Consider the following 54,747-nt stretch of genomic DNA (forward strand, 5'->3'; position numbering starts at 1 on the left):
ATCCAGAGGCGTCAACTCGCGCACTTCTACAAGGCCGACCCCGACTGGGGTCGTGGTGTCGCCGAGCGACTCGATCTGGACATCGAGGACGCCGTCGATGACGAACTCCTCGAAGCCGACGACGACGAAGTCGCGGAAGCGCCCGTCGTCGCCGAACTGCTGGACTAACCCGACGCAAACTCCGCTTTTCTGGTTGTGCCGACACAACGATCATGGAGTCGCTATTTTTCATCCGAAGGAAAGAATAATATATTGACGTTTCGGAGTGTGGTTCGATGACAGACGATTTTTCGCTCGAAGAACTCGCTCGCCTTCCGGAGTTCAATCACCCCGCGGCATCTCCGGATGGCGAACAAGTTGCGCTCTACTACGACGGCACCGGCAGAAACGAACTCCACGTTATCGACGTTGAAACCGGCGAGGTGAGACCGGTGAGCGACGGAGAGGTGCCGCGAAACGCGCGTTGGCCGTTCATGTGGGCACCCGACGGCGAATCGATCTATTTCCACCGCGACGACGCGGGCGACGAACAGAACGACATCTGGGAAATCGACCGCAATGGAAACGTTGCTCCCGTCGTTGAGGATTCGGCTCAATGTGTTCTCGCCGACGTTCGCGGAGACGAACTGCTCTACATCAGCAGCGCCGACGGGCAGATGAACCTCCATCGCTACGACCGAGAAACGGAAACAAGCAAGCGATTAACCAACCATGAACATGCAGTTTGGAACGCCGCGTACAGTTCCAACGGAACCCGAATCGCGTACACGACGAACGAATCAGAGAACCAGAACAACGATGACGTGTACGTGGCCGACGCAGATGGGTCTGACGCGCGAAACCTCGAACTCGGAACCGAGGGAAGCGAAACCAGATTCGTGGATTGGTCGCCCGACGGAACTCGACTGCTCTTCTCGGACAACACCGCGGACAAAACCCAGTGTGGCGTCTACGACCTCGAAGCAGACGAAATCGAGTGGTTCGGGAAAAACGAATTCGTCGAAACCCCGGTTGCATTCCGGTCCGACGGAAGCGGCTTTCTCGCACTTCGAACGCGGGACGCCGTAATCGTCCCGCTCGTCTACGATGTCGAGGAGGGAAAAGCGACCGAACTCGACCTGCCCGAAGGGGTTGCGTCTTTCCCCGAATACGGGGATTCAGCCCTGCTCGGCGATGGTCGTCTGCTCATCGAGCAGACGACGCCGACACAACGCCCCGCCCTGCTCGTTCATGACCTCGAATCGAGCACGACAGAAACGCTCCTCGAACCAGAGTACGGCGATATCGACCCCGATTCGTTTACCGACGCGGAGTACATTTCCTTCGAATCCCATGACGAACTAGAAATCGGCGGTCTACTGTACGACTCGGGTGAACGACCCTCTCCGGCAGTTGTGGACATTCACGGCGGCCCATCGTCGCATGACCTTCGAGAGTTCGACTACCGCGCACAGTTCTTCACGAATAAGGGCTACACCGTTCTGCAAATCAATTACCGCGGTTCGATTGGCCGCGGACGCGAGTTCAAAAATAGCCTCATCGGCGACTGGGGTGGCGCCGAGCAAGCCGACATCGCCGAAGGCGTTCGGTGGCTTGGCGAGAAGGAGTGGATTGACGAAGACCAAACTGTCGCCTACGGTGGATCCTACGGCGGCTACAGCGCCTACTGGCAAATGGTGCAGTATTCGGAACTGTACACTGCAGGTATCGCGTGGGTTGGTGTAACCGACCTCCACGACATGCACGAAAACACGATGCCGCACTTCCAGACCGGCCTGATGGAGAAGTATCTGGGCGACCCCGAGGAGAACCACGACCTGTACCGCGAGCGAAGCCCCATCGAGTACACCGAAAACCTGAGCGCGCCACTGCTGATGGTGCACGGCGTCAACGACCGTCGGGTGCCCGTCTCACAAGCCCGACTGTTCCGTGACAAGCTCGAAGAAGACGGATTCGTGGAGGGCGAGGACGGCGATTTCGAGTACGAAGAACTCGGCGATGAGGGACACGGAAGCACCGATATTGAACAGAAAATTCGCTCTCTCGAACTCGTGGACGATTTCCTCGAACGGCGAGTTTCGACGGAGTGAGTCAGGGTAGAACCGCCAATCCTCGCGCCGTCTGGCGTTCGAACTCGGCTGGCCACTCTAAGACCAGTTCCTCCCACGTCGTCCCTGCGTCCTCGGTTCGGAAGACCCCGCGGTTTGTGACGGCGTACACGTCCGCTGCCGACTCCTCGACGGCGAATACGGCCCGAGTAACCCCTTCGCCGGTCGGTAGTCCGTCGAGTCGTTCCCACGGTTCGCCGCCCCGTTTCCGGTAGATGTACGATTCGGCGGCGTCGGCGTTGTGCGCGGTTCGCGGCCCGGTGGCGCTCGAAACGAGAACCGTGTCCGAGTCGTCCGGCGCGGCCGCGACGCTCCAGCAGTAGCGATGGTCGAGTCCGTCTTGGGGATACTCCCACGCCTCCCCGCCGTCAGTCGACTCCGCGTAACCGTCCCCCGCGGCCGACCAGACGCGGTTCGGCGCGTCGGGGTGGGTTGCGAGCGAGTGATTGTCTCTGCGTGAATCCGGAACGCGGTCTTCCCACGTCTCGCCCGCGTCGTGGGTCTGGACGAGCGCGCCCGCTTCGATGCCGACGTAGAGGTGTTCCGGGTCGTGCGGGTCGGGTTCTATCCAGCGAACGTGGTGGGTGTGCGGACGCGGCGGAAACGACCAGTTGGGTTCGGAGGGAAGGTCGGTTACTCCCTCTCGTTGCTCCCACGACTCGCCGCCGTCTCGGCTTCGGTACACTCGACTCGGTTCGGTACCGACCCAAACTGTCTCGGGATCGGTCGGGTCGATGGCGAGCGACATCACCGATTCTCGAATCGTCTCGCTTCCGACCGAGTGAAACGTTTCTCCCCCGTCGTCGCTTCTGAACAGTCCGGCGTCGAAGGTTCCGCAGAAAATGCGGTCGGGCGTCGCGGCGACGCACTCCAAGTCGTGGTCGTCCAACCGAATCTCACTCGTTCTATCTTCGTCGGCGACCAGCAGTCCGCCTCGCATCGCGGCGTACAGTTCCATAACTTTGGCTACGTGCTGTAGATGCCTCAATCTATGGTCGGTAATCGCATCGTGGTGTTTCCGCGAATCTCAGTTAGCGATTCGCCGGACTGCGACTCCCGAGTTCGAGACGAATCGACTGGAAGACTGTTAGTAGTCCCAGCAGGGACACGAGAAGTGTCCCCGGTGTCTGCGCGTCGGACCAGTCCGGCGTCTGTGTGTGGTCGAAGTAGTAGTACGTCTCGTCCTTTTTGACGGCTTCGGGCGGAAGCTGCTCTTTTGACTCGAACGTGTACTCCTTCCCTTCCATCGCACCCTGTACGGTCTTCCGGTCGTTCGGCGATAGTTCCGCGAAGTTCTGCCACGGTCGCCCGTCCGGCGACTCCTTGGACTGTCCGATGGATTCGTAGCGGTAGTCGTAGTCCGCGAAGACGAAGAAGCAAAAGACTCCGGCGACCATGAGGATCAGGCCGGTAAAAAAGAGGGCAAACTGTTTGTTGGAGACCATATTTGACGGTTCTCGGTTGACGGTATATGTCTTCTGTTCATAAATTTAATTACACGATGAAAATATGATGTGGTACATTTCTCCCGGTTATTCTCATGAGATCACAGTTTTGAACTCTATTTCTACATTTCCTCCTGTTTCACCTTCCCTTCGTTTCGCGTGATATATCCCGCGACGCGGTTGCGAACGTCCTTCGACGTGATATTCGTCAGTTTCGAGACGCTCTTTTTGTTCCGGTCGAAATCGTCGGTAAACGCCTCGGGGTACCGCTCTAACAACATGTCTCCTACTTTCTTCACGTAGGCTGGTCGGACTGGCATCGAAAACGGACTCAACGCTGTGAAACAAAAGGATTTGGGTCGGTTCGGCGTTGAAACTTTACTACTGTGTCACTTTTTCGCTGAACTGCTCGCGAACTTTCTTTATTTTCGGCCCGGCGTTTATCGTGCAGTAGGCGTCGTTGGGGTTCTTCTCGAAGTAGTCCTGATGGTACGCTTCGGCCTCGTAGAACGTCTCCAGCGGTTCGACCTCCGTGACGATTGGGTCGTCGTACGCGTCGGCGGATTCGAGCTGGTCGATGAACGTCTCAACGATTTCTTTCTGCTCGTCATCGTGGTAGTAGACGGCGGAACGATACTGCGTTCCTACGTCCGGTCCCTGCTTGTTGAGCGTCGTCGGGTTGTGGACGGTGAAGAACACTTCGAGCAGGTCGTCGTAGCGTATCGCCGCCGGGTCGTATTCGACCTGAATAACTTCTGCGTGTCCCGTCTCGCCCGAACAGACTTCCTCGTAGGTCGGATTTTCGACCGACCCGCCAGCGTACCCCGACGTGACCGATTTCACTCCGTCCAGTTCCTTGAACGCGGCTTCGGTGCACCAGAAACAACCGCCCGCGAGCGTCGCTTTTTCAGTCATATCGATACCTTGGCGTCCGAGCTGTTAAGGCTCTCCGGTGGCGGCCAGTTCTGTGACCTCCCAAAGGCGACAGAACTGGATATCCCCTCGTCTACCTCCCGTTTGAACGAAATGAACGGTGTATCGATCGGTTCGCTATTCGTCCAACAGATCGGAGGCGGTGATGACGTTCACGTCCCGCTTTTCGACGTGTTCCAGCAGGGATTCGAAATCGCTCTCGTTGATGTCGTTTCCGACTTCGTGAAACAGCGGGACGACGAGTTGTCCGTAGTCGCTGGCGTAGTCGATGAACTGCTTTGTCTCCTCTACGTTCTTCCCGTTCACCCGGGAGACGATGGTGTCTTTACGCGCAAGGGGCACGGCGTTCGGCCCGCCGCCGAAACTGAACACCGTGTCGTAGTATTCGCGCGCTAGGTCGAACGTGTTTGCCCCGAGAACGTTTTTCGGAACGAGGAGGTGGCGCGCGCCGTCCTCGAAGCCGCGGTCGTGGAGAAAGTCTTGCGTCTTTTTCATGAGCGCTTCCTGCTCGTCCGGCGAATAGTCCGAAAAGTAGCTGGCTTGGACGTTGGGATGGGCAGAGATATCCCACCCGTTGTCGGCCATAGACGCTAGTTGGTTGTCCGTCAGTCGGTCGTCGCGCCCGATGCTTTCTGGGATGACGCCTTCGACGCCGGCGAAGCCGTACTCCTGCATCAGTTCGTAGGCGCGATAATGGCTGGAGTGGCTGTCGTCGAAGGTGAATATGACCGAACCGGTCTCCGGGCGAGAGTCAGTTCGAAGGTCGTCCACCAGGAACTCAATTGGCTCGTTGGTGTTGATATCGACCGGTCGGGCAACGATACGGATTTTCTCCACCGACGAGAGGTCAGCACCTTTTTCGACGCCGGTGACGCCGAAATTGACCCGAATCCAACGGTTTTTCGGCCCGAGCAGGGTTCGTTTCAGTTGAACGGTGCGGTCGCCGTCGGGCGCGTGGAGTTCGATGGCTATTTTGAAAAAGTCGTGATTCACAGCCTTGACCGCCATCGAGAAATTGGTTCCCCGGAGATCTGTCCCGGAAATATCCCGGATAATGTGACCCTCGTTCGTTTTTCCGCTGCCGACGACGTGCGCGCACTGCGACCCTTCGTAGGCGTCGGTCGATTTCGACAGCGACCCCTGTCGTTCGACCGCCTGCCAATCGCCGAGGTTTTCGAAATCGTCGGCAATTTCCCTTAGCGGGGTCGATTTACCTTCTCGGCGTCTCTCCTGTTCGTCGTCGGTATCCGTCGGTAACGGTGCGTTCTCGGCGAGCGAGGAACAGCCTGCAAAATTCAGGGCACCAACCGTAGCGACGAACGCTCGTCGCGTCTGTCGAGTCATCTCTAATTCGTTCAACGAACACTCGGTATATTCTTATGGACTGTTTAATCTGAGCCTGATTTGTTGCCACGAAATACGGATATAGATGCTATAATTTGTGGTATGCTACCGAGGCTTTCTATTTCAAGCGGAGCACTTATATAGCTCCTCCACTAACAATACGTTAGCGAGTGTGGCGTCGGTCGCGTATTTCTACCGGCGTCGATTCCCTCCATTCCGATTATGAGTACGAGAAACAAACAGAACGAACAGCCGGTCGTAGCGAATACCGAACGAGAAGAGGAACGAGAACAGGAAAACGTCTGTCCGGAATGCGGCGGCACCCTCATCGCCGACGAAGAACACGCCGAAACCGTCTGTGCGGACTGCGGTCTCGTCGTGGAAACCGGAGGGATAGACCGCGGCCCGGAGTGGCGCGCATTCGACGCGAGTGAGCGGGATTCGAAATCCCGCGTCGGTGCGCCGACCACGAAGATGATGCACGACGAGGGGCTGTCGAGCAACATCGGCTGGCAGGATAGGGACGCCCACGGACGAACGTTGAGCTCCCGCCAACGTGAGAAGATGCAGCGGCTCCGTACGTGGGACGAGCGGTTCCGCACCCGAAACAGTAAGGAGCGCAACCTCAAGCAGGCGCTCGGCGAAATCGACCGCATGGCCAGCGCCCTCGGCCTGCCGAAAAACGTTCGGGAGATGGCCAGCGTCGTCTACCGGCGGGCGTTGAACGAAGACCTCCTACCGGGTCGCTCCATCGAAGGCGTGGCGACTGCGAGCGTGTACGCCGCGGCGCGCCAGGCCGGTGTTCCCCGAACCATGGACGAAGTTGCAACGGTCAGCCGAATCGACGAGATGGAGTTCAAACGAACCTACCGCTACATCGTCCGCGAACTCAGCCTCGAAGTGAGACCGGCAGACCCGGAACAGTATCTCAACCGATTCGAGAGCGAGTTCGATCTCGATTCCGCGACGAAACGCCGCGCCCACGAGCTTCTCAAAACGGCGAAGGAGGCGGGCATCATCAGCGGAAAATCACCCGTCGGCCTCGCGGCGGCGGCGCTGTACGCGGCCAGCCTCATCGAAGGAGAAGGATTGACCCAAGACGCCGTGGCTCAGGTCGCGGACGTGAGCACCGTTACGATTCGCAACCGCTACCACGACCTGCTGACCGCGGCGGGCGAAACAGACGCGCTTCCGACGAGCGCGACGCCCGAGAGCGCGTCGGCGTAATCACGGACGGTTCGAAAGGTGATAACCGCGCGAAACACGAGAATTCCGATTTTCGGAATCCTCGCCCGCTCCGGGTCGAATATCCGCTAAATCGCCTTCCGTCGGTGCGTTTACGATGGTCACGGTTCGTCCGTCGCGGACGATTCGGAAGGCGTCCGCGAATTCTCCGTTTTCGATGATCCACGCGCCGGATTCGGTTCGTGTCGCGTTCTGTCCTCGGAGCAAGTCACGATAGGCGCGCTGGAACTCGATCGCATCACGATTCGTGTCCCACGCGGTTCGCCAGACGTAGCCGCGTTTGTCGCCCTTGCGGTACGGCCAGAGTCGGTCGTTCGCCCATCCGTCCGAGGGAACGCTGGTATAGTTGAAGCTGTCGTACTCTCCGAATTCGGGATTTTGGAACGTCTGCCACCGGATAATCGGGATGTCGTAGGCTCTTCCCTGGTACCAGAACATCGTGTAGATACCTGTTTCGCCGACGGTTTCCGAACCGTTCTCGCCCTTTTCGCCGTAGAGTTCCCAGCCGTTTCGTGCCTGCTCGCCGAGTCGAAGCGTCCTCGGAGGGTCGTTTCGCTGATTGGGGTCGATAACTTGCTCCGAACTGTTCGGCGGATTGCGGTACTCCTGTTGAAGCGCCCGCCAACCGCCTGAATCGACCTTCGACGCGACGTACGCCGGGCCGTCGGAGTACGGTTGGATGAGGCTGACCTGCATGGCGAGGTTGAAATTCGGAAGCGAACCGCCGCCGTAAGGCGTTTCTTCGCGCGGGGAACCGGGCGTCTCCACGCACTCCCACTCGTCGCCACAGCGTTGGATGTACCGTTGTTCGACGTAGGACGCTTCGCCCTCCGTCAGGCCGTCGTTCGCCCGCTGGCCGTCCAGCGTTTCGGCTTCGAACTGGGACGAAGCAAGTCCGACCTGCTGGTCTTGCAGGGCGTGCGTGAGTTCGTGAACCAACGTCGCGTTGTCGATGACGAGGTCGTCCTCGGCGATGACGTAAATCTCGTCCTGTCCGGGGAGATAGAATCCCGCGACTCGTTGTTGATACAGTCGCGTTTGCTGACGGGCCGCATCCGTCCGTTCACCCGTGGCGAACAGCGCTTCCCAGATTTGGTTCTCCCAGGCGCGTTGACTCTGCGTGTACTGGCTCTCGAACTGGGAGCGAATCAGTTTTTGGTACTGCGCTCGCCGGAGCGAATCGACCTCCACCGGGCGTGCGAACTCCTGATTCCGGATAAATTCGACCCGCGCCATCGTCCGGTTCACGTACGCTTCCCGTTCTTCGTCGCTCAAGCCGTCGCTCTGGTCAACCGAGATGCTCTCGTTGTGCCAGTAGCCGTTTTCCCAGCCGATAACGTCGGATTGCGGGTCGGGTCGCTGATTTTGATTTACGACGCTCGCATCGACACTGGCTATCCCGTTGCCGACGACGGCATCGCCGTTTTCGACCAAGTCCGCGCCTGCATTCGCGAGGGAATCCCCATTCACGCCGCCAGCGTCCATAGTTGCGAACACCGGCGCGGCACACACGAGCAAAACGACGCAAACTACCCCCACACCTCGCATAATTGTGACACGGACGCGAGGAGCATAACGGTTAACCGTTGCGTTACGCCCCCGCTGCGATTGGATTTGCGGCCATTCGAACGAACGTTCATTTGCGGCGACGGACGAAATTCCGCCCACGCGCTTTTCAGCCATTAAGACGAAACTTGTCCGATGAACATTCGCGAACTAACTGCGACCGATACGGAGCGCGTGCGGGAACTGGTTGAAAGCACGATGACGACATCGTACGCGCTCAGTCCACAGCAGATAAAGACGCTCGCCGACGAGCAGTTCGGCGAGGAGCGATTAACGCGACAGGTCGAAACCCCGGAGACGGTCATCCGCGTCGCGGACAGCGAGGAGTGGGACACGATAGTCGGCGTCGTCGTCGGCGAACGCGAAGACGAGACGGGAGAGGTCAAATGGCTGCTCATCGACCCGGAGCATCAAGGCAAAGAAATCGGCCGAAAGTTGTTCGAAACCGCTATCGACGCGCTGCGCGAGCAGGGTGCGAAACGACTGCAGGCGACGGCCCTCGAAAGCAACACGGAAGGTCATCAGTTTTTCGAGCGATTCGGTTTCGAGGAAGCGGAGCGTAGACAAGTGGAAATTGGCGACGAGTCGGTCGTCGAGTACGTGTACAAGGAGTCCCCGTCGAACGGGGAAACGACCGCGGATTCGCGAGAAGCGGACGCAGAGACGGATGCGGTCGCGGACGCGAGCGAAGTCGAAAATGACGATCTCCCGAACACGGAATCGAGCGACGGAAAAACGACCGTAACGACCGACGACGAGCGAGTGTACCTCGACCTCGACGCGGAGCAATCGGGAACCGAGGGCGCGTTCTTCACCGCCTATACCGACGAAAACCACGGCGAGCAGTTCGGTTACTACTGTAGCAACTGCGGGTCGCTGAACACCTCGATGGACAACGTCGAACGAATCGAGTGCAAAGAGTGCGGCAACACCCACGTATCGCGCTCGACCGAGGAGTACGACGACTCGTATCTGTAGCGGACAGTAACGACAAGGAGACAGAAAGCCTAAGTTTTCAATCCCGCTACTTGCTACCGTGGACTCCGATACCGCCCGTACCCTCGTTCTCGCTCTCCTCTGCGTACTCGCTATCGCTCTCGCCGCCGCGACGCTGAACAACGCCGTCACGACCGATGGCGGCGGTGGCGGCATCGGTACGGGAACTGGCCCGAGTTTTGGTTTCGAAGAGGATGATGACCCCTCGAACAGGGACGGGGCTGAAAGGGGCGGACTGTCATCACCGTTTGAGTTTCCGTGCTATCCGACTCTCGACTCACCCACTGCGATAGCGCTTCTCCTCGGTGTATTCTTGTTCGTCGCGGGAATCGGATACCGGCGGATGGGTACTCTCGGAGCTATCGCCGTCATCGGTCCTGTCGGCATCCCGCTGTTGCTTCTCCACGCCCTGTTGACCGCGTGCACGGTACCGTCCGGTGGCAAAAGCAGTTCACCTTTCTCGATGAATTTGAGTTCTTCCCTACCGGGCGGTGGTTCCCTCGGTTCGGCCGACGGCACGACGAGCGTGACGACGCCCTCCGCGGTGCTGTTCGTCGTTCTCGGAATCGCCCTCATCGGCGCGCTCGCCCTGCTCGTAAAGAGTTCCAGCGGGAACGAACCGGAAACGGCGTCGGTCGAGGAAGCACCCGGAGAGGAGGACGTCGCCGCGGTCGGACGCGCGGCGGGCGACGCGGCGGACAGAATCGAGTCCGACGCGAGCGTCGAAAACGAAGTGTACCGCGCGTGGCGCGAGATGACGACGCATCTCGACGTTTCAGACCCGAAATCGAGTACGCCGGGCGAGTTCGCCGCGGCCGCTGTGGAGGCCGGAATCGCCCGCGAGGACGTAACGGAACTAACCAACATCTTCGAGGAAGTGCGATACGGCGGCGAAGATGCGACCGGCGAGCGCGAAGGGCGGGCCGTGGCCGCCCTTCGTCGAATCGAGCGAACCTACGCGGAGGACGACGAATGAAAGACCGACCGCTGGTAACCGTCGTCGGCATCCTCGCAATCGGAGGAGGGCTTGCGGTCGTATTCGCCCCAGAACTCGCCGGATTCCTTTCGGCGGGTGCGATTTTCGTGAAACTCGTGGGTGTGCTGACGCTCGTCCAGGGACTGCGCGTCGTCCAAGGCAGACGAAATCGCGACCTCTTGCAGGCCGAAACCGGCGACCCGGAGACGAACGTAACGCTCCCCACGCCAGGAACCGAATTCGACGAGCGACTCCTGAAAGTCCATTCCGGGGCGCGAAAGGAGCGGTTCCGCGCGCGAAAAAAGATCAGGGCTACTCTCGAATCTTCGCTCGTCGAAGCAATCGTTCAGCGTGAAGGGTGTTCGAGGGACGAGGCGCGGGCGCAGGTGGAAACCGGTGAGTGGACGGACGACGACGAAGCCGCGGCCTTCCTCGGCGGGCCGTCCGCACCGCGTCGGTCGTGGCGCGAGTGGTTCCGCCAGTCGCTCGGCGGACAGACGACGTTCCAGCATCGCGCGCGCCGAACCGCCGACGCAGTGTCCGAATACGTGGAGGAAACCCGATGACGGTTCGAGAGACGAACCGCTGGTACGGCGTGAGCGCAATCGCGCTCCTCGCCGCGGCGGTGGGAACGATATTCGGGAGCCCGGAGGCGCTTCTCGCGGGTGTAATCGGCGTCGCGTTCGCGGCTTACGCCCGAACTGCGACGCCGCCATCCACGAACCTCGATTTGACGAGAACCGTCGGCGACTCCGAACCACAACCCGGCGACGAAATCCGAATCGAGGTGACGGTCGAAAATACGGGAGAAAAAACGCTCCCCGACATCAGAGTCACCGACGGCGTCCCGGAAGGACTGCGAGTGACCGCGGGGTCGCCCCGTCTCGGAACCGCACTCCGCCCCGGCAAGAAGGCGGTGTTTTCCTACACCGTCGAGTCGGTTCGCGGCGAACACGCCTTCGACCCGGCGCAGGTGTTGGCCCGCGATTTCAGCGGCGCGGTCGAACGCGAGTTCGAACTCGCGGGCGAAACGACGATTACCTGCACGCCGCACTTCGAAACCACGGCGGAGGACGTTCCCCTTCGCGAACAGACGATTCGACACACAGGCCAGATTGCGACCCGCGAGGGCGGAACCGGCGTCGAGTTCTTCGCCACCCGGGAGTATCGCCCCGGCGACCCGCTCTCGCGCATCGACTGGAAGCGAAAGGCGCGAACCGGCGAACTGACGACGGTCGAATTTCGAGAGGAACAAACCGCGACGGTCGTCCTGCTCGTGGACGTTCGCGCCGACGCCTATTTGACGCACGACTTGGACGACCCCGGTGCCGTCGAACACTCGATTCGAGCCGTCGGCGATGCCTTTAGTGCCCTGCTCGACAACGGTGACCGGGTCGGAATCGCAGCGTTCGGTCCCGAAGAACTGTGGCTTTCGCCCGGAACCGGCGAGTACCACCGAGCGGAGGCGAGAGAACTGCTCTCGCACGCACCGGCATTTTCACAAAAGCCGCCCGAGGGAGCGTTCTACTCCACCCTGAAACTGCGATGGCTGAGGCGACGACTGCCGTCGGACGCACAGGTGGTGTTCTTCTCGCCGCTCTGCGATCCCTTCGCCCCGGAAATCGCCCGACGACTCGACGCCACCGGCCACGCCGTGACCGTCATCAGTCCCGATCCGACGACCGACGCGACGACGGGTCAGCGACTCGCGTGGGCGGAACGTCGGCGTCGGCTTCAGTCGCTCCGAGCGAGCGGCATCCGAGTCGTGGACTGGGACACCGACGATTCGCTCGGAATCACGATGGCCCGGGCGAACCGGAGGTGGCGACGATGAGCGAGACGGAGTCAAAGATGGTCGAAAAAGAGCCGGTGGAAATCGACGCGACGGACGGGAGTAAAACGGCGTCGAACGCGGCAGAAGGGGATACAACCGAGACGGATTCGGAAACCGAATCGAAGCCGCAGACAGCCGAAATCGACCGCTCGCCCGCCCGCGTGAGCCAACTGCTCGCCATCATTGCGGCGTCGGTTGCCTTCGGAACGAGCGCGTTCTTCGGCACTGTCGGCTCGGTCGGCGGCGCGCTCGGCCTTGCGCTGGTCGCGCTCGGCGTCGTTCGCGGATCGCGCAGGGCCGTTACGATTGGAAGCTTTTCCCTTCTCGTCGGAGTATTAGACGGGGGCGTAGCCGCCGCACCGGCCGAACTACTGATTCCCGGTACGATGGCCACCGTGCTGGCGTGGGATTTCGGCGAACAGGCCATCAACGTCGGCGAGCAGTTGGGTCGGGAGGCGGACACCCAAACCCTTGAAATCATGCATGCCGCGGCGAGCACCGTGATTGCGATTTCCGCGGGCGGTGTCGGCTACGCGATGTATCTGCTCGGAAGCGGCGGGCAACCGATGACCGCATTGGTGTTCCTGTTGATTGCGGCACTTGCGCTGACGTCGGCACTGCGGGCGTAATCGTCACCCGTCACCGCAGGTCTATTTCATCGCAGAAAACATTTACCGAATTCCACAAACAGTGGTATCATGCCCGGAGCATACGTCCAACGCGGTGAGCGAATCACGCTCAGAACGGTCGAGGAAGAGGATGTTCGATTCGTCCAGCGTGCGTCGACGAACCCCGAACTTCGGTACCCCATCGGCAATCGTTTGATGAACCGAACGCAGCTGGAAGAGCACATAGAGGACGGAAGCTCCGACCGATTTCTCGTTTGTGTTGAGGGGGATGAGGCGAGTCCGGGACAACCCGACGACGCCGATGTAACGCGGATTGGCGAAGTGACGGTTATGGACGCCGACTGGAAACGCCCCGAACTCGGCTACTGGCTCGTTCCGGAGATGCAGGGGGAGGGCTACGGTAAAGAGGCCGTTTCCATGGTCATCGACTACGCGTTTCGGCAGTACGACGCCCCGGCCATCGGCGCGGAAGCCTACGATTTCAACGACGCTTCTCGCGGCCTGCTGGAATCGCTCGGATTCGAAGAAGAGGGACGTCGGCGCAAATTCATGTTCGTCGACGGCGCACACCGCGATATGGTCCAGTACGGACTCCTCCGTCGTGAGTGACGCGAACAAAAATAAGCGAGCGCCCTATCTCATTCAACCGTCGGCACCGGAACGCTGTCCAGCACCGATTCGACGATTTCGTCCTTTCGTACGTTGTTCACCTTCGCGTCGGGCGTGAGGACGACCCGGTGGGCGAGGACGGGATAGGCGACTCGCTTTACGTCGTCGGGGGTGACGAACTCCCGGCCCTGCATGGCGGCGCGGGCGCGGGTCGCCTCGAACAATCGTTGGGTACCGCGCGGCGAGACGCCAACTTCGACCCGGCGGTCGTCGCGGGTTTCGCGAGCGATACTAGCCATGTACTCGATGAGGTCTTCTTCGACGCGCACCGTTTCGGGAACGGACTGGAGGTCGGTGACGAGTTGGTTGTCGAGCACGGTTTCGACGCTCGGACTCTGGCTGTGGCGACTCGCACGGCGACGAAGGAGTTCGATTTCCCCGTCCTTGTCGGGGTAGCCGAGGCTGGTTTTAACCGCAAACCGGTCAACTTGCGCTTCGGGGAGCGGGAAGGTTCCTTCCTGTTCGACGGGGTTCTGCGTTGCGATGACGAAGAACGGCTTCGGGAGTTCGCGGGTGTCGCCGTCCACGGTGACCTGTTGTTCCTCCATCGCTTCGAGGAGGGCGGCTTGCGTCTTCGGCGGCGCGCGGTTGATTTCGTCGGCGAGGACGACGTTGGCGAAGATTGGGCCTTCGTTGAACTCGAACTCGCGGTCTTGCTCGTTGAAGACGTGGGTACCCGTCACGTCCGCTGGGAGGAGGTCGGGGGTGAACTGCACGCGGCTAAAGGAGAGGCCGAGGGCAGAAGCGAAACTCCGGGCAGTGAGGGTTTTTCCGGTTCCGGGTACGTCTTCTAAGAGGACGTGACCCTGTGCCATCACGCCGAGGAGAACCGTTTCGAGAAACTCGCGGTCGGCGATGACGGCGGTTCCGATCGCGTCGAGGACGGAATCGCTTTGTGCGTTCGCGTCTGTAACGTCCATGAAATATCCCGCGACGGCCAGTGATTTTAATGTGATGGTCAGTAGCGTTTGGGTTCGATAAATCGAAACCCATAAAGGCACCACCGCGGTACTGTGAGATGAGCCGAGATAGCCTAGCCCGGCCAAGGCGGCAGATTCGAAATCTGCTGTCCTCACGGACACGGGAGTTCAAATCTCCCTCTCGGCGTTCTCTCAGGAGCAAGCCGGTGAGCACCGCGTAGCGTGTCCTCGCCACCGCGACTGAGAGAACGCACAGGGAATTTGAAGTAGACCAGACGCAAGCCTGCGCAACCGAGCGACTGAAAGGAGCGAGGTGAGCAGGAACGTCTGGGCGTGGTTCAAATCTCCCTCTCGGCGTATTTTTAAGGCGCAAAAATGACCAGTCGAAACGTTCGTGAGTGAAAATGGGATGAATAACTAAACTGGTTCCTGTGGTCGTTTTTATTCGATTAGCTTCTGGCAAGTCACGACTCCAAATGACCGCCACCGCTTGCTCGCGGTTTCACCGCTCACTTTCGAGGTTTCAGAGAAACCTCGTATGCCTCGTCCTCCCCAGCCTCCTCGCTCATTTCATTCGCTCGTCCCTCGTGCGTTTCTCGCGCGCCGAATACGGTGATTCACACGGATTCAGAACAACAACAAGAAGTTGTGAACCCCGAGAAGGCCGTACCACGCGCCCGCGGCGATGTAGGTCGTGGTTCGGAACGCGGCGGGATAGCCGTCGGGCGTCCAGTCGTCCGGGAGAAGTCGTTTGATGGCCAAACCGCTTTCCGCGAGAATCGCTACGCCGATGACGGCGAAAACGAGCGTGATGAGCGACCCCTCGACTCGCCCGAACGTCTCCATCAGCGTCCGCGTGAGCCAGACGGATTCGAACACGTCGTCGCGGAGGTGGAGGACGGTGACGGTGCTCACGGCATCGAGCGTCTTTCCTCCGATGAGTACCGCTAGCAACCACACTCGTTTCGGGGCGAGAGTTGACCACTCATCGGTAGTTCCGTATCCCCCCACGGAGCGGTTTGACATGGATTTACGAACGATAACGTCCGACTTTGTTATGGCACGGTTAAGCGCGAAATAGGGCGACACTGTCGATTACGGCCTCGATTAACAGATAGTTAGGAATAATAAGCACCCTGAAGAGGGTGGGGAAAATATTTGTTCGTTCTTACAAATGTATTTCGGATGAGCGATTTTACCGTCCCGCCAGCGCTCGAACCGGGAGACAACGTCGCCATCGTCGCACCCGGAACCAGCCACGCGAGTCTGTTTCCGCACGTCTACGAACTAGGATTGAGGCGTCTGGAATCGGAGTTCGGCTTGAATCCGGTCGAATTTCCGACTGCGATGAAGTCACCCGACTGGCTGTACGACCACCCTGAAGCGCGTGCGCAGGACGTGATGGACGCTTTCGCCGACCCCGACATCGCGGGTGTCGTCGCCGTTATCGGCGGGGCCGATCAAGTGCGAATCCTACCGTATCTCGACACGGACGTACTCCACGAAAATCCGACGCGATTCTACGGCACGAGCGACAACACCAACCTGCAGACCGTGCTCTGGAACGAGGGTATCGTCTCCTTCTACGGCGGCCTGCTGTTCACGGAATTTGCCATGCAGGGGTCGATGCACGACTACACCGTCGAATACTTGGAACGTGCTATGTTCGACGATTCGTTCGGCGAACTCCGTCCCGCCGGGAGGTTCACCGACGAGGATTTGGACTGGGCGGACCCGGAAAACCTCGACCGGCACCGCGAGACGGAAGCCAATTCGGGGTGGCGATGGCGCGGCGGAAGCGAGCGAGTCACGGGTCGAACGTGGGGAGGCTGCTTAGAGGTCGTGGACATCCAACTGTCGGTTAATCGCTACCTGCCCGACCCGGAGGAACTCGCCGGAGCAGTTCTCCTGCTCGAAACGTCCGAGGAACTGCCGAGCGAGTTCGACGTGCGGTGGGTGCTGATGGGGATGGGAGAGCGCGGCCTCCTCTCGCGGTTTTCGGCGGTACTCGTCGGGCGGGCGAAAGCACGGTCGATGGAGGTCGAGCGAACTCCGGACGAGCGCGAGGCGTACCGCCAACGCCAGCGCGAGGCAATCGCCGACCTCGTGGCCGAGTACAACCCAGACACGCCGATCGTCTTCGACCTGGACTTCGGGCACACCGCCCCCGTCGCGTCGATTCCGGTCGGCGCGAAAGTTACCGTTGACCCCGAACGCGAGCGAATCGAGTTCGAATACTGATAACAAGGTTCTAATAGCGAATGGGGACTCAGTTAATACATGACCGTCGTAAGCGTCTCCATGCCGGACGAACTGCTCAAACGAATCGATCAGTTCGCTGACGAACACGGCTACACCGGACGAAGCGAAGTCGTCCGCGAGGCTAGTCGAAACCTCCTCGGCGAGTTCGAAGACCGCAGACTCGAAGATCGCAAACTCATGGGCGTCGTCACGGTGATGTTCGACTACGAGACGACGAACGTGGAGGAACGAATGATGCAACTCCGTCACGAACACGAAGGACTCGTCGCGTCGAACTTCCACAATCACGTCGGCGACCACTACTGCATGGAACTGTTCGTCCTCGAAGGGATGCTCGAAGAGATTTCCACCTTCGTCGGAAAAATTCGCGCGACGCAGGACACCCTCACCGTCGATTACTCCGTCACGCCCGTAGACGGATTTACGCCGTTCCCCGACGCGAACTAATTTCTCGCGTTCTTACTCGACCAATCGAACCGAATCGCCGACTGTCACGTCCGACGCGCGTCCCGCCGGAAGTTCGAACAGGGTATTCGCCTTCGCCAATCCGGTCCACGCCGAAAGCCGTTCGACCTGCTGGACTTCCCCGCCGTACGTCCAAATCACGTCCAGCGCGAACGGGACGAACACCATGTGTACGTCCCGTGAGGCGGCATCGTCGAACCGAAACGCCAGCGCGTAGTCGTCCGGAATCGATCGCCGGAACATCAGGCCGCGGGCTTGGGAGAGAAACGAGTCCGCCGTCTCGACGTTTTCTGCGAGCGGTTGCGACTTGCCATCGGATTCGTGTACGACGCGCACGACACACACTCCTCGGGAGGGAGACAAAACTTTTGTGCGAGGGCGACGCCACGACTCTACTATGGAGAAAACCCCGTCGGGAACCGCTGTGGGAGTGGACGACCCCTACGACCACGTCGGAATCTGTGATCACCTGACCGACGAGGGGCGGTGTCGATACGCCTTCGAGTACCCGCAATACGACCCCAAATTTGCCGAAAATCGACGGAAAGAGGAGTTTGCATGTCCGGTTGCGAATCCGGACGGCGATTGGAACTGGGGCGACTGCCCGCATTTCCGATGCCGAAATCGGGAGCGCCAGTGTATTCGTTGTGGAATCGAAGAACGCCGGATGGCCCACTCCGACGAGCGACCGCTGCTGGAAGAGCACCACCTTTCCTACGCGAGCGACGGCGAAACGTTGAGCCACGAGATTACGGTCTACCTCTGTCGCTGGTGTCACGCGAAAGTCCACAAATCGTGGGCGCGAATCGACGACGACGTGAATCCCGACCCGGAGGCGATAGCGGAAGCGGAAGGTCGTCGGAGCAAAGAGCAGATGGAAACGGGGTTCGAATCCGCGGCGAATCGCTACGACCTGTCGGACTCTGAAAGCGATAGTTCGGCGGAATAATTGAATAACGGACGAGCGTTCCGGTGACCGACCGCCAATTTTGGCGGTCGGTCAATCCGCTGAAACCGGTTCACACGCCTACCCGTCCGATTGACCGGATTGCGCTGACTGCCCTGAATTCCCCGACTGTGTTTCTTTTTTCGCCTCGGCGCGGTTGACCGCCCGTTTCAACAGCGAGGGAGTCAAAAGCACGGAGATAACGAAGACGACCAGATAGGCGACGAAAATCCGGTTTCCGACGATTCCCTGTGAAACGCCGAGCGCGACGATTGCGATTCCCGACTCGGAGCGCGGAAGCAGGGCGAACCCGAAAATCAGCGAATGTTCCTGCGGGCCTCCAGCGAGGCGGTTGCCGACGTAGCCCGCGATAAAGTTCGAGAACAGACCGAGGACGGCGAACACGACGACGAACGAGTTAAGCGTCAAATCGGCGAGGTTCATCCGCGCTCCGATGGCGACGAAGTAGAGCGGAATGAACACACCGTAGGCGATACCGTAGATGTTCGACTGGAGAGCCTTTCCTTCGAGTCGTTTATTCGTGGAAACGATGAGTCCGATTGCGAGCGCGCCGATGAAATAAGAGAGGTTCACCGCATCGGAGGCGTAACCGAACACGAACAGCAGGCCGAGGATGCCGATGAAATCCGCTTGGTCCACCTCAGATTTTGCGAGCAGATTCGCAATCGGGTCGAGGAGGAATTTGTAGAAAATACCTAAGGCAACGAAAAAGAGGCCCGCGAGTCCGAGCGCCGTAACGGTCGCGCTCGCGCCCCCGCCGACGAAAAACAGCGGGAGAATCGAGATGCCGAGGAGACCGATAACGTCGTCCACCGCCGACGCGCCGAGTATCCAGCGCCCGTACTGGGTGTCGAGCTTGTCGAGCGAGAGGAGGGTTCGGACGACGATGGAAACAGAAGTAACGGAGAGAATGAGGCCGAGATAGAGGCTCGATTCGAGTCTGAACCCGTATCCGGTTCCGATTGCGTAGCCGACGACGAAGGGAATGATGACGCCCGAAAGGCCGATTATCAACACCGGTCGAAACGCCGCGAGCAGTTGGTCTAAGCTGATTTGCTGGTAGCCCGCGTCGAAAAACAGTAGCAGGCCGCCGATGGTCGCGATGAGGATAAACGGGTTGTTCTGATTCGTGTTGCTGATGAGCATCAGTACGGACGGGCCGAGCAGGATACCTGCGACGATTTCGCCGAGAAACCCGGGTTCGCCGAGTCGTTCGAACACCTCGCTCAGAATCAGCGAGAGGAGGAGACTCGCCCCGATGATGAGGAAGAGCTGGAGTGAGGACATTTAGGATTTCCTCTGGGTGGGTTTTCCGTCACGCTCGAATCTCATGTGTCGAAGAGTGTCGGCGACTGTCATGATAAGTATGCGGCGCGTATGATCGGAAATGAGAGATTGACTCCCCCTAAACGACGGAAAGCGGAGCGGCGTTAGATGTCGGAGGCTGCGTTTACCTCCGTCTCTCCTGGTGTCTTTGACCTTCAGCGCCGAATGGCCTTTGGATGGCAATACATACTATTTGAAATTGTTTGAATTTATTAGAATGTGCTCCCTTCCGACCTTGCATTTCCCGCCAAAGCGTACATGGGAATCGGCGATGTTCACCGACTATGGAAAGTCTCAATCCGGCGACCGAGGAGGTGCTGGAGACGTTCGATGCGGACGACGAAACATCGGTTGACGAGAAACTCCAGCACGCGCACGAAACCTACGAGGAGTGGAAAGAACGTCCCATCGAGGAGCGCCAGCGACTTCTCTCGAAGGCTGGCGACGTTTTGCGCGAGAACAAGCAAAAATACGCCGAGATGATGACGAAGGAGATGGGCAAACCCGTCAGTAGTGCGGTTTCCGAGGTGGAAAAATGTGCGTGGGTCTGCGACTACTACGCCGAACACGCCGGGGAGTTCCTACAGGACGAACGCATCGGCACGGAACCGGGGGTGGAAAGCTATATTTCCTACGAACCGCTCGGCCCGGTGCTGGCGGTGATGCCGTGGAACTTCCCGTTCTGGCAGGTGTTCCGGTTCGCCGCGCCAAACCTCACGGCGGGCAACGTCGGCCTGTTGAAACACGCATCGAACGTCCCGCAGTGCGCCCTCGCAATCCAGGAGGTGTTCGAGGAGGCGGGCTACCCGGAGGGTGCGTTCACCACGCTTCTCGTCGGCTCCGACACCGTCGAGGACATTATCACGGACGAACGAATCGCGGCGACGACGCTTACCGGAAGCACGGGGGCGGGGCGGTCTATCGGCGAAAACGCGGGCGGGAGTTTGAAAAAGTCCGTCCTCGAACTGGGCGGAAGCGACCCGTTCGTCGTGCTCCCCGACGCGGACATCGAGGACGCGGCGACGACCGGCGCACAAGCCCGGTGTCTCAACAACGGGCAGTCCTGCATCGCGGCGAAGCGGTTCGTCGTCCATGAGGACGCGTACGACGAGTTCCTGGAACGGTTCACCGAGGAGATGGAGTCGATGACCATCGGCGACCCGATGGACGAGGACACGGACATCGGGCCGCAGGCCCGCGAGGATTTGATGGAAGGCCTCCACGAACAAGTCGAAGACAGTATCGAAGCGGGTGCGACCCTCGAACTCGGCGGCGAACCCCTCGACCGCGAGGGTGCGTACTACCCGCCGACGGTTCTGACGGACGTGCCGGACGATAGTCCCGCTGGGGAAGAAGAGATGTTCGGTCCAGTCGCGTCGGTGTTTCGTGTCGGCGATACGGAAGAGGCAATCGAGCGCGCCAACAAAACCCGGTTCGGACTCGGCGCGAGCATCTGGACGCAGGACAAAAAGCAGGCGAAGGAGGTCGCCCGCGAAATCGAGGCCGGGATGGTGTTCGTCAACGAACTCGTGAAATCCGACCCGCGACTGCCGTTCGGCGGCGTCAAGGATTCGGGTTACGGGCGCGAACTCGCCCACCACGGGATTCACGAGTTCACCAATAAAAAGACGATGTGGGTGACGGACGTTTCGGACACCGACGAAATGGTGGAGTAATCAGTCTGCATCCGCCGGGTCAACCACTTCCCCGGCCTCCACATCCACACCGACCTGCTCGCACAAATCCGACATCGGACAAGCTTCGGGGCCATCCAGACACGCGGGCTTTCTAGCGGCGCAGTACTCCCGCCCGAACTGAATGCTCGCCGTGTGTCCGAAGCCGCATTTTTCCGCCGGAACGTCGCGCTCCAACACTTCCCGCACCTCCTCGTGGTTGGCGTCGGTGCGCGCGATGCCGAGTCGCCGATAGATTCGATGGACGTGCGTATCGACCGGAAAGACGCCCGCCCGTCCGCCGGAAAACAGCAGGACGCAGTCCGCGGTTTTCGGCCCGACGCCGTTCATATCGAGGAGGGTACTCCGAACCTCGCTCGATTCCTCTTCGGTGACGAATCGGTCGAAATCAGTCGCACTGCCGTACTCCGCGAGGACGTGCTCGCCCGCTTCGATGAGCACGTCGGCTTTCTGGTTGTAGAGACCTGCCGAGCGAATCGTGTCCGCGAGTTCGGCGTGGTCTGCGCGGGCGAGGCTTTCGGCGAAGTCGTCCCCGGCGTATCGCTCCATCAGGTCGTCGTAGGCCGGTTGGCTGGCCACGTCGCTGGTGTTCTGGCTCAATACGGTTCGGACGAGGCAGGTGAAGGCGTCCTGCCCGCCGTAGGTTTTCTGCCAGTACAGTTTGCCGAGGCGGTTGATGACCTCCTCGGTGCGGGTTTCCGCGTCTTTCGGTTCGAATTTGGTGGCAATACCACCGCCCTCCGCTCCCCCGCTGATGTTCTCCGCGGGTTCCGGGTCGTCGCTCATGCGGGGAAATTAGGACGGAGTTTTCAATTAGGTTCCGGCGAGCGCGATTTCCAATTCTGCTGTCGGCGCGCGGGAGTGAGCGTAGTGAACGACTCGCGTGAGGGACGAGCGAGAGCACGGAAGAGGTCTCCTCTTCCGGAGTGAGCGAAGAGGCTGGGGAGGACGCGGTGCGGTCTCATTGGAGTCGGCTACTGCTCGTGGGAATAAAGATCGATGATTCGAGTGCCTGCACTGCCCTTTCACGACTCAACCCGGACAGTCACCGTAACGTCTGCACCTTCCGCCAACGCCGAGACGAGTTCCCTGCCGAACCCCTCGGCGGCGAACTCACACCCGACGACGAACGTCCGTTCATCGACGTAGTCGCTGGTTCGCCCGACTATACTCCGGTCGCTGCCGAGTTCGAGGTCGGGATGTCCGTGCCCGGAAACGGTTTCTTCGTGGCCGTCGGCCTCGATGATCGTCGTAATCGTGGCGTCGGTATCTCGGCAGGCCTCGACAAATTCGGGGTCGAAATCGGCGGGAGCGCGGTCGGCCTCAACGGCGAGAATGCAGTCTCCGGCGGGCGTGAGAAAATCGTCCGTCGTGACCTCGAAGGTACTCGCGTGTTCGGCGGTCACGTTCTCGTGCCCGCGTGCGTGAATCACTTCTTTCATGCAGTCCGCTTTCAGCGGGGACTACTTCAGGGTCATCCTTTTGTAATGGTGATCGTCACTGCGCCACAATCACATTCGTAGGCGTGGCGCGTTCCTGCGTCCGTCTCCATCGTGAGCATCAACTGCTGCTCGGCGAGGTCGCGGTCACACCCGGCCGCTTCGCACGCACATCGCAGGGTTTCAATCATACACCATCCTTGGCGTGCTACCCACGTTAAATCGACCCGTGTCCGGAGTGAAAGTGAAAGTGTAGGGGAGAAGCCGTCCGTCCTTGGTTTTCGACAACTACTGCGCTGGATTTTCTCGGTGGATGATGATAATCACTTGCGTACGCTACCCGTTATTTATATACCCCTGTTTCGACGTGTGTCAACCGTTTCCACGGGTTTTGGGGCGCGTGCTAGGCGTTTACACATATTTTGAGGGCACAACCTTTAAATATCTATACCGAATATCTGGTAGTACCTGAACGCTTCCGGCGTCACGGTAGCACCGCGCGTCAACCAATGATACGGGAATATTGTACTCGGCTGGTTGGTTATCAAAGCACAGTAGCGACGCTCTCGTGCACCGGAGCGGAAGGAACCGAGGTTTAACTAAGAATGGTAAGCGTAACAGAAGAGGATCTTCAGAACAAGTCGAAAGGTGAACTCATTAAACTCGCAGGACAGCTCCGGGACCGACGGAACGAGCTGAATCAGAAGGCGAGCAAACGCGCGTCTAAGCGTGACGACCTTAACGCAAAGACGCGAGAGAAGGTGGACGAAGCGCAGGAACACCGCGAAAAGCGCGACGAACTGAACGAGCAGGTTCAGGAACACAAAAAACTGCGCAACGAACTCAACGCGGAAGCGAACAAGCTGTTCGAGCAGGTCGAAGACCGCAAGTCCGACCTCGAACTCGACGAGGGCAAAGACCTCGAACAGCTCAAGAAGGAAATCGAAGAACTCGAGTTCAAACAGCAGACCGAAGTGCTGTCCACCGAGGACGAGCGCGAACTCATCGAGAAAATCGAGGCCAAACGCGACGAGTACCAGAGCCGCAAGGGAAAGCTCGAACAGAGCGACGACCTTGAGGAACTGGTCGAAGAGGCGGAGGAAGTTCGCGCCGAAGCGAGCACCCACCACGAGAAGGTGACGGAACTCGCGGACAGCGCTCAGCAGCACCACAATAAGATGATCGAGGCCTACCGAGAGGCCGACGACATCCGCGACGATGCCGACGAGATGCACGAAAGCTTCGTGGAGGCCCAAGAGGCCGCCGACCAGCACCACGAGGACTTCGTCCGCGTCCAGAAGCGTCTGCGCGAACTCGACAAGAAAGAAGAAAAGGAGCGCAAGTCCGAGAAGGCCAAGGAGCGAGAAGAAGCCAAGGCCGAGGCCGAGGAAATCTACCAGCAGTTCAAGGAAGGCGAAACCCTCGACACCGAGGACTTGATGAAGCTCCAGAAGACGGGTCTGCTCTAAGTTCTGCGGATTCTCTAACGGCGAACGTTTAACGCGGTCGAACACGCATTTTCTCGAATGGCAAACAACTCACAGGGGCGACGCCGTCTTGTCGTCTTCGTCGGGATAGTGCTAACGCTGGCGGTCGCGTGGTTGCTGTTTTACGCCGTCCCGGACTCGCTCGTCGAACTGTTCGGCATCCTGCTCGTGGTCGTCACCGGCGTCCTCGGCGCGCGATTCGTGGGACGACTCGCGGCGCACCGATTTCCGGACTACGACGTAGCGGAAGTCGCCGTCTCCGGGCCAATCAGTCGGGACGGTCGCGGCGGCGTTCCGTCGAGAAGCGGAACGCCTGCGGACGCCATCGTGGAGCAAATCGAGAAGGCTGACGAAGATTCGAACGCACAAGCGCTCCTGCTTCGACTGAACACGCCGGGTGGCGAAGTTGTCCCGAGTGAGGACATTCGCCTCGCGGCGGAACGCTTCGAAGGGCCGACAGTCGCCTACGCGACGGACGTGTGTGCGAGCGGCGGCTACTGGATTGCCAGCGGCTGCGACGAGATGTTCGCCCGCGACGCAAGCCTCGTCGGGAGTATCGGTGTCATCGGGTCGCGGGTGAACGCCGCGGATCTGGCGGACAGACTCGGTCTCTCCTACGAGCGATTCGCGGCGGGCAAATACAAGGACGCGGGCGTCTCGCTGAAGGAAATCGGCGAGGACGAACGCGAATATCTTCAGGGTCTCATCGACGGCCTGTACGACGATTTCGTCCGGCGCGTAACCGCCGGGAGAGATTTGGACGCCGAAACGGTGCGCGAGACGGAGGCTCGCGTGTACCTCGGCGACGAAGCCCACGACCTCGGCCTCGTTGACGAACTCGGCACGCGCGAAGATGTGGAGGAGCGAATCGCGGAACGGTTGGGCGTTCCCGAAGTTTCGGTACAGGAATTCGAACCGCGCCAACCACTGCGCGAGCGACTGAACGTCGGCGCGCAGAGCGTGGCCTACTCGTTCGGTGCCGGTGTGGCGAGCGTGTTGGGTGGAGACGAGAGCAAGCGGGTGGAGGGCTTCGAATTTCGCGTTCGATAGGGACGACTGTGATGATTTAGAGAGACTATTTACGTGATTGGGTTTGGTCGTGTGGCGACTACTGTCCATTTCGTTTCGGTCGCGACTACTGATGCCAACTCCAATGAAACCGTCTCCGCAACCGCAGGGCGGGCAGGCCACGGCCTGCCCGCCCAATTCAAATTTGATGAACCGTTTTCGTCAGCAATTTGTCCTACCGAAACCGATGGCAAGACCGACTAGTCACTTGGCGGGCGAGTGTGTCGCACTCGCCCGTCTGCAGTTGCGGAGGCAGTGGAGGTTGCGGAGACGGTTTCATTGGAGTCGGCAGTAGCTAGCGAGATACTTCCTGAAAATCCCGTAATCACTGCTGTCTCAGAACGAACCTCGACAATCGAAAGCAGAACCCGAGAGCGGCGAACACCACGAAAACGACACCCCACAGAGAATCCATCAACCCCGTCCTTTTACCTCACTACCGACTACCGTGTTCCATGGCCACAGAATCCGGAACCCACGCCTATCGGAACGAACACGGCGACGAGTTCGGACGAACCTACTTCCGCCAACTCGGCGACTTCGCGGTGTCGAGCATCGGTATGGGAACGTACCTCGGCGACCCGACCGACGAGGTTGACGAGGCGTATCACAACGCGATTACGACGGCGCTGTCGGGCGGCATCAACGTGCTCGACACCGCCATCAACTACCGCTGTCAGCGAAGCGAACGCGTGGTCGGGCAGGCCATCGCCGACAGCAACGTTGACCGCGAATCGGTGTTCGTCGCGACGAAGGGTGGGTTCGTACCGTTCGACGGCGACCGACCGGACAATCCGGGCGCGTTCGTCACAGAGGAGTACGTCGATTCCGGACTCATCAAGCGGAACGACCTCGTTCGCGGCAGTCACTGTATTGCTCCCGAATACATCGACGACCAACTGAATCGGTCGCTCGACAATCTAGGGGTGGACACCATCGACTGCTACTACGTCCACAATCCGGAGACGCAACTGCTCGAAAAATCCGAGGAGGAACTGTACGACCAACTCGAAGCCACGTTCACTCGACTCGAAGAGCGCGCCGACGAGGGCGACATTCGCCACTACGGCATCGCGACGTGGACCGGTCTGCGGGTTCCGCGGGGACGCGACGACTACCTCTCGCTTCGGGAGGTCGTCTCCCGCGCACGAAACGCGGCGAAAGCGGCCGAAAACACGACGACGCATTTCCGGGTCGTGCAACTCCCCTTCAACGTCGTTATGGCCGACGCGTTCACCGTCGAATCCCAAGACGGGCCGGAGGGTGACCAGAGCGCGCTCTGGTTCGCCCACGAAGCGGGATTGAACGTGATGACCAGCGCGAGCATCGCCCAGGGAGACCTTGCCGAGGAACTACCGGACGACGTGGCAGAGCGCCTGAACGGCGACACGACCGCCCAACAGGCGATCAACTTCGCTCGGAGTGCACCCGGCGTAACCTGTTCGCTCGTCGGTGCGAGCGACGCGGCTCACGTCGAGGAGAATCTGGATGCCGGTCGCTTCGACCCGTTGGGTGCAAACGCCTTCGACGCAGTCTTTGAATGAGTTGGAACTCGTTGGTCGCAGCAATAAAAGTCGATTTTAGATTACTTTCCACTGATTTTCACACTCCGGACACGACCGAACCGAGAAAATTTCGTCAGGGTCGTTTTGCGTTGTGAGTGATTTCCGGCATGTGGAGCACGACAACCGCCCGTATGTGTCTTTCTCGACTTTCCCCTTTCGTAGACCACTTCGGACTGATTGCATCAATCTATCATACATTGTTATGTGGTAAATAGGTATGGGCAGACAGGTCAAAATGAAGATAATAACTGTGATTTTGTTTTTTAGCCGTTTCACATGTTTTATACTGCGATCATTTCATCGTTAGAATTTTTACACTTGATTGCCTGATTTCCGACATGGATGACAGCCTTCCTGAAATTCTCCAACGTCGATTTCTTCAATTTATTGGTGTAAGCACGACTGCGTTCCTCGCTGGTTGTTTTAATGATGCTTCCGGTGAGACGATGAATACATCATCAACGTCGGCAACGACCGACGGAGCCTCGGAAATGGCTGGCACGACAACGGCACAAACAACGACTGCGGAACCGGAGCCGACCCTCCGCACGGAGTACAATAGCAGGAAACGGTACGGTTCGCCTGGAACGAGTTTCGATACGTTCGGAGACCCCGACCTGTGGGAAGCACAAGAAGGCGAGAAAATGACCGACACGAAGATGAAACGAACCGGGTCACAGAGCCTCAAATTGACTGGTCAGGACGGCCATCACGTGATTCTCCAACGGCGACTGGACGAACCGATGGATTTCTCCAACCGCGACGTTTCGGCAATGATTCGAACAACCACACCGTCGAAAATCGGATTCTACATTTATTTGTACGATACGGATGGAAACCATGCCGTACTGGAACTCCGGAGCATTACCTACCGAACCCCGGATATTGGATGGTTTCGGACCTGTCCCGGTATATTCGGAACCAGCGAAACCGGGCCGGATTTGGCGAACATCTCTCGGATTAAATTGCAAATAACCAATGCGACGAGTGACGACGTCGAGGCATGGGTGGACGATCTTCGCTTCCATCCGAAACCGGATAAGGGATACATCATCCTCAGTTGGGACGACGGTAAACGAAGCTACTATCAACACGCCGCATCCGTCCACGACAAGTACGATTTGCCTGCCGTTTTGACACACCCACCGAAACCAGAAGCCGTTGAAAATAACGATTTTATGTCTCTTGATGAGTTACATGAGCGCCAGTCGAAAGGCGATGAAATCGTCGCACATGGAAGCGTTAAAAATGAGTTCGACGAAATTTCTGAGTCTAAATTGGAGGGTATTCTCCGACGAAACAAGCAGTGGCTTATCGACCACGAGTTCGACGGCGCGAACTTCGTCGTCTACCCGGGAAATAGTTATGACGACACTGCACTCGATGTTATCCAAAAGTATCATTACATGGGTGGAATGAACCAATCTGGTAACATCAACACAACCGGTGTTCACGGTTTCGACCCGCTTGTCCTTCCCCGGACGATTGGAGAGAACTTGGAAATTTCGAAGCAAGTCGTCGATAACGTCGAAAAATATCTGAATTGTGGCATCTTGAATTTCCACGATTTTGAAAACGACGACACGATGCCTGTTGCGGACTACAAAAAACTTCTCGCGTACATCGACAACACATCAGATATCGAGGTTATCACCTTCTCCGACCTCTGGCGAATGCGGCGCGCTAAACAGTAGGCAGTCAGTTACGTTTGGTGGGTGAGAACTCTACCACATATTACAATTAGTGACGTTGCGGTTGCCCGTTTCGGAAGGTTTGACTGTCCCCTCTCGAAATCACTCTACGTGTCCCGTGGCCGCCTCTTTGCGTCGCTTAGCTCGATGGTCTTTTTAGTCAATTTTGCACGAGTGGTGTTCGCTCCCCTTCTCGAACCGCTCAAGGATGCGTTCACCGTCGGCGACGCCACCGTCGGACTCATCGCTACGCTGGTTTGGCTCGGAAGTGCCCTCCCGCGAATCCCGACGGGTTACTTGCTCACCCGCGTTCCGCGACACTACGTCGTGCTCGGTACCGGTGTTCTGTTGACCGGGTCTGCGGCGTTCACCGCAGTCGCCGATTCGATTCCGATGCTCGGCGCGGGTGCGTTCTTGATGGGCGTTTCCAGCGGTGCGTACTTCATCGCCGCAAATCCCCTCGTGAGCGAACTGTATCCCGAGCGCGTCGGACGAGCAATCGGCATCCACGGTACTGCGAGTCAACTCGCGGCGGTTGCCGCGCCGCTGTTCGTCGGGGCCATGTTGGCCCCGATTGGCTGGCGAGGCGTCGTCGGATTCGTCGGTGTGATGGCGGCAGTCACGACGGCCGTCTTTTTCGTCATCGCGCGCCGAACCGCCCTTCCCGATGCGGGGTCGGCAGACCGCGACCTGTGGGCGGCGTTCCGCCGTCAATGGCCCATCATCCTCAGCGGAGTCGCCATCATCGGCGCGACGGGATTCGTCTGGAACGGCCTGTTCAACTTTTATCCGACGTATCTGCAGGCCAAAGGTCTCGAACCGAGCACGGCGCGGACCATGCTTACCGTCGTCTTCGCGGCGGGCGTCCCGGCGTTCTGGCTCACGGGACGACTCGCGGACCGACTGCCGCACGTTCCGCTCATGCTCAGCATCCTCGGCGCATTCGCCGCCTGCCTGTTGGCGATGACCGCGGTGCAGAGTCTCGCCGCAATCGTCGTCGTAACCATCGTCCTCGGATACGTCATTCACTGCCTCTTTCCGGCGCTCGACACCTACATGTTGGATTCACTTCCGGACGAAAACCGTGCCAGCGCCTACGCACTGTACAGCGGAATCATGATGGTCGTGCAGGCGTCGGGGAGTTCGGTCGTCGGGGCACTCCGAGATGCAGGCTTCGCGTTCAACGACGTGTTCCGTGCGTTTTCGGTCGCCTTGTTCGTCATCTTTGCCGTCCTCCTCGTTCTTCACCGGTCGAACCGACTGCCGACCGGGGCGGTGACGAGTTAGTCCGACACCGTTCGACAGACCTGTATCGTGGTCGGAATCAGCGTTTCGTCCGGATCGAGTCCGATGGCCGCGCCGCGAGTGCCGTCCCGTCCGACCACGTTGATGCCCTGCCCGTCTTCGACGAGGTTTTCGAGGACGAGGTCGTGGACGATTTCTGTCGCTCGCTGCCGACTTCACTCCCTTTTTCATTCCCCTCTCCCAAGCCCCCAGCAATGGAGTACGTGCAGGAGCAGGTAACGACGCTCCACGATATAACGGGTCGCGTTCCCGACGTCCCTACAGACCGCACCGCCGTGGTCGTCCCGATGACCGACCGCGAGTATCGGTCGGCGACTGCGAGTCGGATTTTCGCGGAACTCGAATCCGTCGGGCCGGGTCGCGTCGTCATCCCGCTTCGCGCACCATCCGAGCGCGTCGGCGCGGTTCGCGACTGGCTCGCGGAGTTCGACCTTCCCATGACTCTGCTCTGGTGTAACGATCCACGAGTGACCGACCTGCTGGAAGCCCACGGCTTGAACGGTGCGGTCGGAAAAGGGCGGGACGTGTGGCTCGCCCTCGGTGTTGCGGCGATGGACGCGGATTTCGTCGTTTGCCACGACGCCGACGCGAAAACCTACTGTTCGGAAATCGTCCCGCGATTGCTCTCTCCGCTCGATTCCGGCTTCTCGTTCACGAAGGGCTACTACGCCCGCGTCGAGGACGGAAAGCTGTACGGGCGGCTGTTTCGGCTGTTTTACGCGCCGCTCGTCCGGGCGCTGCGGAACGCACACGACGCGCCCGTTCTCTCCTACCTCGGCGCATTCCGATACGCGCTGGCGGGCGAGTTCGGCGTGACCGCCGAACTCGCGTCGAACCTCCGTATCGAGCGCGACTGGGGGTTGGAAGTCGGCACCCTCGGCGAAGCATTTGGACGAGTCGGATTCGACGGAACTGCACAGGTGGACCTCGGTCGGTACGAACACGACCATCGCGGCGTTTCCGGGTCGGGAGGACTATCCGCGATGAGCGACGGTGTCGGGCGCGCCCTGTTCCGCGTTTGCGAAGCTAACGGCGTTTCCCCCGATTACGAAACACTCCCGGTGCGTTACCGGAAAACAGCCACTCAGTTCGTCCGCCAGTACGCCGCGGACGCCGCGTTCAACGGCCTGCGATACGATGTGGCCGCAGAGCGCGAGCAGGTCAAAACGTACTCCGAGGCGGTTCGGTCGCCGAGGGATAGCGGTTCGCCGACCGAATCGGTCGGCGAACCAGTTGGCGGACTGCTTCCCGCGTGGTCGGACGCGCCCATCGATCCCGCCGACGTTCGGGAGGCGACGCGACCGCGCCTGCCCGAACGCCAACACTAATATCGGTGGGCCGACCCTTCCCGATAATGAACGAGACGAAGGACGAACTCGCCGGGGTGGTCGATCTGTTCGGCGCGCTCACGCGCGCCGAACTGGCCGAAGCCCTCGCCGAACTGGCGTTCAAGCAGGGCAAGAAAGTGGACGAATCGGCGTTCGAGTCGGTCATCGAGGACGCCGTGACGGACTACTACCTCGTGGAAGCCGAAGTCGAAAGCGACGGGGGAACGGACGGGGAGGAAGCGACCGCGCTCGTTCCTGGGCCGGTCGCCTTTCCGGTGCTTCCCGAAAACGGCGAGGATTTGCCGCACATCATGGACGTACCGGAGCGTTCCGTCAATCGCGAACGAATCGGCGAGCGGGTCAACGACCGCCTTCTCTCGGAGGCGGAAACCGCGGACGAGGAACGTGCCGGCCACCTGTTGGACGTGAGCTACGACCTCGAAGCGTGGGCGCCCGTCTCGGCAGGGAGCGTGCGCGACCGACTGGACGAATCGCTCGGCGACCGGGCAAATTAAGGTCGAACGGAGCAACAAATGGACATGGAATTGGGTCGCGTGGCCGACTACGAACCGCGGTCGGTCACGGACGAGAAGCGCGACGCCGCCGTCCTCGTTCCCGTCGTCGAGCGGAAGGACGGCCCGCATCTCCTGTTCACCAAGCGGGCCGACCACCTCGGGGAACATCCCGGCCAGATGAGCTTTCCCGGCGGAGGACGAGAACCGCAGGACGACGACCTGTGGGACACCGCCCTGCGCGAGGCCAACGAGGAAATCGGCCTTCGACCCGAGGAAGTCGAACGCGTCGGTCGATTGGACGACATCCGAACCATCACGAACTACGCCGTCACGCCATTCGTCGCCCGGATTTCCGACCGAACCTACGAACCAGACGAGCGCGAAGTCGCGGAAATCGCCGTCCTTCCGATTTCGGGGCTGATAGACGCCGAAAACTACGAAAACGAACACCGCGACCACCCGCACTACGGCGACATCGTCATCCACTTTTTCCACGTCGATGGCTACACCGTCTGGGGTGCGACGGGGCGAATGGTGGTGCAGTTTTTGGAACTGGTGACCGACTGGCGGGCCCCCGAGACGATTGACAGATACGTCGATACCGACCCGGATTTGGGGTAGAAAGTCGTTTTTCGGGAGTTCGCGTTGCTAGCAATTTCTGATTTTAGTTCTGTTTCGTCAGTTATCAGTGGGTTTGCTTTCGTGCTGCTAGCTATTCTCGACTCCCTACGACCCCCACCTAGAGAAAATCACTAACGGGCGACTGAGTCTTTTCAGGGGGTGTTTCTGGCTACTCACGACTCCACTGAAACCGCCACCCCACCCGCAGACCCCACCCTCCCCAACCGACTCCCTCACTCGCTAGCGCTCGTTTCGGTCGCCCCCTCGCGTGTGTCGATTACAGGACGCTCGGATTTTTCACGTGGCGCGCACCGGCACAGGTCTTCGGACTCCGAAGATCTGTTTATTTCCGCGCGAGGTTTTCCTGAACGCAGTGAAGGAAGGCTCAGAAGTTGCGCACCCGCGAAGGAGTGAAGCGACCGAGCGGGATCCCTTTCCGGTGGATGACTGAGCGACTGAAAGGAGTGAAGGAATCGGTTGGCGAGGCGTGTGGGCTGGTGCGGTTGCGATGGCGATATTTGGAGTCGTGATTACCTAGCGGAATAGGGGCGAAAACCACCGAAACAAACGCATCCCGTGACAACCATCCATCTCAGAGTTGCCGTTGCCGACAAGCTTTTTAACACTACCGAACAACGGGTAGTCACATGGTCGCACAGACGATGGATCGCGTTCCGCGTATGCAGTAGCCTAGTTCTGACCATGGGGAGCAATCAATGTTAACCAGTAGCCACGCCGTCACACGAACCGGTCTCGATGCGGTCGCACTGAAACCAACCGAATGCGACGTGCGCCGGGCGCTGGAGCTACCCTTCGAAACGGTCACTATCGACTTCGAAGGGCGCGAACATCTCCCCGGTAGAGAAACGATTGCCGAACTCGCCGCAAAGAAGAGTCTTCGCATGACGATTCCGGTTCGGGCGGACGGCTTCGACCCCCTCGGCGACGATTCGCTTTTCGACCGACTGCCGGAAGACGCCGGACAGGTGCTCGTCGCGGGCCACCCCGCCTATCTCTCGAAAAAAGAAAAATCGCGGGCGATTGCACCTCGACTCGGGAGAGCACTCGACCGCGCGCCCGACGCGTGGGTCGGAACGGAGGGCGTCGAACGAATCGCTACCGCGACGGGGGCGACGCAGTTCGAACTGCTCTCTCGCTCGACCGACCACGAACTCCGCGCACTCCGGGCCGCCGGATTCGAGGGGACGATTGCAGTGTACGCGCCGACGGTTCTCACGGATGACGAGAACGTCATCCTCGACGCGGTCGGGGAGTACGTCGCCCGCCGCAAGCCGGTCGCTCGGGCGCTTCCGGAGGACGGGAAAACGGATGCTCGTGCCGTCGAGCGCACCCGAACCGTCCTTTCGAAAGCCAGTCGCGACTTCGCTCTCGTCGGCACCGAAGCGGAGATCGGCGCGCGCGTCTCCGAGTTGAAGGACGCCGGAGCGGACATCGTGGTCGGCTATCCGGCGCGGGGAGTCGAGCCGTTCCTCGGCTAATTCGCCTGCAAACTCCTTTTCGGCGTTCGCCGTGATACCCAGTTTCAAATACCGTGAACGCAATTGCCCGCCCATGAGTTTGCTTCACGAGCACACGACGACGACGGCGGGGGACGACCTCGCCGACACGGAAGTCGCGCTCCTCCCGACCGGAAGCGTCGAACAGCACGGCCCCGCGCTCCCGCTTGGAACCGATTTCATGGCGGCGCAAACGGTCGCCCACACCGTCTCCGACCGCGAGGATGTGGTTTGTCTGCCGACGATTCCGGTCGGCGTCAGCGAACACCATCGCCAATTCGACGGGACGCTTTGGACTGCTCCGGAGACGTTCGAGAACTACATCGGGGACATCGTCGCTAGCATCGCCAGCCACGGCGTTCGGAAGGTCGTCGTCGTGAACGGCCACGGCGGCAACAGCGGCGCGCTCCAGCGCGTCGCGCGCCGCCTCCGACGCGAGGAAATCGCCTTCGCGGTTCCGTGGAACTGGTGGAGCGGAATCGGCGAGATACTGGAAGACGAGTTCGGCGTCGGCATCACCCACGCCGACGAAATCGAGACGAGCATGCTCCTCGCAATCGCCGAGGATCTCGTGCGTGAGGCGAATCTGGAAGACGCGGAGGCGGGGGCAGGCGAGGCGTGGGGCGAAGACGTTCACGGCGCGAACGTCGGCTTCGACACCATCGACTTCTCCGAAAGCGGCGTCGTCGGACATCCGACCGACGGCTCGAAAGAGGCGGGCGAGCGACTGCTTTCCGGCGCGAGCGACGAACTCGATGCTCTCGTGGATTGGCTCCGCGAGCGCGAGATAACCGCCCTTTGGCCGGAGGAACACCGATGAAAATCGCACTCGTCGGCGGCGGTGCGGTCGGCATCACCGCGGCGCACGACCTCGCGGTTCGGGGCGAAGACGTCGTGCTGTTCGAAAAAGGCGAGATTCCGAACGAGGACGCGAGTACGGGACGGGCCGCGGGCGTGCTGTACGACGCGTTCGCCGCGCCCGAGGACGCGAAAATTGGCGACCGCGCAATCGAGCGCTTCCGCGAATTTTCGGGAACCGGCGGCTTCGAGTTCGTGGAAACGCCCTACGTCTGGTTCGCGCGCACGGGCGACGAGAAGCGAGCGGCGGCAGTTCGCGAGCAGGTACCCAGAATGCAAGAACAGGGACGGGACGTGTCGTTCATCGACGGAGACGAACTCGCGAAGCGCTATCCCGCCCTGAACACCGAGGACGTGGCTGTCGCCGCAATCGCCCGAAATACGGGTCGAACCGACCCCGGAAGCTACGCGAAAGCCGTCGCCGAGGAGGCGATAAAAGCTGGCGCGGAGATTCGAACCGACGACGAAGTCGGGGTTCGAATCGACCCGCCCCGCGTCGTTTCCGAGGATGGAACCGAGCAAGAGTTCGACGCCGTCGTCGTCGCCGCTGGCGTCCATACCAAACGCCTCCTCGCGGACGCCGAAATCCCGGTTCCGTTGAAGCCCTACCGAGTGCAGGCGCTCACCTGCGAGTTCGACGCCGACGTACCGATGGTGTACGACGCCACCGAGGGCTACTACCTGCGCCCGCATCCCGAGGGCTTGCTCGCCGGAGATGGGACGGAGGAAGTCGAAAGCGACCCGGACGAATGGAAGCGAGAAGGCGACGAGAAATTCGTTTCCGCCATGGAAGACCGACTCGCGCATCGCCTTTCCGGTTCGGCCGGGGAAAACGCCGCGGCGTTTTCCCCGGCCGTCGAGCGCGCGTGGGCCGGACTTTGCAACGCGACGCCGGATTACGACCCGCTCCTCGGCGAACTGCGGTCGGGTCTGTACGTCGCCGCGGGGTGGCAGGGCCACGGATTCATGCGCGCGCCAGCACTCGGCGAGGCGATTGCGAAGAACGTTCTCGGAGAGGAAAGTATCCCAGAGTTCGACCCGACGCGGTTCGTCGGCGACGAGGAGTTCAAAATCGTCGAAGGGATGGCCGTCGAGTAGAAAACGGTCGGGGGAAAATCGAGAGAAGGACGGTGTTCGGAATCGCGCCTCGGTTTCGATCCGTTACTCGGATTCCGACTGGGATTTTGGAACCCGAACTTCGAGGGTTCCCGAATCGGTCAGCGTCGCCGACGCGCTCTGTGCGTCCACGTCGGCGTCCGCCGGAAGCTCGACCTTCCCGTCGAGGGACATTCCCCGTCCGGGGTACACCATGTCGTAGCCGTCGTGGAAATCGCGGAACCGGTCGATTCGCACGAGCACCGAGTCCTCGGCGAACCGAACCTGCACGTCGCTTCCCGTCGCGCCCGCCGCGTCGAAAACGACGAGGTAGGCGTCCTCGCTCTCCAGCAGATCCGACGGAATCGGGCGTTTTTCCTGCACTTTGCTCGCGGCGCGGCCGACGCGCGATGCGATGGCCGTCGCGGCCGAGCGACCGATGTCCTGAAGAGTCATAGTTCGATTTCGTCCAAACTGTCGGTTTCGCCGCAGTACGGACAGCTGAAATCCGTCACACCGACTTCGTCGGGCATGTCGTAGGTGTAGTGCATCTCGAACATGTCCAGTTCGCAGTCGTCTTTGGTGCATTTGACCTCAAGCGTCGCTGGCATGAGAAGCGATACGTTCTGGATGAAAATAAACGCGCGGACTCCGGTCGTTTTCCGACGACGAACTGCATCGTGAGAGTTTGCCTGTGATAGCCGGAGCTACATTGCAGAGTCGATAGCAATTCCGACTCCAATCAAACCCGCACCGCAACAGCCCACTTTCTCCCCAACCGATTCACTCCCTCGCTGGCGCTCGGGCACCCATCCCTCGCGCGTTTCTCGAGCGTCGGGGTTGTCTCGTCGGTTTTTAACCGGGTTCTTGTATGGGTGGGCGCAAAATCAGTGTAGTCACCGTTTTACCGTTCCGGTCGCAAAAACGAGTATGATTGACCCCACGACCCTCGACGTGACGCTCGTGGACGGGTACGTCGATGAACCGGCCCACTTCGGCGTGCCGCCGTACGTATCGACGTACCCGCGCTACACCGCCGGGGCGCTCGTGGACGCGGGAGTGCCAGCGGAGCGGATTACGTACCACACTATCGACGAGCTTCGCGAGGATAACGGCAAGTGGGCCGACGTGGCCGACGCCGACCTCTTCGTCTACATCGGCGGGATGACCGTCCCCGGCAAGTACGTCGGCGGAACGCCCGCCGAACCAGACGAGGTGCGCAAAATGGCGTGGACGGCCGACGGAACCAGTTTGATGGGCGGCCCCGTCAAGTTCGGCGTCGGGGACGAAAACGCGGGCGGAACCGAAACCGAACGCGACGACCTCGATTTCGATTTCGTGGCGAAAGGCGACGTGGAGGCCGCGGCCTTCGACCTCGTGGAGAGCGGACTGGAGGGCTTCGGCAACCGGATGCGCGACAACGCGGAAATCGACCGCTGGGCCGAGGCGGGCGCGTTCGTCATCGAACAGCACCCGAACCACCCCGACTATCTCATCTGCGAGATGGAAACCTCGCGGGGATGTCCCTACCGATGCTCGTTCTGCACGGAACCGTTGTACGGCAATCCCTCGTTCCGCGAACCGACATCAGTGATTGCGGAGGTGTCCGGACTGTACGACCGCGGCGCCCGACACTTCCGGCTCGGGCGACAGGCCGACATTCTGGCCTACGGCGGAAACGGCGAGAAACCAAATCCCGACGCGCTCCGGGAACTGTACGGCGGGATTCGAGAAGTTGCACCCGACATCGGGACGCTCCATCTCGACAATATGAATCCCATCACCGTCGTGGAGTGGCCCGAACTCTCCCGTGAGGGGATTCGAGTTATCGCGGAACACAATACGGCGGGCGACACCGCCGCCTTCGGCCTCGAATCCGCCGACCCGGTCGTGCAGGAGGAGAACAACCTGAACGTCACCGCCGAGGAGTGTTTCGAGGCGGTGAAAATCGTCAACGAGGAGGCGGGGTGGCGACCCGGAGAGGACGGCGAAAGCGCCCCGACGTTCGGCGCCGACGCCGCGAACCGACTACCGAAACTCCTGCCAGGAATCAACTTGCTCCACGGACTAAAAGGCGAGCGTCGGGAGACGTTCGACCACAACCGGGAGTTCCTCGGGCGAGTGTACGACGAGGGGCTGATGCTCCGCCGGGTGAACATCCGGCAGGTTATGGCGTTCTCGGGGACGGAGATGAACGAAGTCGGCGCGGACATCGCGAACGATCACAAAAAGCTGTTCAAACAGTACAAGCGCGAAGTCCGCGAGGAAATCGACAATCCGATGCTCCAGCGTGTTGCCCCGCCGGGAACCGTCCTGCCGAACGTCCATTTGGAGTACCACAAGGACGGGCGAACGTTCGGACGACAGCTCGGCACCTATCCCCTGCTCGTCGGAATTCCGGGCGAGCGCGAACTCGGGCGAACCATCGACGTGGCCGTGGTCGACCACGGATTCCGCTCCGTGACGGGGGTTCCCTACCCTCTCGACGTGAACAGCGCGACGATGGACGAACTCACGGCGATTCCCGGACTGGGTAAACAGCGCGCCGGAAACGTCATCGTCAACCGCCCCTACGAGACACCCGACGAACTCGCCGAAACGGTGAACGTGGATTTGAGCAAGTTCGCCCGGGCGGAAAAACCGGGAAGCGCGGACTGAACGCCGAAAACTGATTTCCATTTCTCGACCGCGACCGAGCGCCGACACCGAGCGAAGCGAGGATTCGGCGTGAGGAAGCGGTCGGCAAATGACACGGCCACCGGGAGTCAACAATCGACACAATCACAGAATGTCGGCAGATTACACGACCACGGAAGGTCAAAGACTACACAACCGCCAGCGGGCCAGCAGTTCTTCCGCGAGTGAGGAGCGAAGCGACGAACGAGCGGGCCGACGAGCGACCATCGGGAGCGAGGAGTGCTTTTGGTCGAGCTTTTATAGAGAGACGGGCAGGGCCAGCGCAAGTTGCGCTGGCCCTGCCGCTCGACCGTCGTAAAAGGTCGTTCCCGATAATTCTTTAATGGTTGACTACTTGGTTTCAACTGGAGGTCTACGACCTTGGAAATCTCTGACAAACTCCTGTGTCTGTTCAGCGCTGATGTTACTCTCAAAGGCGACGAATACGTCGTCTCTGTTCCACGACGCGAAATCGACACGGGTTCGGTCGAACCGGGAGAAACCTACCGTGTTGCGCTTATCTCGCGCGAAACGGAAACTGAATCGAGCGAAAACCAAACCGAGACGACGGCGACGCAATCCGAGAACGGCAACGGCGGGCCAACTCCTGTTTCGTCCGAGCCACAGCCGCCCGTCGAAGGAGGAGAAATCCGCTACGTCGAAGTCGAAGATATCGGCAAGCAGGGCGACGGAATCGCTCGCGTCGAACGCGGCTACGTTATTATCGTTCCCGGCGCGGAAATCGGCGAGCGCGTGAAGGTCGAAATCACGGAAGTGAAATCGAACTTCGCCGTCGGCGAAATCATCGACGAAGAGTTCTAATAACGACTTTTTTCTTGTAAAGTGGTCTCGGTAGCGGCGGCCGTTTTTATCTGTTACTCGCCGAACGCTCGATGCATCGTGAACCGATTACTGGCTACCGCTCGTACTCGGTTCCGTCGGGTTTTTTCGCTCCTTCCGAATCGTGGACAACGATTTCGCCGGAATCCGGATCGGCGGGTTCGTAGGTGTCGCGAACATCGATTGCTTCTTCCAGTTCGCGAACTGCTCGCTCCTTGAGGGCGTCCGCGAGTTCCTCGGCGTGCTCCCGGTCGATGTCGCGTCCGAGACCCTCGCACTCGTGCGCTCGGACGATACCGGACTCGTCTACCGCTTCGCCCATCGGTTGACTCGTTCCATCCAATTCGACGCTAAAGGGGTACGTTTGACAGATGAGCGGTCGATCGGGGTGGACGGAACACGCACCCCTCCCCGACTCGTCCTCCTCGTAAAATCGGCAGTCGCCGCAGTCGTCGGTTTGGAGCGCCCACTCGAACGTTTCGCCCTCTCCGTCCGTCAGCCCGTAAGGCATGGGTCGCGCCACGTCCCGAAAATCGTACCCCGTCGCGTCTTGTAGTTCCCTCACTTCGTCGGGGAACACCGTCGCAGTGTGGGGATCGTCCGCTTCGCTCGTACAGCAGGCTCCACAGCGCGTACACTCGAATCCGATATCCTCGATTGCGTCCGCGAGGTCGGCGGCGTCGAGTGCTTTCGCGCGCTCCAGTTCGGCTTCGAGACTCTGCACGGTTTTCAGTTCGGGCGAGCGCGCAAAATCATTGCGGCACGGCGCGCTCGCCGTCCCAATTCACGTCACCTTCGACGGCCAACTTTTCGAGATGGGCGGCAACGGTTCGCTCGGCGAACTCTCGAACCGCGGAAACGTCCTTGTCGTAAGCCGAATCGGTGATATCTTCGAGCGTTCTCGCACCCGACCGCACCGCAGACCGAACGCGTCTTTCGCGAGCGAGTCGGTGGTCGATGAGTCGCCGAATCGTTTTCCGTGGGTGATCGATAACCGGTCCGTGCCCCGGATACAGTGCGTCGGGATTCCGGGCGTACAGCCGACGGAGCGAGGTGAGATACGCCCGCAGGTCGCCCTCTCCGGCGGCGACCATCACGCTCCCCTCCGCGACAACGAGGTCGCCAGCGATGATTCCGTCGCTTCCTGCGAGGGCGACGTGGTCGCGCGCGTGGCCCGGCGTTTCGATTACGGTTAGGGAACCCACCTTCGTTCCCTCGCGGAACGTTTCGTCGGGCGTGAGTCCGGTCGCGTTCTCGAACCGCGCTTCGCGACCTCGTCGCGCCCAAACGGTCGCGTCGCAGGTGTCGGCGAAGTGAGACACGGCGCCGACATGGTCGGGGTGCGTGTGCGTCACGAGGACGTGTTCGACGTCGTTTTTCGCGACCGTTCGGTCGAGTTCGTCGGTTCTCCCTGCCGGGTCAATGAGAACCGAACCGACAACGTAGGCGTTCGTCGTCCTGTGTGGAGCGACCGTTTCCGTCGGGACGGAGATGGGATTCATACGCGGAGAAAGGGTGGTCTACCGAAAAAGTTCCTCGTTCGTACTGGATGATTCTGATTAAATGCAGGACGAAGACGAACATCAAAGCGAGAAAAGAGCGAAACGTGGGAGGCCGAAGATCGGATGGCCGGATTGTGGAATCAGTTGTTCAGGAGGTAGACCTGCTTTCGAGCGTCGCGGAAACTGTGGCGCGAGACGATGAGGTCTTGTTCTTCGAGGCGGGTCAGGGCGTAGCGGACGGTTCGGTCGGGGAGGAGCGATTCGTCAGCGAGTTCGCCCTGCGTCAGCGGTTCGTCGGTCTCCAGCACCTTGGCGATGAGTTTCGCGCTAGGGGGGAGTTCACGCAGTCGTTCGCGGAAATCGCCTGCTGGTTTGGTCGCGGTCGTGCTCATATTATGATACCGCTTGACAGAGGTGGTAAAAGTTGGCTATATGGGTGTTCATACAATATCCACACCTTAATCGTGATTATATATCATTTTAATAATGTGATGGGTCGGGCAGAAGCTACTCTACGCACCCCGTCGTGTCTCACCCATGGAATCGATTCCGGACGATTACCGCGACCTCTTCGAGCGAAAAACGTTTGCGAATTTCGCAACCGTCATGCCGGATGGGACGCCGCAAGTGACGCCGGTATGGGTCGGCTACGACGGCGACTACATCCTTATCAATACCGCGAAAGGACGACAAAAGGAGAAGAACGTCCGGCGAAACCCGAAGGTCGGACTGGACATGCTCGACCCGGACGACCCTTACCGGTTCATTTCGATTCGTGGCGAAGTTGAGGAAGTGACGGAGGACGGCGCGGTCGAACACATCAACGAACTCACCGAACGATATATGGAACGGGACGAGTACCCAAATCTTGGCGAAGAACAGGGATCACGCGTCATCATCCGTATTCGGCCCGATCGCGTCGTGACGGGTGGGTAGATTGGACGACAGTTTTGTTCTCACTCCGTAACGCCGCGGTTGGAGTCCGATTTGTGGTCGGTTTTCGGTGCCTCGCTGTGGCGGTTGTACTGGCCGAGCACGCACCCACAGTCGGGACAGTGAACGACGAGTACCCGCTCGTACTCGTGCCGGACGAGTTCTTCCGCCGTAAATTTGCCGTTGCAGTGCTTACACGTCGGCATACTACTCCCCACGGTCCATACGCGAGCAACGTGCAAAGACGTTCGTGTGACTGATTTTCCGTTTGGCTTGCCTATCCGCTTTCAGTACCGTTTTATCCCCCCGGCGAGGTACAACCGTGTAGAAGAAAGTGTGAAGGGACAGGAATGGTATCAGGCGACAGAGGTGGCCGAGGAATACGATGAGAAGCGATTCTCCCGTGGCGGACGGCTTATCGACCGCCGTGAGAAACAGGCAGTTCTCAACGCGATCGGGCCAGTCGAAGGAAAACGAGTCCTCGAAATCGCCTGTGGCACCGGCCGATTTACGGTCATGCTCGCCGAACGAGGAGCAGATATCATCGGACTCGATATTTCGTCGGCGATGCTCCAACAGGGACGCCACAAAGCCCACAACGCTGGCGTTGACGACCATCTGGAGTTTATGCGCGGCGACGCGGCCCGCCTTCCGTTTCCCGACGATTATTTCGACACGGTGTTTGCGATGCGGTTTTTCCATCTCGCGGACACACCCGCGTCCTTCCTGAGTGAGATGCGCAGGGTGGCCAAAGAACAGGTCTTTTTCGATACGTTCGCCGGGCCGAGTACGCGAAGCCTCTACAACTGGCTTCTGCCGATGGGGTCGCGGCTCTACTCGCTTTCCGACGTGGAGAAGCTGCTGTCCGAAACCGGTCTTCGACTCGTCGGTGCAGAACACGATTGGGTGCTTCCGTACGGCTTCTACCGCAAGATTCCCGACGCTATTGCGGAGCGAATCCGCGAAATGGATACGACCCTTATCGACTCGGCCATCGGCGACCACCTCGCGTCGGTTTCCTACTGGAACGCGCGGGTTGAGTAGGCGCGTGCCGAATTACTTTTACGCATCCGGTATCTGAAAAGTGGATATGAACCTGTCCGTGGTGGTTCCGACGCTCAACGGTCGCGACCCCCTGAGCGCTAGCCTCGACGCGCTCTCCCGGCACGCGCCGGACGCCGAGATCATCGTCGTCAACGGGCCATCCGCGGACGGGACGACCGGGATGGTGTGTGACCGCGGCGACGTGAGCGCCTTGGTCGAAATCTCCGACCGAAATCTGAACGTCGCGCGGAACGCCGGAATCGCCGAGGCAAGCGGCGACGCGATAGCACTCGTCGGGCAGAACGTCACTATCGAAGAGTCGTGGTACGACGGCGTCACGCGGGCAATAACGGATGACGCGGATGTCGTAACCGGGCCTGTGCATCGGATGGTCAAGGCGGGAATGACGACCGAGACGGTAGAGACGCGGACGATTACGGGGCGGGACGTAACCTACTTTTCGGGCCGAAATGTCGCGTTCAGTCGGGACGCAATCGAGGCCGCGGATGGTTTCGACGAAAACTTGGAAACCGGCGGCGCGCGCGACTGCGCGCACCGCCTCGCCGCTCTCAATCGGTCTGTCACGTGGTCACCGCCGGTGAGCGTGCGCCGGGACGAGGAAGAGGACGAGGGTATCGAGCGCGATTGGGGTATCAAATATCGATCGCTCGCCTATCGAATGACGAAAAACTACGGCCTACGTCTGACCGTGTTCAGACGGACAGTACAGGATGCCGTGGCCGACGCCCGCGAAGCGGGTCGGGATGTGGCGTCAGGTGAGACGAAACCAACCTTCTGGGTGAGTTGCGGAAAGCGCGTCTGTAAGGGGATCGCTATCGGAACGAAAGACGGCGTCCTCGCGCGCCTGCGCGACCGAAGCGACACTCGGAATCCCGCCGGACTGTCCTCGCGGGCAGATCGCGCGGTCGAACGCTACGACTGGCGATAGCGCACAAATGAGATACTGGAACGACAATTGCCGAAGATAGCTCGGTAGCCTGTTGGTCAGAATAGAACCGACTTTGACACGGCGACGACTGCTGATGCAGGCACCAAGCCACGCCCGAACTCACGCAACCACTCGTGGCGTCGCCACTCGTTCCTTTGCTCGTTCGCCCGTTCCCAGCCAACCGCCCAATCCAAAGCCAATTGCCGTTTTCGGATGAAAACCCGTTTTCCGATACGCGATGGCACGTCCGATCAGTCACTTGGCGGGCGAGTGCGTCGCATTCGCCCGCCTGCGATTGCGCTGCGGTTGCGCTGCGATTGCGGAGGCGGGAGGTTGCAGGGGCGGTTTGATTGGAGTCGGCAGTCGCTAGCGACATTCTTGAAACCCATTTCCACTGATTCCGCGCAAAACCACCCGAAGCTTCATCGTCTACAGTATTCTCGAACTGCATCGATTGGACCCGAAATTCGATGGCCACGAACTTCGAAAACGCCAGTCCAACTTCCAGGTTCCCGAAAACGCCAGTCAAACCACCGACTTCCCGAAAATACTACTCCACGGAGAGTCCGTCAACGACGCGCGACGGGTTTTTCGTGAACACTTTTCGCATGGCGTCTTCCGGAACGTCTAAGGTCAGAATTTCCATCACGGCGACGTTTGGATGCGCGTTCGGGGCGCCACTGCCGAACAGCACGCGGTCGGGATGTTCCATGACGGCACGCTCCAACTGGTCGCGGTAGCGAACGAAACTCGTGTCCAGATAACAGTCGTCGGAGGAATCGAGCAGGTTGATCGCGTCGTCCATCAAATCGCGGTTCAACGGGTAGCCACCGAAATGGGAGAGGATGACGGGAAACGACCGATCGAGAAGGGTATTCGCGGCGTCGGTCGGCGAAAATCCGTCGCCCGCGTGGACGAGCAGTGGAAGGCCGACGTCTTCCAGTTGGTCGAGAACCTCCTCGTCCGGGAGACCGTCCTGCACCGGGTCGAGTTTGAAGCCGTGAAACCGGTCGTCGTAGGCGTACTGTTCGATATCCTCGGGCGAAGTTTGCCAGTCCTTCCGGCGCGCGCCGAAGTTCCGCAGTCGGGCCGCGGTGCTTCCGGTTGGGTCGCGGGGGCCGTTGATTCGAGCGAAGGTGACGAACGGGCGTTCGACGCTTCGCCGAGCGACGGCGTTGTTCGCGCGAAGGTAGTTTTGACCGTCTTGCGGTTCGGCAAAAACGACGGTCGAGACGACGCCCGCTTGGTGCATCTCGCGTTCCAGTTTTTCCGGCGAGATTGCCCGCCCGCGCGTCGTGACCGCTTCTTCGACGGGGAGACGGGAATGAACGTCAACGACGCGAAAACGGTGTTCCAATTCCAGCATCTGAAAATTCCTCCCGCGTAATGTTATTTGAATCTATCGGTCACGCGATTCGGGTTCCGGATGTGCATCTTCGTGTCACTCCCCGAACGCAGTAGAAACCTTTATATAGAATATCAATCATTCGTTGTACTGATGTCAGAATCAGGCTTCGGACAGCGACGCATGGGCGGACGACCGATGTTCATCCTCAGCGAGGATTCCCAGCGAACGCATGGTCGGGACGCTCAGTCCTCCAACATCGCCGCGGGAAAAGCGGTAAGCGAGGCAGTACGAACCACGCTCGGCCCGCGTGGGATGGACAAGATGCTCGTCTCCGACGACGGCGACGTGGTCATCACCAACGACGGGGCGACTATCCTCAACTCGATGGACATCGAGCATCCCGCCGCACAGATGATCGTCGAGGTTTCCCAGACACAGGAGGACGAAGTCGGCGACGGCACGACGACGGCCTCAGTGCTTGCGGGCGAACTCCTCGCCAAAGCTGAGAACCTCCTCGAACAGGACGTTCACGCGACGACCATAGTGGAAGGCTACGCACGCGCACGAGATATCGCGCTGGAAGCCATCGACGACCTCTCGCTCGACGCCGACATCGACGACGAGATTCTCAAGCAGGTCGCCGAATCTAGCATGACCGGCAAAGGCACCGGCGACATCAGAACCGAGCGACTCGCGGAAGTCGTCGTCGACGCCGTGCGCCACGTCGAAGGCGACGAGAAGGTCGAACGAGACGACATTCGCGTCCACACGCAGGTCGGTTCGAGTTCCAGCGCGACGGAACTCATCGAGGGAATCGTCACCGATGCGGAACCCGCGCACAAGAACATGCCGCGCTCCGTCGAGGACGCCACCGTCCTCGCCACCGACGGTACGTTTAGCGTCCGCGAGACGGAAATCGACGCGGAGTACTCCGTCGATAACGTTGACCAGCTTACCGCCGCAATGGATGCCGAGGACAACCAGCTCCGCGAACTCGCCGACGCAATCGCGGACGCCGGCGTCGATGTCATTTTCTCGCACTCCTCCATCGACGACCGAACCGCTTCCTACCTCGCCAAGCACGGCATCCTCGCCTTCGAGGACGTCGACGACGACCTCACGTCCGCCATCGCACAGGCCACGGGCGGCAAGCGCACAGGCAAACCGGACGATGTGGACGAGGACGAACTCGGCCACGCCGACAGCATCCGCGTCGAAAAGTACGGCGACGAAGGCCTCGCCTTCGTCGAGGGCGGCGCGGCCGCGAAATCCGTCACGCTGTTCGTCCGCGGCGGCACGGAACACGTCGTCGACGAACTTGAGCGCGCGCTGAACGACGCGCTGGACGTCGTCTCCGCCGCGGTCGATACCGGAAGCGTCGTCCCCGGCGCGGGTGCGAGCGAAATCAACATCGCGGGCCGTGTCCGCGACGAGGCTGCGGGCGTCGAAGGCCGTCAGCAACTCGCCATCGAGGCGTTCGCCGACGCAGTCGAAGTGCTTCCGCGCACCCTCGCCGAGAACACGGGAATGGATCCAATCGACGCTCTCGTCGACCTCCGCGCCGCGAACGACGACGAAGCGGGCCGCGCAGGAATCATCTCCTCCGGTGAAACCGGCGAAATCGCAGACCCAGTCGAGGAAGGCGTCATCGACCCCGCCGCGGTCAAACGCGAAGCGGTCGAGAGCGCCACCGAAGCCGCGACGATGATCGCCCGCATCGACGACGTTATCGCCGCGAAATAGACGCAAGCTAGCAGTTCACCCCGCTACGATTTTTTGCGTTCGACATTGTTCCAAGTAGCAAGCCCTATCCGCCGAGGGTACCAACCCAATCCCGATGAGCGAGCGCGTTGTTTCCAGTCGCCCCATCTTCCTCGCAACCGCCACGGTCGTCGTTCTTCTCGCGGGCGCAATCGGATTCGTCGTCGGTACGACCGGCCAAAACCGCGGGGCGACAATGGATATTTTCGGTGTTTCGCTGTTCCAGATGTCGCCCGTGACGATGGCGCTGTTCGGCATGATTCTCACGACCTGCGTGTTAGCGTTGGTGTTCGGGCTCGTCACTTACGCATCTCGATATGACACCGAACGGACGACGTGAACAAAAATGTTATTTTGATTGAATGACTTCCGTTCGGTATGGCAATCGAATCCTCCGCCCGAACCGATCGAAGTCGAAATCCGACGCGTGACACGCTCGCGGTTTCTCTCACGATTCTGTTGGCGAACGTGCCGACGCTCTTTTCCTTTTACGTCGCAATCGACACCTACGGTGCCGAAACGGGAGTCGGATTTTTTAGATATCTGACGACGACGATGAGCGGCGCTCTCATTTTCGCGGTGCTCTGGACCGGCGTCGTCTTCTTTGCGTTCGGTCCCGCGCTGGCGGGGTCGTGGAACCGCCGGTGATCCGACTCGGCGAGAACAGTTAAAAACGAGCGAAAGGGTACCACGCGTATGGGACAAGGGACGCTCGGTTTCTGGGAATCGGTTTCGTTCGCCCTCGGTGGCATCATCGGCGGCGGAATCTTCGCGGTGTTAGGTGTCGTCGCCAAGGTTGCGGGGCCAACTGCATGGCTCGCGTACTTCGCCGCGGGCATCGTCGCGATGTGTACCGGTTACTCCTACGTTAAACTCAACCAGTTGAGCGATTCACAGGGCGGTTCGGTAACGTTCATCGAGGAGTTCATCGGACGACCGATGCTGGCAGGAATGGTCGGTTGGATGCTTATCGTCGGTTATATCGGCACGATGGCGATGTACGGTTTCGCCTTCGGCGCGTATTTCGGACAACTATTCGGTCTCTCCACGATTCCCGTCGTCGGATTGCCGACTCGCCCCGTCATGTCGGTGCTCGTCGTCGCCGGATTCGTCGGTCTCAACGTCATCGGCGCCCGAGAATCGGGCGTAGCCGAGGACGTGTTGGTCGCCCTCAAGGTCGGAATCGTCGTGTTGTTCGGCGTAATCGGAATTTGGTTTGCCTACACACAGGGACAGTTGAAACTCGGTATCGAACGCGCCGTGCGTCACCCCGCCGGGCCGTTCGTCGCCGCCGCCGTCTCGTTCGTCTCCTTCGAGGGGTGGCAACTGCTCATGTACGACCAAGATCGCATCGAAAACCCGGTCGAAAACATCACGAAGGCGGTGTACCTCTCGATACCCATCTCGACGCTCGTCTACATGGCCGTCGCGCTCGTGACAATCAGCCTCGTCAGTCGGGGACAGGTCGTCCGACACCCGGATGTCGCGCTCGCCATCGCGGCCAAACAGTTTGCGGGACAGATCGGCTACGTCCTCATCGGCATCGCAGCCCTCCTCTCCACCGCGAGCGCCATCAACGCGACGATGTTCAGCACCGCGCTCTTCTCGAAGGGAATGCTTGCAGACGATCTCCTTCCCGACAAAATCGGGGATGCATCCGACGACGGACCACCGACGCGCACCTTGGTCATCATCGGTCTACTCACGGCGGTGTTCACGGCCTACGGGAGCCTCGAGGCGATAACGGAGTTCGCGTCTGTCTCCTTCATCGTGGTGTTCGGCGCGATGAGTTATCTCGCGTTTCGCGAGCGCGATAACCCGTCGATTACGGCCGTCGTTCCCGCAATCGGCATGCTCGGCAGTGCCGTCTTCCTCCCGTTGCTCCTGTGGCATCTCTACACTACTCAGCGCGGAATTCTCGCGTTGGTGGTCGGTATCACCGTCTCCATCTTCCTCCTCGAACTGGTCTACTTCGAGCGCAAATCGATACTGCAAGGAGTGCGGAACGTGGAAAAACGAATTTAGACCGTCGGCAGTTCCCAGTCGTACCGAATCGCCAGTAGACGAAGGCCCAAGACGATGCCCGCGCAGGCAACCGCACTTTTTTGCGACCCGACTCCAACGTCCACCAACAGCCAAAACGCCAGTCCGCCGAGCAGTGCACAGGTCGCGTAGAAATCCTCGACGAGAACAGACGGAACGTTCTGGAGGAGCAAATCACTGATGAGGCCGCCGCCGACTCCGGTTACGGTTGCGAGCAGAACCACTCCGAACGCGGTGAGTCCGGCGTCGTGAGCCACGAGCGCGCCGGTTGTGGCGAACGCCGAGAGGCCGATTGCGTCCGGGATTCGGACGACCGGACGCTCGGTCAAGTCGTCGCCGAATCGTGAGAGAACCACGGCGAGCGCAACGCCGACCAGTGCGACGCTCACGTCGCCCATCGAGCGAAGCGCGACGGGCGTCGCGTTCACCAGTAGGTCGCGGGTGACGCCACCGCCGAGAGCCGTCATCACGCCGAGGACGCCCACGCCGAGCAGGTCGAGGTCGGCCTCACTGCCGCGGAGCGACCCGACGACCGCGAACGCCAGCAAACCGACGATGTTCATGATTCCGAAGGCGTCCATCGTTACCTCGCCCTTTGCACCCACATCGTCATCTTTCTAGTCGGATTTCGTCGCCGACGGTGATGCCGAATGCCTCGTTCCCCCGTCCTCGATTGACGGCGAGTTCGACGTTGCCGTGGCTTCCGACCGTCACGAGTCGCTGACCGACTTCGACGTGCGCGTAGGAGGGTTCGACCGACGATGGCGCGCCGTCCACTTCGATTTCGTTCACATCGTCGAGGAAGTCGCCGGGGACGTTCGTGATGGCGTTGCCGAAATCGTCCACGACGAGGATTTCGCCCGCCGCTTTCGATTCGCTGACCGTCGGTTCCGGAAATTGCAGGTCGTGGAACTCGTCGGCGGGAGCGGTACCGGGAAGGTTTTCGAGCGAATCGACGCCAATTTCGTGGATTCGGCCCGCGGCGGGCGCGAACACGTCCCGTCCGTGGAAGGTCGCGCTGTCGGTGCTTTCGTATTCGATTTCGAATATTTCGGGGTCGCCGAGCTCGCGGGCGACTGGAAGCAAAACGCCGTTGTCGGGCCCGACAAACGCGTGATCGCCTGCTCTCACGACAATCGCGGCCCGGTCGGTTCCGACGCCGGGATCAACCACGACGAGGTGGATTGCCGGGGGGAAGTACGGAAGCACTTCGCGGAGCCAAAAGGCGGTGGTTCGAACGTCCTGTCGCGGGAAATCGTGCGCTACGTCCACGAGACGGGCGTCGCTGTGCTGGAGGAGGACGCCTTTCATCGCCGCGGGATACGGCGTGCCGAAGTCGGACGAGAGGGTTATCATACGCCGTTCGAGTCGGTTTGGCTGACGCGCTGGATGCGCTCGATGCCGCCGCTTTCTTCGATAACTTCGGTGACGGCTTCGGGGACGAGCTTCTCCCAGTCGCCGCCCTCGACCATCCGGTCGCGGACTTCCGTCCCTTCGAGCACGTCGCGGTTGAACATCGGCGATTGGCGAACCTCGACGCCCGCCTCCGTGAACAACTGGATGACGAGGGGATTGTTCGAGTAGGCCACGTCGAACTCCGGACTCATGCTTTGGACGTGGCTCACCCAGACAGAGTTCCTGTCCAAGTCCTCGATGGGAACGGCGTAGGTGACGAGGTCGGAGTCCACGAGGGATTTGGTAATCATCATGATTCGCTCGCCAGCCGTAAACGGGTCGTGCCGGGTGTGTGAGTTCCCGGCGCTCCCGATACCGAGGACGAGCTCGTCCACTTCTTCGGAAATCGTCTCGACCACGCTGTGATGGCCGTTATGGTAGGGTTGAAAGCGCCCGATGTAGAACCCGCGGGTCATGGTCAATTCGTCGGCCAGCGTTTTTATAAGCGTGACGAGTCGCGCCCGAGAAGAACGGCCGTATTTCGAGCGTTGCCGCGCGTTCATGAGAATCAGGCACATACAGTTGAAGGGAGAAAGTATATCAGTTCGCCAGCCTTCGTTTGAATCACACTGAACGAATTCTATGAGTAACGACACCGAAGCTCCACCACCGGAGCAGGAAACAGAGCAGGAAGTAGAAAGTCTCGGGAGCGATGTGGATGCCGAGGTTGCCGACGAAATTTCGGAGGACAACTTGCTCGGTGGGCTGGAGATAGAAAGCACGGAAGAGGTCGAAATTCCCGACCGGCTGGTCGATCAAGTCATCGGACAAGACCACGCACGCGACGTAGTGATGAAGGCGGCCAAACAGCGCCGCCACGTAATGATGATCGGAACGCCGGGTACCGGGAAGTCGATGTTGGCGAAGGCGATGAGCCAACTCCTCCCCAAGGAGGATTTGCAGGACGTTCTCGTCTACCACAATCCGGACGACGGCAACGAGCCGAAGGTCAGAACCGTCCCCGCCGGAAAAGGCGACCAGATAATCGACGCCCACAAAGAAGAAGCCAGAAAGCGCAACCAGATGCGCTCCTTTTTGATGTGGGTCATCATCGCTATCGTGGTCGGCTACGCGCTCCTCATCGCAGGAAGACCGTTGTTGGGCATCCTCGCCGCGGGTGTCATCTACCTCGCGTTCCGCTACGGTTCACGCGGAAGCGACGCGATGATTCCGAACCTGCTGGTGAACAACAGCGACGTGACCAGCGCGCCGTTCGAGGACGCGACGGGTGCACACGCGGGTGCCCTGCTCGGCGACGTTCGCCACGACCCGTTCCAGTCAGGTGGAATGGAAACGCCGAGCCACGACCGCGTCGAACCCGGCGCGATTCACAAGGCCAACAAGGGCGTGCTGTTCGTGGACGAAATCAACACGCTCGACATCCGCAGTCAGCAGAAGTTGATGACGGCGATTCAGGAGGGCGAGTTCTCCATCACCGGCCAGTCCGAACGCAGTTCGGGCGCGATGGTGCAGACCGAACCCGTCCCGACCGACTTCGTCATGGTCGCCGCAGGAAACCTCGACGCGATGGAGAACATGCACCCCGCGCTCCGCTCCCGTATCAAGGGATACGGATACGAGGTGTACATGGACGACACCATCGACGACACGCCGGAGATGCGCCGCAAGTACGCGCGGTTCATCGCGCAAGAAGTCGAAAAGGACGGTCGGCTCCCGCACTTCAACGAGCAGGCGGTCGAAGAGGTCATCCTCGAAGCCCAGCGCCGCGCCGGACGCAAAGACCACCTCACGCTCAAACTGCGTGACCTCGGTGGCCTCGTCCGCGTCGCTGGCGACATCGCTCGTGCCGAGGACGCGGAGTACACCACGCGCGATCACGTGTTGCAGGCGAAGCGCCGTTCGCGCTCCATCGAGCAACAGATCGCCGACGACTTCATCGAGCGCCGCAAGGACTACGAACTCACCGTCTCCGACGGCGACGTGGTCGGCCGCGTCAACGGCCTCGCCGTCATGGGCGAGGACAGCGGTATTATGCTCCCCGTGATGGCCGAGGTGACGCCGTCGCAGGGTCCCGGCCAAGTCATCGCCACCGGTCAACTGAAGGAGATGGCGGAGGAGTCCGTGAAGAACGTCTCGGCTATCATCAAGAAGTTCAGCGACGAGGATATCAGCGAGAAGGACGTTCACATCCAGTTCGTCCAAGCGGGCCAGCAGGGTGTTGACGGCGACTCGGCGTCCATCACGGTCGCCACGGCCGTCATCAGCGCGCTGGAGGACGCGCCGGTCGAACAGGACGTCGCCATGACCGGTTCGCTGTCGGTGCGCGGCGACGTGCTCCCCGTCGGCGGGGTGACCCACAAAATCGAGGCCGCCGCGAAGGCTGGCATCAAGACGGTCATCATTCCAAAGGCGAACGAGCAGGACGTGATGATCGAAGAAGAGTACGAGGAGATGGTCGAAATCATCCCCGTCTCGCACATCAGCGAGGTACTCGAAGTTGCCCTTTCGGGCGAACCCGAAAAGGACGGTCTCATCGACCGCCTGAAAAACATCACCGGAAGCGCGCTGGAACGCGAAATCGGCGGCAATACCGGCCGCCCCAGCCCGCAGTAGCCGACCCCGCAGAATTCGTTTTTACTATATTTTTGTACCCGTGAGTTGGGACGCTGAATAGTTCGCTTGCGTTGAAGTCGCAACTGCTGGTCGCGTCGGTTTTTATTGTACCGAAACTGGTTTTGATGATACGACGAGTGTAGAGAAGAGGCGAAACCCACTCAGCACCACCTCACGGAACCCGCTCACCACCGCTTCTATCAGTGACAGAAATTCATCCAAACTTCCTCGCCTTCGTGAGTAGATAGCTTTTCCGTGCCCGCCGCCAAACACGAATTCGAATGCCCGCGCCGAACTGGAACGCCTTCGCCGCCGTCACACTGTTCGTCCTCGTCATCCTCATCGCGCTGGCGCGGGCCTCACAAACGATGCTGGCCGGGCGTGACGACACCGAACTGAATCCAGATTTCCAGTCGAAACCGGAGGACGACCCGAATCACAACGCCGAAATCGAAGTCGAACCGTCCGTCCCCCAACCGCCACAATCGAATCCGAAGGACGAACTGACGACGAAGATGCTCCTGGTGAACGTCGCGTTGAGCCAGGGGTTGTTCGGCGTGATACTCGTCGTTTCGGCGGTACTGGCCGGGATTCCAGCGTCCGCGTTGGGCGTCGAATCAACAACCCTGTTTCAACTCGGGGGCGGAATCGCCCTTGGCATCGCGCTGTTCGCGGCGAACGAACTCGGCCAGCGCGCGGCGGACACGCTGGGGATCGACTACGAGGACGGTCTGCGCGAGATGCTGACACCGGATTCGCTCCGCGGGTGGGTCGTTCTACTCGGTGGTGCCTTACCAGTTATCGCGGGATTCGAAGAACTGCTGTTTCGCTCGGCGCTCATCGGCGTGCTGGCCAGCGGTTACGGACTGTCGCCGTGGCTCCTCGCCGCGCTCTCGTCGGTTGCGTTCGCGGTCGGGCACGGCGCGCAAGGACCGGGCGGAATCCTCGTGACGGGCGCGCTGGGCGGCGTGCTCGCCGTCGCCTTCGTTCTTTCGGGAAGTCTGTTGGTCGTGGTCGTCGCTCACTACCTCGTGAACGCGCTTGAGTTCGTAGTTCACGCCTGGGACGAAGACTGAGAAGTTCGACTGCTCGCGCTTCGCTTACCGTTCCTCGCTATCCAGCACGCGAATCTGGTCACCGCGCACGGTAACCGGAATCGGGACGGTTGCTTCGTACAGCTCGACCGTCACCTGGTCTTTGCCCTCGTCGATGCGCTGAACCTGCGCCTTCTCGCCCTTGAACGGGCCCGCGATGAGTTCCACGATGTCTCCCTCCGCGATGCCCTCCACGTCGGGTGTGGGCGAGAGGAAGTGTTCGACTTCGGAGATACTGCTCACGCCGGGCACCATGCTCCGAGCATGCGGAATCTCCTCCAGCACGCGGCTGATAACCGCATCGTCGTCCGCCTCGACCATCACGTAACTCGTCAGTGAGTCGGGGGCGAGAACGGCGTGAATCTCCGGTTCTTCGCGGTTGACGATCATATCCGCGACTGTGCGTTCCTGACTTGCCGTGGTCTTTACTGCGTAAATGGACATGGTATCTATCAGTTTAGGCCGGGAGGAAGCTCATCACGACGAAGATGGCGAAGCCGAGCAGTCCGACGAGGAGGATACCCGCGCCAGCAATCTTCGAAATCTGTGAAAATTCGTCCCACGAGGGCGTACTCGCCAGTTTGAGTACGCGAATGTACGACGCGACATCGAGTTTGACATCCATAGATAGTTGTGTTTGGCTATCGGGCTTTTTCTATC

The 54,747-nt window shown here is 60.1% G+C and carries 61 protein-coding genes and 1 tRNA gene (1 of these 62 only partly in view); 36 read left to right on the forward strand and 26 right to left on the reverse strand.

Translation table 11 applies throughout. The features are described 5' to 3' along the window. Both LIX15_RS16510 and LIX15_RS16515 read left to right on the forward strand, forming a co-directional pair. Positions 1-168: the final stretch of a catalase gene (locus LIX15_RS16510; RefSeq protein ID WP_303657533.1), read on the forward strand. Its footprint begins 1,419 nt before the window's first position; the window shows 168 of its 1,587 coding nt (coding positions 1,420-1,587); the start codon falls outside the window, past its left edge; it ends in the stop codon at positions 166-168. Between the two features lie 107 nt (positions 169-275). Beyond that, positions 276-2,090, forward strand: a complete 1,815-nt coding sequence (locus LIX15_RS16515; RefSeq protein ID WP_227774264.1) for a S9 family peptidase — start codon at positions 276-278, stop codon at positions 2,088-2,090. A 1-nt stretch (position 2,091) separates the two neighbouring features. Here the strand turns inward: LIX15_RS16515 and LIX15_RS16520 are convergent, their stop codons facing one another. From LIX15_RS16520 to LIX15_RS16540, 5 genes are all read right to left on the reverse strand, one after another. Next, on the reverse strand, positions 2,092-3,066 hold the full coding sequence (locus LIX15_RS16520) for a WD40/YVTN/BNR-like repeat-containing protein (protein ID WP_227774266.1): 975 nt from the start codon (positions 3,064-3,066) through the stop codon (positions 2,092-2,094). A 73-nt stretch (positions 3,067-3,139) separates the two neighbouring features. Then, positions 3,140-3,553, reverse strand: coding sequence for a hypothetical protein (locus tag LIX15_RS16525; protein WP_227774268.1), 414 nt, complete (start codon positions 3,551-3,553; stop codon positions 3,140-3,142). A 122-nt stretch (positions 3,554-3,675) separates the two neighbouring features. After that, on the reverse strand, positions 3,676-3,873 hold the full coding sequence (locus tag LIX15_RS16530) for a 30S ribosomal protein S17e (protein ID WP_227774270.1): 198 nt from the start codon (positions 3,871-3,873) through the stop codon (positions 3,676-3,678). A 61-nt stretch (positions 3,874-3,934) separates the two neighbouring features. Further along, the gene (gene msrA / locus LIX15_RS16535; RefSeq protein ID WP_227774272.1) at positions 3,935-4,468 is read right to left on the reverse strand and encodes a peptide-methionine (S)-S-oxide reductase MsrA; all 534 of its coding nucleotides are present in this window, start codon (positions 4,466-4,468) and stop codon (positions 3,935-3,937) included. A 135-nt stretch (positions 4,469-4,603) separates the two neighbouring features. Then, positions 4,604-5,830: a polysaccharide deacetylase family protein gene (locus tag LIX15_RS16540; RefSeq protein WP_227774274.1), complete on the reverse strand. Its 1,227-nt coding sequence runs from the start codon at positions 5,828-5,830 to the stop codon at positions 4,604-4,606. 222 nt (positions 5,831-6,052) lie between these two features. On the opposite strand from LIX15_RS16540, the gene LIX15_RS16545 reads away from it, so the two are divergent. After that, positions 6,053-7,057 (forward strand): transcription initiation factor IIB, encoded by a 1,005-nt coding sequence (locus LIX15_RS16545; RefSeq protein WP_227774277.1) that lies wholly within the window; start codon positions 6,053-6,055, stop codon positions 7,055-7,057. Here the strand turns inward: LIX15_RS16545 and LIX15_RS16550 are convergent, their stop codons facing one another. Further along, positions 7,058-8,623: an Hvo_1808 family surface protein gene (locus LIX15_RS16550; RefSeq protein WP_227774278.1), complete on the reverse strand. Its 1,566-nt coding sequence runs from the start codon at positions 8,621-8,623 to the stop codon at positions 7,058-7,060. Positions 8,624-8,776: 153 nt separating this feature from the next. On the opposite strand from LIX15_RS16550, the gene LIX15_RS16555 reads away from it, so the two are divergent. The 6 genes from LIX15_RS16555 to LIX15_RS16580 all read left to right on the forward strand — a co-directional run bounded on the left by LIX15_RS16555 (position 8,777) and on the right by LIX15_RS16580 (position 13,685). Next, a complete protein-coding gene (locus LIX15_RS16555) occupies positions 8,777-9,619 on the forward strand; it encodes a GNAT family N-acetyltransferase (RefSeq protein WP_227774280.1) in 843 nt (280 codons plus the stop codon). A 58-nt stretch (positions 9,620-9,677) separates the two neighbouring features. Further along, a complete protein-coding gene (locus tag LIX15_RS16560; protein ID WP_227774282.1) occupies positions 9,678-10,613 on the forward strand; it encodes a DUF4129 domain-containing protein in 936 nt (311 codons plus the stop codon). Then, positions 10,610-11,179: a DUF7269 family protein gene (locus LIX15_RS16565; protein ID WP_227774284.1), complete on the forward strand. Its 570-nt coding sequence runs from the start codon at positions 10,610-10,612 to the stop codon at positions 11,177-11,179. The genes LIX15_RS16560 and LIX15_RS16565 overlap by 4 nt, the downstream gene beginning before the upstream one ends. Beyond that, positions 11,176-12,447, forward strand: a complete 1,272-nt coding sequence (locus LIX15_RS16570; protein WP_227774286.1) for a DUF58 domain-containing protein — start codon at positions 11,176-11,178, stop codon at positions 12,445-12,447. Before LIX15_RS16565 ends, LIX15_RS16570 begins: the two co-directional genes overlap by 4 nt. After that, a complete protein-coding gene (locus tag LIX15_RS16575) occupies positions 12,444-13,076 on the forward strand; it encodes a DUF7519 family protein (protein ID WP_227774288.1) in 633 nt (210 codons plus the stop codon). Before LIX15_RS16570 ends, LIX15_RS16575 begins: the two co-directional genes overlap by 4 nt. Before the next feature lie 69 nt (positions 13,077-13,145). Next, complete coding sequence (locus tag LIX15_RS16580) at positions 13,146-13,685, forward strand: GNAT family N-acetyltransferase (RefSeq protein WP_227774290.1); 540 nt, start codon at positions 13,146-13,148, stop codon at positions 13,683-13,685. Between the two features lie 29 nt (positions 13,686-13,714). Here the strand turns inward: LIX15_RS16580 and LIX15_RS16585 are convergent, their stop codons facing one another. Continuing rightward, entirely contained in the window at positions 13,715-14,665 is a 951-nt protein-coding gene (locus LIX15_RS16585) for an AAA family ATPase (protein WP_227774292.1), read from the reverse strand. Between the two features lie 102 nt (positions 14,666-14,767). On the opposite strand from LIX15_RS16585, the gene LIX15_RS16590 reads away from it, so the two are divergent. After that, positions 14,768-14,852: transfer RNA gene (locus LIX15_RS16590), tRNA-Ser, on the forward strand. A 440-nt stretch (positions 14,853-15,292) separates the two neighbouring features. On the opposite strand, the gene LIX15_RS16595 is transcribed toward LIX15_RS16590, so the two are convergent. Further along, on the reverse strand, positions 15,293-15,691 hold the full coding sequence (locus LIX15_RS16595) for a hypothetical protein (protein WP_227774294.1): 399 nt from the start codon (positions 15,689-15,691) through the stop codon (positions 15,293-15,295). Positions 15,692-15,850: 159 nt separating this feature from the next. On the opposite strand from LIX15_RS16595, the gene LIX15_RS16600 reads away from it, so the two are divergent. Beyond that, positions 15,851-16,906: a S66 family peptidase gene (locus LIX15_RS16600; RefSeq protein WP_227774296.1), complete on the forward strand. Its 1,056-nt coding sequence runs from the start codon at positions 15,851-15,853 to the stop codon at positions 16,904-16,906. Between the two features lie 39 nt (positions 16,907-16,945). Further along, on the forward strand, positions 16,946-17,374 hold the full coding sequence (locus LIX15_RS16605; RefSeq protein WP_227774298.1) for a CopG family ribbon-helix-helix protein: 429 nt from the start codon (positions 16,946-16,948) through the stop codon (positions 17,372-17,374). A gap of 12 nt (positions 17,375-17,386) precedes the next feature. Here the strand turns inward: LIX15_RS16605 and LIX15_RS16610 are convergent, their stop codons facing one another. Continuing rightward, positions 17,387-17,728 carry a DUF192 domain-containing protein gene (locus LIX15_RS16610; protein ID WP_227774299.1) on the reverse strand — a complete coding sequence of 114 codons (342 nt, stop codon included), beginning with the start codon at positions 17,726-17,728 and terminating at the stop codon, positions 17,387-17,389. 61 nt (positions 17,729-17,789) lie between these two features. Here LIX15_RS16610 and LIX15_RS16615 point away from each other — a divergent pair, with 61 nt between their 5' ends. Next, entirely contained in the window at positions 17,790-18,341 is a 552-nt protein-coding gene (locus LIX15_RS16615) for a DUF7097 family protein (protein ID WP_227774301.1), read from the forward strand. Positions 18,342-18,419: 78 nt separating this feature from the next. Here LIX15_RS16615 and LIX15_RS16620 read toward each other — a convergent pair whose 3' ends face one another. Beyond that, positions 18,420-19,646 (reverse strand): cation:proton antiporter, encoded by a 1,227-nt coding sequence (locus LIX15_RS16620; protein WP_227774306.1) that lies wholly within the window; start codon positions 19,644-19,646, stop codon positions 18,420-18,422. 323 nt (positions 19,647-19,969) lie between these two features. Here LIX15_RS16620 and LIX15_RS16625 point away from each other — a divergent pair, with 323 nt between their 5' ends. Next, a complete protein-coding gene (locus LIX15_RS16625) occupies positions 19,970-21,361 on the forward strand; it encodes an NAD-dependent succinate-semialdehyde dehydrogenase (RefSeq protein ID WP_227774307.1) in 1,392 nt (463 codons plus the stop codon). Here the strand turns inward: LIX15_RS16625 and LIX15_RS16630 are convergent, their stop codons facing one another. The 3 genes from LIX15_RS16630 to LIX15_RS16640 form a co-directional block, all read right to left on the reverse strand. Further along, entirely contained in the window at positions 21,362-22,165 is an 804-nt protein-coding gene (locus LIX15_RS16630) for an endonuclease III domain-containing protein (protein ID WP_227774309.1), read from the reverse strand. Between the two features lie 239 nt (positions 22,166-22,404). Next, positions 22,405-22,821 carry a DUF371 domain-containing protein gene (locus tag LIX15_RS16635; RefSeq protein WP_227774311.1) on the reverse strand — a complete coding sequence of 139 codons (417 nt, stop codon included), beginning with the start codon at positions 22,819-22,821 and terminating at the stop codon, positions 22,405-22,407. A gap of 32 nt (positions 22,822-22,853) precedes the next feature. Further along, the gene (locus tag LIX15_RS16640) at positions 22,854-23,009 is read right to left on the reverse strand and encodes a hypothetical protein (RefSeq protein WP_227774313.1); all 156 of its coding nucleotides are present in this window, start codon (positions 23,007-23,009) and stop codon (positions 22,854-22,856) included. Between the two features lie 414 nt (positions 23,010-23,423). Between LIX15_RS16640 and LIX15_RS16645 the strand changes: the two genes are divergently transcribed. The 3 genes from LIX15_RS16645 to LIX15_RS16655 all read left to right on the forward strand — a co-directional run bounded on the left by LIX15_RS16645 (position 23,424) and on the right by LIX15_RS16655 (position 26,917). Then, complete coding sequence (locus tag LIX15_RS16645; RefSeq protein ID WP_227774315.1) at positions 23,424-24,287, forward strand: coiled-coil protein; 864 nt, start codon at positions 23,424-23,426, stop codon at positions 24,285-24,287. A 57-nt stretch (positions 24,288-24,344) separates the two neighbouring features. Continuing rightward, positions 24,345-25,355 carry a signal peptide peptidase SppA gene (sppA, locus tag LIX15_RS16650; protein ID WP_227774317.1) on the forward strand — a complete coding sequence of 337 codons (1,011 nt, stop codon included), beginning with the start codon at positions 24,345-24,347 and terminating at the stop codon, positions 25,353-25,355. A gap of 473 nt (positions 25,356-25,828) precedes the next feature. Beyond that, positions 25,829-26,917, forward strand: coding sequence for an aldo/keto reductase (locus LIX15_RS16655; protein WP_227774319.1), 1,089 nt, complete (start codon positions 25,829-25,831; stop codon positions 26,915-26,917). Positions 26,918-26,953: 36 nt separating this feature from the next. Here the strand turns inward: LIX15_RS16655 and LIX15_RS33105 are convergent, their stop codons facing one another. Then, the gene (locus tag LIX15_RS33105; RefSeq protein WP_303657534.1) at positions 26,954-27,121 is read right to left on the reverse strand and encodes an HVO_0758 family zinc finger protein; all 168 of its coding nucleotides are present in this window, start codon (positions 27,119-27,121) and stop codon (positions 26,954-26,956) included. Between the two features lie 155 nt (positions 27,122-27,276). Between LIX15_RS33105 and LIX15_RS16660 the strand changes: the two genes are divergently transcribed. The 8 genes from LIX15_RS16660 (at position 27,277) to LIX15_RS16695 (ending at position 35,871) form a co-directional block, all read left to right on the forward strand. Continuing rightward, positions 27,277-28,632: a polysaccharide deacetylase family protein gene (locus LIX15_RS16660; RefSeq protein WP_227774321.1), complete on the forward strand. Its 1,356-nt coding sequence runs from the start codon at positions 27,277-27,279 to the stop codon at positions 28,630-28,632. A gap of 144 nt (positions 28,633-28,776) precedes the next feature. Then, a complete protein-coding gene (locus LIX15_RS16665) occupies positions 28,777-29,916 on the forward strand; it encodes an MFS transporter (RefSeq protein WP_227776915.1) in 1,140 nt (379 codons plus the stop codon). A 212-nt stretch (positions 29,917-30,128) separates the two neighbouring features. Then, positions 30,129-31,262 carry a glycosyltransferase family protein gene (locus tag LIX15_RS16670; RefSeq protein ID WP_227774323.1) on the forward strand — a complete coding sequence of 378 codons (1,134 nt, stop codon included), beginning with the start codon at positions 30,129-30,131 and terminating at the stop codon, positions 31,260-31,262. A gap of 26 nt (positions 31,263-31,288) precedes the next feature. Continuing rightward, on the forward strand, positions 31,289-31,777 hold the full coding sequence (locus tag LIX15_RS16675; protein WP_227774324.1) for a DUF7109 family protein: 489 nt from the start codon (positions 31,289-31,291) through the stop codon (positions 31,775-31,777). Between the two features lie 24 nt (positions 31,778-31,801). Further along, complete coding sequence (locus LIX15_RS16680) at positions 31,802-32,398, forward strand: NUDIX hydrolase (RefSeq protein ID WP_227776916.1); 597 nt, start codon at positions 31,802-31,804, stop codon at positions 32,396-32,398. A gap of 716 nt (positions 32,399-33,114) precedes the next feature. Further along, positions 33,115-33,897, forward strand: coding sequence for a DUF7388 family protein (locus LIX15_RS16685; RefSeq protein ID WP_227774326.1), 783 nt, complete (start codon positions 33,115-33,117; stop codon positions 33,895-33,897). Between the two features lie 73 nt (positions 33,898-33,970). Beyond that, entirely contained in the window at positions 33,971-34,735 is a 765-nt protein-coding gene (locus LIX15_RS16690) for a creatininase family protein (RefSeq protein ID WP_227774328.1), read from the forward strand. Next, a complete protein-coding gene (locus LIX15_RS16695; protein WP_227774330.1) occupies positions 34,732-35,871 on the forward strand; it encodes an NAD(P)/FAD-dependent oxidoreductase in 1,140 nt (379 codons plus the stop codon). Before LIX15_RS16690 ends, LIX15_RS16695 begins: the two co-directional genes overlap by 4 nt. Positions 35,872-35,934: 63 nt before the next feature. Here the strand turns inward: LIX15_RS16695 and LIX15_RS16700 are convergent, their stop codons facing one another. Together LIX15_RS16700 and LIX15_RS16705 are read right to left on the reverse strand one after the other, a co-directional pair. Continuing rightward, complete coding sequence (locus tag LIX15_RS16700; protein WP_227774332.1) at positions 35,935-36,324, reverse strand: Hsp20/alpha crystallin family protein; 390 nt, start codon at positions 36,322-36,324, stop codon at positions 35,935-35,937. Next, a complete protein-coding gene (locus LIX15_RS16705) occupies positions 36,321-36,479 on the reverse strand; it encodes a DUF7559 family protein (RefSeq protein WP_227774334.1) in 159 nt (52 codons plus the stop codon). The genes LIX15_RS16700 and LIX15_RS16705 overlap by 4 nt, the downstream gene beginning before the upstream one ends. Positions 36,480-36,798: 319 nt before the next feature. Here LIX15_RS16705 and LIX15_RS16710 point away from each other — a divergent pair, with 319 nt between their 5' ends. Together LIX15_RS16710 and LIX15_RS16715 are read left to right on the forward strand one after the other, a co-directional pair. Next, complete coding sequence (locus LIX15_RS16710) at positions 36,799-38,526, forward strand: radical SAM protein (protein WP_227774336.1); 1,728 nt, start codon at positions 36,799-36,801, stop codon at positions 38,524-38,526. A gap of 399 nt (positions 38,527-38,925) precedes the next feature. Next, entirely contained in the window at positions 38,926-39,366 is a 441-nt protein-coding gene (locus LIX15_RS16715; RefSeq protein ID WP_227774338.1) for a TRAM domain-containing protein, read from the forward strand. 94 nt (positions 39,367-39,460) lie between these two features. Here LIX15_RS16715 and LIX15_RS16720 read toward each other — a convergent pair whose 3' ends face one another. The 3 genes from LIX15_RS16720 to LIX15_RS16730 form a co-directional block, all read right to left on the reverse strand. After that, positions 39,461-40,108, reverse strand: a complete 648-nt coding sequence (locus LIX15_RS16720; protein WP_227774340.1) for a YkgJ family cysteine cluster protein — start codon at positions 40,106-40,108, stop codon at positions 39,461-39,463. 28 nt (positions 40,109-40,136) lie between these two features. Then, the gene (locus LIX15_RS16725; protein WP_227774341.1) at positions 40,137-40,886 is read right to left on the reverse strand and encodes an MBL fold metallo-hydrolase; all 750 of its coding nucleotides are present in this window, start codon (positions 40,884-40,886) and stop codon (positions 40,137-40,139) included. 140 nt (positions 40,887-41,026) lie between these two features. Then, entirely contained in the window at positions 41,027-41,278 is a 252-nt protein-coding gene (locus LIX15_RS16730) for a MarR family transcriptional regulator (RefSeq protein ID WP_227774343.1), read from the reverse strand. A gap of 145 nt (positions 41,279-41,423) precedes the next feature. On the opposite strand from LIX15_RS16730, the gene LIX15_RS16735 reads away from it, so the two are divergent. Next, positions 41,424-41,822, forward strand: coding sequence for a PPOX class F420-dependent oxidoreductase (locus LIX15_RS16735; RefSeq protein WP_227774346.1), 399 nt, complete (start codon positions 41,424-41,426; stop codon positions 41,820-41,822). A gap of 20 nt (positions 41,823-41,842) precedes the next feature. Here the strand turns inward: LIX15_RS16735 and LIX15_RS16740 are convergent, their stop codons facing one another. Continuing rightward, a complete protein-coding gene (locus LIX15_RS16740; protein WP_227774347.1) occupies positions 41,843-42,025 on the reverse strand; it encodes a hypothetical protein in 183 nt (60 codons plus the stop codon). A 130-nt stretch (positions 42,026-42,155) separates the two neighbouring features. Between LIX15_RS16740 and LIX15_RS16745 the strand changes: the two genes are divergently transcribed. Then, positions 42,156-42,863 carry a class I SAM-dependent methyltransferase gene (locus tag LIX15_RS16745; RefSeq protein ID WP_227774349.1) on the forward strand — a complete coding sequence of 236 codons (708 nt, stop codon included), beginning with the start codon at positions 42,156-42,158 and terminating at the stop codon, positions 42,861-42,863. Positions 42,864-42,909: 46 nt separating this feature from the next. Beyond that, positions 42,910-43,812 carry a glycosyltransferase family 2 protein gene (locus tag LIX15_RS16750; protein WP_227774351.1) on the forward strand — a complete coding sequence of 301 codons (903 nt, stop codon included), beginning with the start codon at positions 42,910-42,912 and terminating at the stop codon, positions 43,810-43,812. A gap of 550 nt (positions 43,813-44,362) precedes the next feature. On the opposite strand, the gene LIX15_RS16755 is transcribed toward LIX15_RS16750, so the two are convergent. Continuing rightward, a complete protein-coding gene (locus LIX15_RS16755) occupies positions 44,363-45,178 on the reverse strand; it encodes an amidohydrolase family protein (protein WP_227774353.1) in 816 nt (271 codons plus the stop codon). A gap of 162 nt (positions 45,179-45,340) precedes the next feature. Between LIX15_RS16755 and thsA the strand changes: the two genes are divergently transcribed. From thsA to LIX15_RS16775, 4 genes are all read left to right on the forward strand, one after another. Continuing rightward, positions 45,341-46,903, forward strand: coding sequence for a thermosome subunit alpha (gene thsA, locus LIX15_RS16760; RefSeq protein WP_227776917.1), 1,563 nt, complete (start codon positions 45,341-45,343; stop codon positions 46,901-46,903). Positions 46,904-46,997: 94 nt separating this feature from the next. Then, the gene (locus LIX15_RS16765) at positions 46,998-47,261 is read left to right on the forward strand and encodes a DUF7520 family protein (protein ID WP_227774355.1); all 264 of its coding nucleotides are present in this window, start codon (positions 46,998-47,000) and stop codon (positions 47,259-47,261) included. Positions 47,262-47,299: 38 nt separating this feature from the next. Then, positions 47,300-47,569: a hypothetical protein gene (locus tag LIX15_RS16770; protein WP_227774357.1), complete on the forward strand. Its 270-nt coding sequence runs from the start codon at positions 47,300-47,302 to the stop codon at positions 47,567-47,569. Between the two features lie 48 nt (positions 47,570-47,617). Beyond that, entirely contained in the window at positions 47,618-48,946 is a 1,329-nt protein-coding gene (locus tag LIX15_RS16775) for an APC family permease (protein ID WP_227774358.1), read from the forward strand. On the opposite strand, the gene LIX15_RS16780 is transcribed toward LIX15_RS16775, so the two are convergent. Genes LIX15_RS16780 through LIX15_RS16790 form a run of 3 tightly spaced genes read right to left on the reverse strand, consistent with a single transcriptional unit; the run spans position 48,943 to position 50,835 of the window. After that, positions 48,943-49,545 (reverse strand): trimeric intracellular cation channel family protein, encoded by a 603-nt coding sequence (locus LIX15_RS16780; protein WP_345411712.1) that lies wholly within the window; start codon positions 49,543-49,545, stop codon positions 48,943-48,945. The genes LIX15_RS16775 and LIX15_RS16780 overlap by 4 nt on opposite strands. Before the next feature lie 28 nt (positions 49,546-49,573). Then, positions 49,574-50,320: an SAM hydrolase/SAM-dependent halogenase family protein gene (locus tag LIX15_RS16785; RefSeq protein WP_227774359.1), complete on the reverse strand. Its 747-nt coding sequence runs from the start codon at positions 50,318-50,320 to the stop codon at positions 49,574-49,576. Next, the gene (locus LIX15_RS16790; RefSeq protein WP_227776919.1) at positions 50,317-50,835 is read right to left on the reverse strand and encodes a nicotinamide-nucleotide adenylyltransferase; all 519 of its coding nucleotides are present in this window, start codon (positions 50,833-50,835) and stop codon (positions 50,317-50,319) included. Before LIX15_RS16790 ends, LIX15_RS16785 begins: the two co-directional genes overlap by 4 nt. A gap of 166 nt (positions 50,836-51,001) precedes the next feature. On the opposite strand from LIX15_RS16790, the gene lonB reads away from it, so the two are divergent. Then, positions 51,002-52,993, forward strand: coding sequence for an ATP-dependent protease LonB (gene lonB, locus LIX15_RS16795; RefSeq protein WP_227774360.1), 1,992 nt, complete (start codon positions 51,002-51,004; stop codon positions 52,991-52,993). Positions 52,994-53,274: 281 nt separating this feature from the next. Further along, positions 53,275-54,069 carry a CPBP family intramembrane glutamic endopeptidase gene (locus LIX15_RS16800; protein WP_227774361.1) on the forward strand — a complete coding sequence of 265 codons (795 nt, stop codon included), beginning with the start codon at positions 53,275-53,277 and terminating at the stop codon, positions 54,067-54,069. A gap of 24 nt (positions 54,070-54,093) precedes the next feature. Here the strand turns inward: LIX15_RS16800 and LIX15_RS16805 are convergent, their stop codons facing one another. Both LIX15_RS16805 and LIX15_RS16810 read right to left on the reverse strand, forming a co-directional pair. Further along, complete coding sequence (locus tag LIX15_RS16805) at positions 54,094-54,531, reverse strand: transcription elongation factor Spt5 (RefSeq protein ID WP_227774362.1); 438 nt, start codon at positions 54,529-54,531, stop codon at positions 54,094-54,096. 13 nt (positions 54,532-54,544) lie between these two features. Next, positions 54,545-54,712, reverse strand: a complete 168-nt coding sequence (locus LIX15_RS16810; protein ID WP_227774363.1) for a protein translocase SEC61 complex subunit gamma — start codon at positions 54,710-54,712, stop codon at positions 54,545-54,547. Positions 54,713-54,747 lie beyond the last annotated feature (35 nt).

It is taken from the genome of Haladaptatus pallidirubidus (genome assembly GCF_020700235.1).
GTDB classification, from domain to species: Archaea; Halobacteriota; Halobacteria; order Halobacteriales; family Haladaptataceae; genus Haladaptatus; species Haladaptatus pallidirubidus.

Excerpts from the sequence above, each read along its gene's own strand:
- LIX15_RS16670 (WP_227774323.1), top strand. The coding sequence starts at position 30,129 with ATGGAGTACGTGCAGGAGCAGGTAACGACGCTCCACGATATAACGGGT.
- LIX15_RS16740 (WP_227774347.1), bottom strand. The coding sequence starts at position 42,025 with ATGCCGACGTGTAAGCACTGCAACGGCAAATTTACGGCGGAAGAACTC.
- LIX15_RS16660 (WP_227774321.1), top strand. The coding sequence starts at position 27,277 with ATGGATGACAGCCTTCCTGAAATTCTCCAACGTCGATTTCTTCAATTT.
- LIX15_RS16625 (WP_227774307.1), top strand. The coding sequence starts at position 19,970 with ATGGAAAGTCTCAATCCGGCGACCGAGGAGGTGCTGGAGACGTTCGAT.
- LIX15_RS16805 (WP_227774362.1), bottom strand. The coding sequence starts at position 54,531 with ATGTCCATTTACGCAGTAAAGACCACGGCAAGTCAGGAACGCACAGTC.
- LIX15_RS16555 (WP_227774280.1), top strand. The coding sequence starts at position 8,777 with ATGAACATTCGCGAACTAACTGCGACCGATACGGAGCGCGTGCGGGAA.
- LIX15_RS16675 (WP_227774324.1), top strand. The coding sequence starts at position 31,289 with ATGAACGAGACGAAGGACGAACTCGCCGGGGTGGTCGATCTGTTCGGC.
- LIX15_RS16665 (WP_227776915.1), top strand. The coding sequence starts at position 28,777 with ATGGTCTTTTTAGTCAATTTTGCACGAGTGGTGTTCGCTCCCCTTCTC.
- LIX15_RS16725 (WP_227774341.1), bottom strand. The coding sequence starts at position 40,886 with ATGAATCCCATCTCCGTCCCGACGGAAACGGTCGCTCCACACAGGACG.
- LIX15_RS16755 (WP_227774353.1), bottom strand. The coding sequence starts at position 45,178 with ATGCTGGAATTGGAACACCGTTTTCGCGTCGTTGACGTTCATTCCCGT.
- LIX15_RS16550 (WP_227774278.1), bottom strand. The coding sequence starts at position 8,623 with ATGCGAGGTGTGGGGGTAGTTTGCGTCGTTTTGCTCGTGTGTGCCGCG.
- LIX15_RS16775 (WP_227774358.1), top strand. The coding sequence starts at position 47,618 with ATGGGACAAGGGACGCTCGGTTTCTGGGAATCGGTTTCGTTCGCCCTC.
- msrA (WP_227774272.1), bottom strand. The coding sequence starts at position 4,468 with ATGACTGAAAAAGCGACGCTCGCGGGCGGTTGTTTCTGGTGCACCGAA.
- LIX15_RS16620 (WP_227774306.1), bottom strand. The coding sequence starts at position 19,646 with ATGTCCTCACTCCAGCTCTTCCTCATCATCGGGGCGAGTCTCCTCCTC.
- LIX15_RS16735 (WP_227774346.1), top strand. The coding sequence starts at position 41,424 with ATGGAATCGATTCCGGACGATTACCGCGACCTCTTCGAGCGAAAAACG.
- LIX15_RS16680 (WP_227776916.1), top strand. The coding sequence starts at position 31,802 with ATGGAATTGGGTCGCGTGGCCGACTACGAACCGCGGTCGGTCACGGAC.
- LIX15_RS16690 (WP_227774328.1), top strand. The coding sequence starts at position 33,971 with ATGAGTTTGCTTCACGAGCACACGACGACGACGGCGGGGGACGACCTC.
- LIX15_RS16570 (WP_227774286.1), top strand. The coding sequence starts at position 11,176 with ATGACGGTTCGAGAGACGAACCGCTGGTACGGCGTGAGCGCAATCGCG.
- LIX15_RS16705 (WP_227774334.1), bottom strand. The coding sequence starts at position 36,479 with ATGCCAGCGACGCTTGAGGTCAAATGCACCAAAGACGACTGCGAACTG.
- LIX15_RS16635 (WP_227774311.1), bottom strand. The coding sequence starts at position 22,821 with ATGAAAGAAGTGATTCACGCACGCGGGCACGAGAACGTGACCGCCGAA.
- LIX15_RS16525 (WP_227774268.1), bottom strand. The coding sequence starts at position 3,553 with ATGGTCTCCAACAAACAGTTTGCCCTCTTTTTTACCGGCCTGATCCTC.
- LIX15_RS16750 (WP_227774351.1), top strand. The coding sequence starts at position 42,910 with ATGAACCTGTCCGTGGTGGTTCCGACGCTCAACGGTCGCGACCCCCTG.
- LIX15_RS16790 (WP_227776919.1), bottom strand. The coding sequence starts at position 50,835 with ATGACCCGCGGGTTCTACATCGGGCGCTTTCAACCCTACCATAACGGC.
- LIX15_RS16700 (WP_227774332.1), bottom strand. The coding sequence starts at position 36,324 with ATGACTCTTCAGGACATCGGTCGCTCGGCCGCGACGGCCATCGCATCG.
- LIX15_RS16595 (WP_227774294.1), bottom strand. The coding sequence starts at position 15,691 with ATGTCAAACCGCTCCGTGGGGGGATACGGAACTACCGATGAGTGGTCA.
- LIX15_RS16545 (WP_227774277.1), top strand. The coding sequence starts at position 6,053 with ATGAGTACGAGAAACAAACAGAACGAACAGCCGGTCGTAGCGAATACC.
- LIX15_RS16785 (WP_227774359.1), bottom strand. The coding sequence starts at position 50,320 with ATGATAACCCTCTCGTCCGACTTCGGCACGCCGTATCCCGCGGCGATG.
- LIX15_RS16640 (WP_227774313.1), bottom strand. The coding sequence starts at position 23,009 with ATGATTGAAACCCTGCGATGTGCGTGCGAAGCGGCCGGGTGTGACCGC.
- LIX15_RS16800 (WP_227774361.1), top strand. The coding sequence starts at position 53,275 with ATGCCCGCGCCGAACTGGAACGCCTTCGCCGCCGTCACACTGTTCGTC.
- LIX15_RS16580 (WP_227774290.1), top strand. The coding sequence starts at position 13,146 with ATGCCCGGAGCATACGTCCAACGCGGTGAGCGAATCACGCTCAGAACG.
- LIX15_RS16645 (WP_227774315.1), top strand. The coding sequence starts at position 23,424 with ATGGTAAGCGTAACAGAAGAGGATCTTCAGAACAAGTCGAAAGGTGAA.
- LIX15_RS16605 (WP_227774298.1), top strand. The coding sequence starts at position 16,946 with ATGACCGTCGTAAGCGTCTCCATGCCGGACGAACTGCTCAAACGAATC.
- LIX15_RS16575 (WP_227774288.1), top strand. The coding sequence starts at position 12,444 with ATGAGCGAGACGGAGTCAAAGATGGTCGAAAAAGAGCCGGTGGAAATC.
- lonB (WP_227774360.1), top strand. The coding sequence starts at position 51,002 with ATGAGTAACGACACCGAAGCTCCACCACCGGAGCAGGAAACAGAGCAG.
- LIX15_RS16540 (WP_227774274.1), bottom strand. The coding sequence starts at position 5,830 with ATGACTCGACAGACGCGACGAGCGTTCGTCGCTACGGTTGGTGCCCTG.
- LIX15_RS16600 (WP_227774296.1), top strand. The coding sequence starts at position 15,851 with ATGAGCGATTTTACCGTCCCGCCAGCGCTCGAACCGGGAGACAACGTC.
- LIX15_RS16530 (WP_227774270.1), bottom strand. The coding sequence starts at position 3,873 with ATGCCAGTCCGACCAGCCTACGTGAAGAAAGTAGGAGACATGTTGTTA.
- LIX15_RS33105 (WP_303657534.1), bottom strand. The coding sequence starts at position 27,121 with ATGCAATCAGTCCGAAGTGGTCTACGAAAGGGGAAAGTCGAGAAAGAC.
- LIX15_RS16765 (WP_227774355.1), top strand. The coding sequence starts at position 46,998 with ATGAGCGAGCGCGTTGTTTCCAGTCGCCCCATCTTCCTCGCAACCGCC.
- LIX15_RS16565 (WP_227774284.1), top strand. The coding sequence starts at position 10,610 with ATGAAAGACCGACCGCTGGTAACCGTCGTCGGCATCCTCGCAATCGGA.
- LIX15_RS16655 (WP_227774319.1), top strand. The coding sequence starts at position 25,829 with ATGGCCACAGAATCCGGAACCCACGCCTATCGGAACGAACACGGCGAC.
- LIX15_RS16730 (WP_227774343.1), bottom strand. The coding sequence starts at position 41,278 with ATGAGCACGACCGCGACCAAACCAGCAGGCGATTTCCGCGAACGACTG.
- LIX15_RS16685 (WP_227774326.1), top strand. The coding sequence starts at position 33,115 with ATGTTAACCAGTAGCCACGCCGTCACACGAACCGGTCTCGATGCGGTC.
- LIX15_RS16630 (WP_227774309.1), bottom strand. The coding sequence starts at position 22,165 with ATGAGCGACGACCCGGAACCCGCGGAGAACATCAGCGGGGGAGCGGAG.
- LIX15_RS16780 (WP_345411712.1), bottom strand. The coding sequence starts at position 49,545 with ATGGACGCCTTCGGAATCATGAACATCGTCGGTTTGCTGGCGTTCGCG.
- LIX15_RS16810 (WP_227774363.1), bottom strand. The coding sequence starts at position 54,712 with ATGGATGTCAAACTCGATGTCGCGTCGTACATTCGCGTACTCAAACTG.
- LIX15_RS16695 (WP_227774330.1), top strand. The coding sequence starts at position 34,732 with ATGAAAATCGCACTCGTCGGCGGCGGTGCGGTCGGCATCACCGCGGCG.
- LIX15_RS16520 (WP_227774266.1), bottom strand. The coding sequence starts at position 3,066 with ATGGAACTGTACGCCGCGATGCGAGGCGGACTGCTGGTCGCCGACGAA.
- thsA (WP_227776917.1), top strand. The coding sequence starts at position 45,341 with ATGGGCGGACGACCGATGTTCATCCTCAGCGAGGATTCCCAGCGAACG.
- LIX15_RS16770 (WP_227774357.1), top strand. The coding sequence starts at position 47,300 with ATGGCAATCGAATCCTCCGCCCGAACCGATCGAAGTCGAAATCCGACG.
- sppA (WP_227774317.1), top strand. The coding sequence starts at position 24,345 with ATGGCAAACAACTCACAGGGGCGACGCCGTCTTGTCGTCTTCGTCGGG.
- LIX15_RS16585 (WP_227774292.1), bottom strand. The coding sequence starts at position 14,665 with ATGGACGTTACAGACGCGAACGCACAAAGCGATTCCGTCCTCGACGCG.
- LIX15_RS16615 (WP_227774301.1), top strand. The coding sequence starts at position 17,790 with ATGGAGAAAACCCCGTCGGGAACCGCTGTGGGAGTGGACGACCCCTAC.
- LIX15_RS16710 (WP_227774336.1), top strand. The coding sequence starts at position 36,799 with ATGATTGACCCCACGACCCTCGACGTGACGCTCGTGGACGGGTACGTC.
- LIX15_RS16515 (WP_227774264.1), top strand. The coding sequence starts at position 276 with ATGACAGACGATTTTTCGCTCGAAGAACTCGCTCGCCTTCCGGAGTTC.